This is a genomic window from Neisseria uirgultaei (assembly GCF_962719845.1).
GTDB lineage: Bacteria > Pseudomonadota > Gammaproteobacteria > Burkholderiales > Neisseriaceae > Neisseria > Neisseria bergeri.
On record NZ_CAUIYF010000013.1, the window covers coordinates 1 to 48,079 of the forward strand.

The window sequence follows — 48,079 nt, forward strand, 5'->3', positions numbered from 1 at the left end:
AACTTATCGAGAAAAACGGTTTCTTTAGATTTTACGTTCCGGATTCCCGCCTGCGCGGAATGAAGATTCAAGCGTTGCCCGAAATTCAAAAAAAAACCAAAACCGAACGGATCGGATTACCGTTTTTATAGGATAACGGAATGTTCAGCCGGACACCGCCCCGGTGCCTCCTGCCAGCTTATTTGCCGATACAAAACCTCGAAAAAATCACGCCGAGCAAATCATCTGCGGTAAATTCCCCCGTGATTTCGCCGCACGCGACCTGTGCCAAGCGCAAATGTTCCGCAAACAGCTCGATTTGATGGTTGCCGCACAATGCCGCCAGCGACAATTCTTCCTGCGCCGCTTTGAGTGCGTTGACGTGCCGCGTCCGCGCCAAAAACAGCCCTTCGCTTTCGCCCTGCCAACCGGCCTCGCGCAACAGCGTCCGTTTCAGCGCGTCCAAGCCGTCGCCGGTTTTCGCCGACAGCGCGATGACGGTTTCCGCGCCCGTACCGAACCCGCCTGCCGCGTGTGCGTGCAAATCCGACTTGCTGTGGATTTCGATGCGTTTCAACTCCGGCGGCAACGTATCCAAAATCATCCGCGTCTTTTCATTTAAACCCTCGCGCGGATCGACCAACACCAGCGCGACATCGGCTTCGGATACGGCTTTGCGGCTGCGTTCGATGCCGATGCGTTCGACCACGTCGTCCGTCTCGCGCAAACCTGCCGTATCGACAATATGCACCGGAACGCCGTCAATTAGGATACGTTCCCTGACCGCGTCGCGCGTCGTACCCGCAATATCGGTAACAATCGCCACTTCGTCGCCCGCCAACGCGTTCAGCAGGCTGGACTTGCCCACATTCGGCGCGCCGACCAATACGACATTCAGACCTTCGCGCAAAATCGCGCCCTGCTGCGCGTTGGCAAGCACATCATCCACGGCGCGGCGCAAGCCGTCCAGTTTGCCGCGTGCGTCCGCCGCTTCGAGAAAATCGATGTCTTCCTCGGGAAAATCCAGCGTCGCTTCGACCAGCATCCGCAAGGTAATCAAATCTTCGACCAGACCGTGTATCCGCCGCGAAAAATCGCCCTTGAGCGAGCGCAACGCCAGACGCGCCGCCGAACGGCTGGATGCGTCAATCAAATCCGCCACGCCTTCCGCCTGTGCCAAGTCCAGTTTGTCGTTCAAAAACGCACGCTTCGTAAACTCGCCCGGTTCGGCAAGGCGCGCGCCCAGTTCCAAACAGCGGTTCAGCAGCATATCCATCACCACCGGCCCGCCGTGTCCCTGAAGCTCGATGACATCTTCGCCCGTAAAACTTGCCGGTGCGGCAAAAAACAGCAGCAGCCCGCTATCGATTGCCTGTCCGTCCGCGTCCGTAAAATCAGCATAGGTTGCGGTACGCGGCTTGGGCGTTTTTCCGCACAAAGCCTCTGCCATCGGCAGCAGGTTTTTCCCCGATATGCGTATCACGCCCACGCCGCCGCGTCCGGGCGCGGTAGCGACTGCCACAATCGTTGGAACGTTATCCGACATAAAACCCCCGAAAAACAATCAAAAACAGCCGCGATTATAGCAAATGCCGTCTGAAGTCCGACGGTTCGGCTTTCAGACGGCATTTTTTACGGTCACTTGGAAGATGTCGGAACGGACGTAGTTTGGGCAGGTGTGAAACCCGCCGCTACGGTGCGTTTCTGTCGTATCGAATGCCCTTGCGGCATGGGCGTTCTTATCTGAACTTGCTTTAAGCTCAAAGCATTTTGGCTTCCTCCCCGAACACTTCCCGCCACAATTTCCTGACATTGCCGTAGTGTGTCAGAAATTCGTTGGTTACTTCGGTTTTTTCCGCGTCGCGCAGTTTGGTGTTGTGTTGCTGCTGGCGGTAGAAGCGGTAGGCGGTGCGGCTTTGTTCGGCGAGGGTTTTGTCGATGAGTCCGCAGTCGGCGGCGATGTTCAACAGGGCAATGTTGCCGTAGTTGTCGAGAAGTTGCGGATATTTTCGGGCATGGGCAAGGATGAGGTATTGGACGATAAATTCGACATCGACCACGCCGCCGCGCGCGTATTTGACGTTGCTGTCGGCAGGCTGATGGGTGGGGAACATTTTTTCGCGCATTTCGATGATTTCGTGTGCCAAGGCGGTTTGGGCGCGTTCGGCGGTGAGGATTTCGGTGCGGATGCGGTCGAATGCCGTCTGAATTTCGGGCGTGCCGCAGATGAAGCGGGCGCGGGTAAGGGATTGGTGTTCCCACGTCCACGCGTTTTCGCGCTGGTATTTTTCAAAGGCGGCGATGCTGTGGGCGAGGAAACCTGCATCGCCGTTGGGGCGCAGGCGCAGGTCGGTTTCGTAGAGGCTGCCCGCGCCGGTGGCGGCGGAAAGCCAGTTGGTCAGGCGGCGGGCGAGCCGTCCGTAAATGTCGCCTGCTTCGGGATGGGGGTCGTCGTAAAGATAGACCAAGTCGAGGTCGGAGGCGTAGCCGAGTTCTTTGCCACCGAGCTTGCCGTAGCCGACAACGGCGAATTGCGGCGTGTCGCGGTGTTTTTTGGGCATATCCGCCCACGCGCACGAAAGGGCGGCGGCAATGACGGTGTCGGCAAGGGCGGAGAGTTGGTCGGAGAGGGATTCCACCGTCCACAGCCCGGCGAGGTCTTGGACGGCGAGGCGGAAGACTTGGGCGTGTTGGAAGCGGCGCAGGGTGTCCATTTGCGCTTCGGTGTCGCCGCCGCAGGCTTCGATGCCGTCTGAAAGGGCGGCGGCGAGTGCCTGCCAATCAAACGCGGTATCCAAAAGCTGCGCGCTGATGAGTTCGTCCAACAAAATCGGATATTTGCTCAGATACGCCGCCACCCACGAGCTTTGGCTCATAATCTGCGCCAGTTGCGCCAAGGTTTGCGGATGTTCATTAAGGAAGGCGAGATAGGCGGATCGGCGGCTGATGTTTTCGAGAAAATCCAACAGCCGCATCAGCGTATCGGTCGGGTTGGCTTGCGCCGCCGCAGCCTGTACGAACAGCGGCACAACCGCATCGAAACGCGGCTGGGCGTGTGCGGAGAGATGGCGGTATTTATGTCCGTGGCGGATTTGGTCGAGCCTTGCGGCGACGGCTTCGGCATCGAACCCGTGCGCCTTCAGACGGCATTGCCGCCCTTCTTCGTCGGGCTTGTCCTGCCATGCCCATTGCCATTCGCCGTTGCTTTGCGTTTGTTCTTCGGGTTCGCTCAAAATTTCGTTGAACAACTGATTGACTTTGTTCCGATGAACGTTGAGGCCGTCTGAAAAAGCGGCGTAGCTGTCGAAACCCATGCTTTCGGCGAGCAGTTGTTGCTGTTCGGGCGAGGCAGGCAGGGTTTGGGTTTGCTGGTCGTCCCAGTATTGCAGGCGGTGTTCGACGTCGCGCAGGAAGCGGTAGGCGGCAAGCAGGGTTTCGACGTTTTCAGACGGCATGATGCCCAGCTCGGCAAGCTTCTTCAGCGTTTCCTGCGTGCCTTTCAGTTGCAGCGCGCGCATTTGCCCGCCGCGTATCATCTGGAAAATCTGGGCGATAAATTCGACTTCGCGGATGCCGCCCGCGCCGAGTTTGATGTTGTCCGCCATGCCTTTTTTGCTGACTTCGCTGCGGATTTGGCGGTGTAGGTTCCGCATCGCCTCATACGCGCCGTAATCCAGATATTTGCGGAACACGAAAGGGCGCACCAGCGATTTGATGTCGTTCGGATACGGCGTAAGCACGCGGCCTTTGCACCACGCATAGCGTTCCCATTCGCGCCCCTGCGTAATCAAATATTGCTCCAGCGCGGTTTCGCTCAATACCAGCGCGCCCGAATCGCCGTCCGGCCGCAGCCGCATATCGACGCGGAACACCTGCCCGTCGGCGGTGATGTCGTTCAGCAGCGCAATCAGTTTCTGCCCGACTTTGGTGAAAAACTCCTGATTGCCCCGTTCGCGCCTGCCGTCGGTGTCGCCCGACTCGGGATAGACGAAAATCAAATCGATGTCGGAAGACACGTTCAACTCATAGCCGCCCGCCTTGCCCATCGCCACCACGCTCAAATGCTGCGGCGATTTGGTATAACGCCCGATCGGCGTGCCGTACATGTCCCGATAATAGGCGTAGGCGAAATCCAGCGCGGTATTGACGGCAAAATCGGCAAACAGCGTAATCGTACGGGTTACTTCGTGCAAATCGCTGATGCGGTTTATATCGCGCACGATAATCTGCGACACGACATAACGGCGCAACTCGCGCAACTGCCGCGCCAATTCTTCCTCGTTTTCTTCCGCGCGGATTTTGTCCCAGTCGGCAAAGGCTTGGAAATCCGCTTCAGTCAAAACCTTGTCCAACATGGGCAGGAAAATTTCGGGCTTGAGTTTGCCGTTGTCGAGCTGGCGGGCGAGGAACAGGGAATGGTGGCGGGCAGTGTCGAGGCGGTTGTCGGACATTTCGGATTCCGTTTGGAAGGATGGCGGGAATGGGATAGTGGATTAACTTTAAATCAGGACAGGGCGAGACAATGCTGTCTTGGTTTAAAGTCAAGGCACTATATCATAGCAACCTTCGATGCCGTCTGAAACCTTGCCCCGATATTCGGACGGACTCCTACCGATAAAAAAACAGCGGCAAATGCCGTCGTTTCCTGCTCAAACCTCACCACGCTCTTTTAAAACAGCATAAGCCGCACCTTTCTCCCGAGTGGAATTTTTAAAAAAACCATCACTCTTTACGATTTCATGCAGCTCCTCGCTTGATTTCTCCGCATATTCCATTTTCAATGCCTTATACTCATTGCCTGCCTCAATCATTCCCTCGCCCACTGCTTTTGCTGCTTTTGCCGCACTATCCCAAAAACCCATAATCATGTTCTCCAATCGTTTCAAATAAATAAGGTCGTTGTTTCTGTCAAGGAACAACGACAGTTTATAAACTGTCGGAAAACAAAATGCCGTCTGAAAACAGATTCTGACTTTCAGACGGCATTTCAAAACAGATTAAGCGTTCAACAAACTTTCATCCAGCGTCAGCTCTTCGTTTTTGTTCACCGCCACTTTGCGCGTCAGAACGTTTTGCGCGATTTCCTGCGCTTCGGCAAGCGAGTGCATCAGATAAGTGCCGCATTGGTATTCGTTCAACTCGGGGATTTTGCTTTGGTCTTTGACATTCAAAACATCCTGCATCGAAGCCAGCCACGCATCGGCGACCTGCTGTTCGGAAGGCGTGCCGATAAGGCTCATATAAAAACCGGTGCGGCAGCCCATCGGAGAAATGTCGATGATTTCCACGCCGTTTCCGTTCAAGTGGTCGCGCATAAAGCCTGCAAACAAATGCTCCAGCGTGTGAATGCCTTTTTCGGGCAGGATTTCTTTGTTGGGCACGCAGAAACGCAGGTCGAACACGGTAATGGTGTCGCCTTTGGGCGTGGTCATGGTTTTCGCCACGCGTACGGCAGGGGCGTGCATACGGGTGTGATCGACTTTGAAACTGTCTAGTAGGGGCATTGGGTTATCCTTTTGTGCGGGTTATGTAGATTTTCGGGATAGGATTTTGTCCAGCAATTCATCGTCCAAGATGCGGTTTTCGACTTTCACCCATTCGCCGCCTGCTTCAGGGAAGCCGTTGCGGCAATATCCTGCCTGTTCGACAAAATCATAGACGGCATGAATGTAGTCGTTGATACACAATGCGGCTATGGTGCAGGCATCATCCCATAAAATCAAGACATGATTGGGGATATGTTTGTCGGATACATCTTCGACATTGTAGATGTGCAAGGCATCTAGAATCCCGTCTTGCGAGGCGGCATAGAAGTAGCCCGTGTCGCCGTCGTCTTCAAAGACGACACCATAAGGGATATGTTCGAAAAATGATTCTAAAACTTCGGGCGTGCCGACAGTAAAATTTTCGATTTCGGCAGTCCGATACAGGGGTAATTGTGCCATTGGGGAACGTTCTCTTTGTGGGAATACTCAAATTACAATTCGGCAATCTCAATCGCTTCGCCCGAAGCCGCGCTCAGTGCTTCGTTCAAAACATCGTAGAAATCCCGTCCGTCGCGCGTTGCCAGCCATTTGCCGTTTTGTTCGGCGAAATGGTAGCCGCCGCTTTTGGCGGCAATCCACAATTCTTGGTTGGGCGTGTGGCGGTTGACGATGATTTGCGTGCCGTCCGCCGCTTCGATGGTCAGGACGTTTCCGGCAAACTGGCAGTCGAAATCCCAGCCGTTTTCGTCGATTTGGTCTTCGATGTGTTCAAATAATGCTTCGCTCGCGCGGATAAACTCGCTTTCGGTCATCATGGCTTTTTGCGTGTTTTTTGTTTAAGATACCGAATCTTGCCACATTCGTAATGATGAAGAAAGTTTTACTGATGAAATACGGCGTATTTTTTGCAGCGGCAACAGCTCTGCTGCTCTCTGCCTGCGGTTACAAAGGCGACCTCTACCTGCCCAAAGAAGGCGATACGGCGCGTTTCGGCGCAATCCAAACCGGTTTGCAGCTTCAAAGCAAGCCGCAATCTGCCCCACCAACCCGAAAATGAAAACGAAGATATGACCCTATTTTGCGAACAAGTCCCCTACCCTCGCCTTGCCGAAGCATTCGGCACGCCGCTTTATGTGTACAGCCAATCCGCGCTGACCGAAGCATTTGAACACTACCAAACTGCGTTTGCCGCGCTTTCCCCGCTCGTCTGCTATGCCGTCAAGGCAAACGGTAATCTGAGCATCATCAAACACTTCGCCTCGTTGGGCAGCGGTTTTGATATTGTATCCGGCGGCGAGTTGGCGCGTGTTTTAGCGGCAGGCGGCGATGCGGCGAAAACGATTTTTTCCGGTGTGGGCAAGAGTGAAGCAGAAATCGAGTTCGCGCTGAATGCCGGCGTGAAATGCTTCAATATGGAAAGCATTCCCGAAATCGACCGCATTCAGAAAGTTGCCGCGCGTTTGGGCAAAACCGCGCCCGTCTCCCTGCGCGTCAACCCCGATGTCGATGCGAAAACCCATCCTTACATCTCCACCGGCCTGAAAGCCAACAAATTCGGCATCGCCTACGCCGACGCACTCGAAGCCTACCGCCACGCCGCACAACAGCCCAATTTGAAAATCGTCGGCATCGACTGCCATATCGGTTCGCAAATGACCGACTTAAGCCCGCTGGTCGAAGCCTGCGAACGCATTTTGATTTTGGTTGACGCGCTTGCCGCCGAAGGCATTGTGTTGGAACACTTGGACTTAGGCGGCGGTGTCGGCATTGTTTACCAAGACGAAAAAGTGCCTGATTTGGGCGCGTATGCCCAAGCGGTTCAAAAACTGATCGGCACACGCCGTCTGAAACTCATTCTTGAGCCAGGCCGCAGCTTGGTCGGCAACGCAGGTTCGCTGCTGACACGCGTCGAGTTCGTCAAACACGGCGAAGAGAAAAACTTTGTGATGGTCGATGCGGCGATGAACGATTTGATGCGCCCCGCCCTATACGATGCCTACCACCACATCGAGGCGGTCGAAACCAAAGACATTGAGCCGCTGACCGCCAACATCGTCGGCCCGATTTGCGAAACCGGCGACTTCCTCGGCAAAGACCGCACCATCGCCTGCGAAGAAGGCGATTTGCTGCTTATCCGCAGCGCGGGCGCATACGGAGCCAGTATGGCGAGCAATTACAACGCGCGCAACCGTGCGGCGGAGGTGTTGGTTGACGGCGGCGGATACAAACTCATCCGCCGGCGCGAAACCTTGGAACAACAAATGGCAAACGAACTCGCCTGCCTGTAACCTAAAAATCAAAATGCCGTCTGAAGCCTTCAGACGGCATTGCCCGTTTAAAGTTATATCTTAGAACCGCATCGGCGGAATATTCAAACACAGCCTGCTTTCAAATGACGATGCAACAAATCCCCGTCTCGCCCGGCTGACGAAGGGAATTGTTGAAAAAAATTACGCGCCCCTTTTATGGGGTGCAATATCTAAGGAATTGAAATGAAACACGCCCCGATTATCCTCCTGCTTGCCGCTTTGTCCGCCGCCCTCCTTTCGGCGGGCTGCACCGCCCTTCCCTCCGACCGGCCGCCGCTTCACACCCTGCCGAAAAGCGCGCCCATCCAACCCGCCAACCCATACAGCCGACCGCCTTCAGGCACGCCGGACGGCGCATTCAGCACCCGCGCCTCAAACGGGCGCGTCTTGAAAAGCATCGTCAAAAACGGCGTGTTCGATCGCTTTGTCGATATTTACCACCCAAACGGCAAACTGCATTCTCACACTCCGGTTGAAAACGGCGTGGCGCAAGGCTGGTCTCAAGGCTATACCGAACAGGGCATATTGCGGACGCGCATCCTGTACCGGGACGGGCATATCGTCCGAGCGCAAACTTTGGATGCGTCGGGCAAGGTGGAACGCGAATGGCAGCCGTAAAACAAATGCCGTCTGAAGCGGTTCAGACGGCATTTTTAACGCTCTAAAGGCTTACTCTTCCGGCAGCCTTAACAGGGAAAGCAGCAGCCCGCCCCAAATCACCGCGATGGCGGCAACCATCATCACAATGGCGGAAGTACTCATTTTTCTCCTCCTTGTTCATGTTCGTGTTCGTCTTTGACGTTGAAATCCTGACCGTGTTTCCAAGGCAGCAGCGACAGCAGCAGCCCGAACACGATTAACGCCGCCGACATCCCCCAGCCGAAAATATTGAGGAAACCATCCGGATAGTCGCCGTAGTTTTTCTCCAACAATCCGGCGGTGTCCTGATACAGCATATAGCCGAGCATCACGACGGTAAACACGACGCAGACCGTCCACAAGCCGCCGACGCGGATGGAAGATAAGGCGTTCAAGTGCTTGCGTAATTCCGTCAGCCTGCCGCTGATGATGATGGCGGCAACATAAACAAAACCGGCGGCAACAATGCCGTAAGTATTGACGAATTTGTCCAACACGTCCAAAACGGGAACGCCCGTAGTCGTACCGAACAGCAGCGTGGAAACGATGCCCATCGGAATGCAGACAAGCAATGTGGCGTTGACGCGGCCGATGTTCAGCTTGTCCTGAATGGCGGCGATGATGACTTCGAGGATGGAAATCATCGAAGTGATGCCCGCAAACACCAGCGAACCGAAAAACAATATGCCGATCAGCCAACCCATCGGTGCTTGGTTGATAATGGTCGGAAAGGCGATAAATGCCAAACCGATACCGCTGGAGGCGACCTCATTAACCGCCTTACCGCCCGCCTGCGCCATAAAGCCCAGTGCGGCAAACACGCCGATACCGGAGAGCAGCTCAAAGCTGCTGTTGGCAAAGCCGACCACCAGCCCCGTTCCGCCCAAGTCGGTTTTTTTCTTCAAATAAGAAGAATAGGTAACCATAATGCCGAAACAGATGGAAAGCGAGAAGAAAATCTGCCCGTATGCCGCGACCCAGACCTTGGGGTCGGAGAGCTTCGACCAGTCGGGCGTAAACAGCGCGTCCAACCCCTTTGCCGCGCCCGGCAGCGTCAGCGAAATGCCGACCATAATCAAAAACATCACCAAAAGCAGCGGCATAAAGAACGACGATGCGCCCGCCACGCCCTTTTGCACACCCAAAGCCATAATGACGGAAGTGAAAATCCACACGCCGATCAGCGGACCGACAACTTTGCCGACAAAATCCAAGCCCAACGCGTCCGCGCCCGCCATTTGCAGGAAGTCTTTAAAGAAGAAATCCTGCGGATTCGCACCCCAGGCGGCATCGAACGAATAATAGGCATAGCTTGCCGACCAGCCGATAATCACCGCGTAATAGATGCAGATGACGATATTGGTCATCACGTTCCACCAGCCCACAGGCTCGAACCATCGTCCGAGGCGGCGGAAAGCCAAGGGCGCAGAACCCCGGTAACGGTGTCCGATGGCATAATCGAGCAGCAGCAGCGGGATGCCCGCCGTCAGAAGCGCGACCAGATAGGGCAGGATGAATGCGCCGCCGCCGTTGTCGAAAGCAATGTAGGGAAACCGCCAGATGTTGCCCAAGCCGACGGCGGACCCGATGGCGGCAACCATGAACGCGCGGCGGCTGTTGAATGTGGCGCGTTCTTTCGTTTTGGAATCAGACACGTTGATACCTCTTGAGTTATTTATTAAAAACAAGCCGTTATAGGCGAAATATATAGAAACAGCGTCTGACAGGGATAATGTCTTCTGAAAAAACAAACCGGCTTGTGACCGATTGTTTACAATCTATGTGCTTATCGTAAAAAAATTTAACGCCGATGGCAAGCGGTGAAGGCTTGAAAACGAAAAAATTTTTTATCCAAATATAGTGGATTAACAAAAATCAGGACAAGGCGACGAAGCCGCAGACAGTACAAATAGTACGGAACTGATTCACTTGGTGCTTCAGCACCTTAGAGAATCGTTCTCTTTGGGCTAAGGCGAGGCAACGCCGTACCGGTTTTTGTTAATCCACTATACAAAAACCACTCCATAAACTTCCCCGTCATTCCCGCAAAAACAGAAAAACAAAAACCTAAAGTCCCGTCATTCCCGCGCAGGCGGGAATCCAGACCCCCAACGCGACAGGAATCTATCGGAATAACCGAAACCGGACGAACCTAGATTCCCGCTTTTGCGGGAATAACGGCGGAAAGGTTGCTGTTTTTCCGATAAATTTCTATGGTGGAATATTAAATTTCCGATACATTCCTACAATATTTAAATTCGTCATTCCCGCAAAAACAGAAAAACAAAAACAGAAACCTAAAGTCCCGTCATTCCCGCGCAGGCGGGAATCCAGACCCCCAACGCGGCAGGAATCTATCAGAAATAACCGAAACCGGACGAACCTAGATTCCCGCTTTCGCGGGAATGACGGCAGAGAGGTGCTGTTTTCCCGATAAATTTCTATGGTGGAATATTAAATTTCCGATAAATTCCTACAATATTTAAATTCGTCATTCCCGCAACAACAGAAAAACAAAAACCTAAAGTCCCGTCATTCCCGCATAGGCGGGAATCCAGACCCCCAACGCGGCAGGAATCTATCGGAAATAACCGAAACCGGACGAACCTAGATTCCCGCTTTCGCGGGAATGACGGCGGAGAGGTGCTGTTTTTCCGATAAATTTCTATGGTGGAATATTAAATTTCCGATACATTCCTACAATATTTAAATTCGTCATTCCCGCAAAAACAGAAACCTAAAGTCCCGTCATTCCCGCGCAGGCGGGAATCCAGACCCCCAACGCGGCAGGAATCTATCGGAAATAACCGGAACCGGACGAACCTAGATTCCCGCTTTCGCGGGAATGACGGCGGAAAGGTTGCTGTTTTTCCAATAAATTTCTGTGGCTTTTTTGTTTTTTGGGATGGCGGGAAATAAAACAAAAGCGTGCGTATCAAAAAACAACAATGCAAAGAACGGCGTTGGCAATTTTAAGGTTTGCGCCTTAGCCGCACTTATTCGCAAAAAAAAACCGCACGGCGTTGACCGTGCGGTTTGTTGTCTGAAGTCTTCAGACGGCATTTCTTACATCATGCCGCCCATACCGCCCATGCCCCCCATATCGGGCATAGCCGGTTTTTCTTCAGGGATTTCGGCAATCATGCAATCGGTCGTCAGCATCAGGCCGGCGATGGATGCGGCGTGTTGCAGCGCGGAACGGGTTACTTTGGCAGGGTCGAGTACGCCCATTTCGATCATGTCGCCGTATTCGCCGCTGCCGGCGTTGTAACCGTAGTTGCCTTTGCCTTCCAATACTTTGTTCACGACCACGCTAGGTTCGCCGCCTGCATTGGCAACGATTTGGCGCAGCGGAGACTCGACGGCGCGCAAGACGATTTGTACGCCTGCGTCTTGGTCGGCATTGCCGGTGTGCAGGTTTTCCAAAGCAGCACGGGCGCGCAACAGGGCTACGCCGCCGCCGGCAACCACGCCTTCTTCAACGGCTGCGCGGGTAGCGTGCAGCGCGTCTTCCACGCGGTCTTTTTTCTCTTTCATTTCGACTTCGGTCGCCGCGCCGACTTTAATCACTGCCACGCCGCCTGCCAGTTTGGCAACGCGCTCTTGCAGTTTTTCTTTGTCGTAATCGCTGGTTGCGGTTTCGATTTGTTGGCGGATTTCGGCAACACGCGCTTCGATTTGGGCTGCGTCGCCGAAGCCGTCGATGATGGTGGTGTTTTCTTTACCGATTTCGATGCGTTTGGCTTGACCCAAGTCTTCCAAAGTGGCTTTTTCCAGAGACAGGCCGACTTCTTCGGAAATCACTGTGCCGCCGGTCAGGATAGCGATGTCTTGCAGCATCGCTTTGCGGCGGTCGCCGAAGCCCGGAGCTTTAACGGCAACGGTTTTCAGAATGCCGCGAATGTTGTTCACCACCAAAGTCGCCAAGGCTTCGCCTTCTACGTCTTCAGCGATAATCAACAGCGGACGGCTGGCTTTTGCCACTTGTTCCAGAACGGGCAGCAGGTCGCGGATGTTGCTGATTTTTTTGTCGAACAACAATACAAATGGGCTGTCCAGGCCGGCGATTTGTTTTTCCGCATCGTTGATGAAGTAAGGGGACAGGTAGCCGCGGTCGAACTGCATACCTTCAACCACGTCCAGCTCGTTTTCCAAAGATTTGCCGTCTTCAACGGTAATCACGCCTTCTTTGCCGACTTTTTCCATCGCTTCGGCGATAATCGCGCCGACTTGTTCGTCAGAGTTGGCGGAAATAGAGCCGACTTGGGCGATTTCTTTGGAAGTGTCGCAAGGTTTGGCGATGTTTTTCAGCTCGTCAACCAAAGCGGCAACGGCTTTGTCGATACCGCGTTTCAGGTCGGTCGGGTTCATACCTGCGGTAACGTATTTCATACCTTCGGCAACGATGGATTGCGCCAATACGGTGGCGGTAGTCGTACCGTCGCCCGCCACGTCGTTGGTTTTGGACGCGACTTCTTTCACCATTTGCGCGCCCATATTTTCAAACTTGTCTTTCAATTCGATTTCTTTTGCAACAGACACACCGTCTTTAGTGATGTGCGGGCCGCCGAAAGCGCGGTCAAGTACCACGTTGCGGCCTTTAGGGCCCAAAGTTACGCGCACGGCGTTTGCCAGAATGTTCACGCCGTTTACCATTTTTTGGCGGACTTCATTGCCGAACTGTACGTCTTTTGCTGCCATTTCAATTCTCCAAAAATCATTAAAACTGTCTGATAAAACCGTTTATGCCGTCTGAAGGCGGTTTGCCGCTTCAGACGGCATCGTGTCCGTATTTATTTTTCAACGATGCCGAAAATATCTTCTTCGCGCATTACCAACAGCTCTTCGCCGTCGGCTTTTACGGTTTGGCCGCTGTATTTGCCGAAAATGATTTTGTCGCCGACTTTGACATCCAGCGGACGGCGCGCGCCGTCTTTACCGATTTTGCCCGCACCCACGGCGATCACTTCGCCCATGTCGGGTTTTTCGGCGGCCGCACCCGGCAAAACGATGCCCGATGCGGTTTTTTCTTCAGCTTCCAAGCGTTTGACGACAACGCGGTCGTGTAAAGGACGGATGGTCATATCTATGCTCCGATAAAATGGTTTGAAAACAATCATCTGCCCGAACGGTTCGGACAGATTGAAGTGGAAACCGGACAGCCGTCAGGCGGCTGCCCGTATTAGTCGGCAAAATTAGGGTGTGTGCGGGCAAATTCAAGTGAGGCGGAAAAAATTTATTTCCGCCGTTTTTTATAGTGGACTAACAAAAACCAGTACAGCGTTGCCTCGCCTTAGCTCAAAGAGAACGATTCTCTAAGGTGCTGAAGCACCAAGTGAATCGGTTCCGTACTGTTTGTACTGTCTGCGGCTTCGTCGCCTTGTCCTGATTTCCGTTCGTTTTCGGTTATTCCCGATAAATTACCGCCGTTTCTCGTCATTTCTTTAACCCTTCGTCATTCCCGCACAGGCGGGAATCTAGGTTCGTTCAGTTTCAGTCATTTCCGATAGATTCCTGCCACGTTAGGGGTTCTAGATTCCCACTTTTGCGGGAATGACGCGAAAAGGTTACTTTTCGTCATTCCCGCATTTGTTAATCCACTATATTCCCGCCGTTTTTTACATTTCCGACAAAACCTGTCAACAAAAAACAACACTTCGCAAACAAAAACGATAATCAGCTTTGCAAAAATCCCCCCCCCTGTTAATATAAATAAAAATAATTATTAATTATTTTTCTTATCCTGCCAAATCTTAACGGTTTGGATTTACTTCCCTTCATACTCAAAAGGACGACTGAATGAACGCCCCGTTTTTCCGCCTCAGCCTGCTCTCGCTCACACTTGCAGCCGGCTTTGCCCACGCGGCAGAAAATAATGCCAAGGTCGCATTGGATACCGTTACCGTAAAAGGCGACCGCCAAGGCAGCAAAATCCGTACCAACATCGTTACGCTTCAACAAAAAGACGAAAGCACCGCAACCGATATGCGCGAACTCTTAAAAGAAGAGCCGTCCATCGATTTCGGCGGCGGTAACGGCACGTCCCAACATATGACCTTGCGCGGTATGGGTCAGAACTCTGTCGACATCAAGGTGGACAACGCCTATTCCGACAGCCAAATCCTTTACCACCAAGGCAGATTTATTGTCGATCCCGCTTTGGTTAAAGTCGTTTCCGTACAAAAAGGCGCGGGTTCCGCCTCTGCCGGTATCGGCGCAACCAACGGCGCGATCATCGCCAAAACCGTCGATGCCCAAGACCTGCTCAAAGGCTTGGATAAAAACTGGGGCGTGCGCCTCAACAGCGGCTTTGCCAGCAACGAAGGCGTAAGCTACGGCGCAAGCGTATTCGGAAAAGAGGGCAACTTCGACGGCTTGTTCTCTTACAGCCGCAACGATGAAAAAGATTACGAAGCCGGCAAAGGCTACAAAAGTCCCAACGGCGGCAAAACCGTACCGTACAGCGCGCTGGACAAACGCAGCTACCTTGCCAAAATCGGAACAACCTTCGGCGACGGCGACCACCGCATCGTGTTGAGCCATATGAAAGACCAGCACCGGGGCATCCGCACTGTGCGTGAAGAATTTACAATCTTCGATTCCGACCCTACAAAAGACAGGCAGAAACCCTCATACCGTGAAACTACCCAATCCAACACCAACTTGGAGTACACGGGTAAAAACCTGGGCTTTGTCGAAAAACTGAACGCCAACGCCTATGTGTTGGAAAACGAACGCTATTCCGCCGATGACAGCGGCAGCGGTTACGCAGGCAATGTGGTCGGCCCTAACCATACCCGAATCGCCACTCGTGGTGCGAACTTCAACTTCGACAGCCGCCTTGCCGAACAAACCCTGTTGAAATACGGTATCAACTACCGCCATCAGGAAATCAAACCGCAAGCGTTTTTGAACGGCGAATTTGCAATAAAAGATAAAGATAATGCAACCCAGCCAGAAAAGGACAAAAACCGTGAAGATGAAAAAATTGTCAAAGCCCACAAACTGTCCAACCCAGCCAAAACCGATACCGGCGCATATATCGAAGCCATTCACGACATCGGCGATTTCACGCTGACCGGCGGTTTACGTTACGACCGCTTCAAGGTGAAAACCCACGACGGCAAAACCGTTTCAAGCAGCAGCCTTAACCCGAGTTTCGGCGTGATTTGGCAGCCGCACGAACACTGGAGCTTCAGCGCGAGCCACAACTATGCCAGCCGCAGCCCTCGCCTGTATGACGCGCTGCAAACCCACGGCAAGCGCGGCATCATCTCGATTGCCGACGGCACGAAAGCCGAACGCGCGCGCAATACCGAAATCGGCTTCAACTACAACGACGGCACGTTTGCCGCCAACGGCAGCTACTTCTGGCAGACCATCAAAGACGCGCTTGCCAATCCGCAAAACCGCCACGACTCTGTTGCCGTCCGTGAAGCCGTCAATGCCGGTTACATCAAAAACCACGGTTACGAATTGGGCGCGTCCTACCGCACCGGCGGCTTGACTGCCAAAGTCGGCGTAAGCCACAGCAAACCGCGCTTTTACGATACGCATCCTAAAAAACTGTTGAGCGCGAACCCCGAGTTTGGCGCACAAACCGGCCGCACTTGGACGGCTTCCCTTGCCTACCGCTTCCAAAATCCGAATCTGGAAATCGGCTGGCGCGGACGCTATGTTCAAAAAGCCGTGGGTTCGATATTGGTGTCAGGTCAAAAAGACCGCCAAGGCAAACTGGAAAACGTTGTACGCCAAGGTTTCGGTGTGAACGATGTCTTCGCCAACTGGAAACCATTGGGCAAAGACACACTCAATGTCAATCTTTCGGTTAACAACGTGTTCAACAAGTTCTACTATCCGCACAGCCAACGCTGGACCAATACCCTGCCGGGCGTGGGCCGTGATGTACGCTTGGGCGTGAATTACAAGTTCTAAAACGCGCATCCCGAAAAAATGCCGTCTGAAAGCCTTTCAGACGGCATCTGTTCTGATAATTTGATATAGGTTATCATTTATCCTTTCTAAAGCCGTTCCGGTTTGTCCGGTCGGCGGCTTTGCCCCAATATCCCCATTTTGGAGACACCTATGTTGCGTTTGACCGCATTGACCCTCTGCACCGCCCTCGCCTTGGGCGCGTGTTCGCCGCAAAATTCCGACCCTGCCCCACAAGCCAAAGAACAGGCGGTTTCCGCCGCACAATCCGAAAGCGCGTCCGTTACCGTCAAAACCGCGCGCGGCGACGTTCAAATACCGAAAAACCCCGAACGTATCGCCGTTTACGATTTGGGTATGCTCGATACCTTGAGCAAACTGGGCGTGAAAACCGGTTTGTCCGTCGATACAAACCGCCTGCCGTATTTAGAGGAATATTTCAAAACGACAAAACCTGCCGGCACTTTGTTCGAGCCGGATTACGAAACGCTCAATGCCTACAAGCCGCAGCTCATCATCATCGGCAGCCGCGCCGCCAAGGCGTTTGACAAATTGAACGAAATCGCGCCGACCATCGAAATGACCGCCGATACCGCCAATCTGAAAGAAAGTGCCAAAGAGCGCATCGACGCGCTGGCGCAAATCTTCGGCAAACAGGCGGAAGCCGACAAGCTGAAAGCGGAAATCGACGCGTCTTTTGAAGCGGCGAAAACTGCCGCACAAGGCAAAGGCAAAGGTTTGGTGATTTTGGTCAACGGCGGTAAGATGTCGGCTTTCGGCCCTTCCTCACGTTTGGGCGGTTGGCTGCACAAAGACATCGGCGTTCCCGCTGTCGATGAATCGATTAAAGAAGGCAGCCACGGCCAGCCTATCAGCTTTGAATACCTGAAAGAGAAAAATCCCGACTGGCTGTTTGTCCTTGACCGCAGCGCGGCCATCGGCGAAGAGGGTCAGGCGGCGAAAGACGTGTTGAATAATCCGCTGGTTGCCGAAACAACCGCTTGGAAAAAAGGACAAGTCGTTTACCTCGTTCCCGAAACTTATTTGGCAGCCGGCGGCGCGCAAGAGCTGCTGAATGCGAGCAAACAGGTTGCGGATGCTTTTAACGCCGCGAAATAATAAAACGGCGGCATTCGATGCCGTCTGAAACACGGATGCAAACCGTTTCCTGTGTTTCAGACGGCATTGCCCGATACGGGCGTTATCGCGGAAATGGCGGCAAGCGTTTTGATTGGAACTTGCCCCATCCTCTGCCCATACGGAGGCTTCAAACAAGGCTTTCCGCTCCGACGGTTCGGACTGCCTTGTTTGAATCTTCTACGCCGTAACACTTTTCCCTTCTGTTTATGACTGCCAAACCTTTTTCCCTCAACCTGACCAACCTCCTGCTGCTGGCGGTATTGTTTGCCGTCAGCCTGTCGGTCGGTGTTGCCGATTTCCGCTGGTCTGATGTGTTTTCGCTGTCGGACAGCACCGAACTGATGCTGGTCAGCCGCCTGCCGCGCACATTCGCCATCGTGCTGACGGGTGCATCGATGGCGGTGGCGGGGATGATTATGCAGATTCTGATGCGCAACCGTTTTGTCGAACCGTCGATGGCGGGCGCGGGTCAAAGCGCGGCTTTGGGCTTGCTGTTGATGACCTTGCTGCTGCCTGCCGCGCCGCTGCTGGCAAAAATGTCGGTTGCCGCCGTTGCCGCGCTGATCGGGATGTTGGTCTTTATGCTGCTGATCCGCCGCCTGCCGCCGACCGCGCAACTGATGGTGCCTTTGGTCGGGATTATTTTCGGCGGTGTGATTGAGGCGGTGGCCACCTTTATCGCGTATGAAAACGAAATGCTGCAAATGCTCGGCGTGTGGCAACAGGGCGATTTCTCCGGCGTGTTGCTCGGGCGGTATGAGCTGTTGTGGGCAACGGGGATTTTGGCTTTGTTTGCCTATTTGATTGCCGACCGGCTGACGATTTTGGGTTTGGGCGAAACGGTGAGCGTGAACTTGGGGCTGAACCGGACGGCGGTGTTGTGGTCGGGGCTGATTATTGTGGCTTTGATTACGTCGCTGGTCATTGTAACGGTCGGCAATATTCCGTTTGTCGGGCTGGTCGTGCCGAACATCATCAGCCGCCTGATAGGCGACAAACTGCGCCAAAGCCTGCCTGCGGTAGCCTTGCTAGGCGCGTCTTTGGTGTTGCTGTGCGACATTGTCGGACGCGTGATTGTGTTTCCGTTTGAAATCCCTGTATCGACTGTTTTCGGAGTCATGGGTACGGTGTTATTTTTGTGGCTTTTATTAAGGAAACCTGCTCATGCCGTCTGAAAAAAATATCGATTTTATGGCAGGAAGCAGCCGTCCGTTGTGGGTGGCTTTTGCGCTGTTGCTGGTTTCCTGCGCCCTGTTTATGACGCTCAATGTCAAAGGCGATTGGGACTTTGTTTTAAACCTGCGCCTGACCAAACTTGCCGCGCTGCTGATGGTCGCCTATGCGGTCGGCGTGTCCACGCAACTCTTCCAAACGCTGACCAACAACCCGATTCTCACGCCTTCGATTTTGGGTTTCGATTCGCTATATGTGTTTTTGCAGACGCTTTTGGTTTTCGCGCTGGGCGGCACAGGCTATGCTTCCCTGCCGTTGACGGGCAAATTCGGCTTTGAACTGGTCGTTATGATGGGCGGCTCGCTGCTGCTGTTCTACACACTCATCAAACAGGGCGGACGCGATTTGTCGCGCATGATTTTAATCGGCGTGATTTTCGGGATTTTGTTCCGCAGCCTGTCGTCGCTGCTTTCGCGCATGATTGATCCCGAAGAATTTACCGCGGCGCAGGCGAATATGTTTGCCACCTTCAATACCGTCCACTCGGAATTGTTGGGCATCGGCGCAGTCGTGTTGCTCATCAGTGCCGCCGTGATCTGGCGCGAACGCCACCGCCTCGACGTTTACTTGCTCGGCCGCAATCAGGCCATCAATTTGGGCATCAACTACACGCGCAATACCTTATGGCTGCTGTTGTGGATCGCCGCGCTGGTTGCGACCGCGACCGCCGTTGTCGGCCCGGTAAGCTTTTTCGGCCTGCTGGTTGCCGCGCTGGCCAACCATTTTTCCCCGTCGGTCAAACATTCCGTCCGCCTGCCCATGACTTTTTGTGTCGGCGGCATCCTGTTGGTCGGTGGGCAAACCGTGTTCGAACACTTCCTCGGCATGCAGGCCGTATTGAGCGTGGTCGTTGAATTTGCAGGCGGATTGGTATTTTTATATTTGGTGTTGAAAAAGAAATAAATTAAACGTGTCCAAACACTCGCAAAAATTAAATTCAGGCCGTCTGAAACCTTCAGACGGCCTAAGCAAACCCATAAAGGACAACCCTCATGACACAAGAACGCCTCCCTTCATTCTTCGATGACGCCCCGACCATTACCGTCCAAGACGCATTGGCCGACTTCCTCGGCGCGGCCGAAAACGGCATCCTCACTTACCGCTACGCCGATGCCGTGCGCCTGTGCGGCCACTCCTGTCCGACCGTCGCCGGAGCCTACCTGATGGTGGTCAAAGGCCTGAAAGCCCTTTACGGCGCAGAGCTGCCGCAACGTGGCGACATCGAAGCCTTTATGCAGGGCGAGCGTGATGAAGGCACGACCGGCGTTACCGCTTCCGTCGTCCAACTCCTTACCGGCGCGGCACCCGAAACCGGCTTTGGCGGCGTAGGCCCGGCCGGACGCTTTGCCCGCCGCAACCTCTTGTCCTTTGGTGCGGGCGAAATCAACGGCACACTCGCGCTCCGCCGCCGCGATACCGGCAAAACCGTTGCCGTCAGCCTCAACGCCGCGCTCCAACCCTTTGCGCCGCAAATGCGCGACATCATGCCCAAAGCCGTCAGCGGCAGCGCAAGTGCCGACGAACTCAAACAATTCGGCGAACTTTGGCAAGAACGCGTCCGCGCCTTCCTGATTGACCAAGCCGACAATCCCGAATTTGTCACCGTCAAAGAAATCTAAAACGTCATAATCAATAAGTTTCAGACGGCCTTAAAACTCAAGGCCGTCTGAAACCCCAATTTCCTATTTTCGGACCCGCCTATGATTACCATCCGCAACGTCAGCCACACCATCGGCAGCAACCCCATCCTCAACGACGTCAGCCTCGACATTCCCGAAGGCGGCATTACCGCGCTGATCGGTCCGAACGGCGCAGGCAAGTCCACCCTCCTCTCCTTTATGGCGCGGCTTCAGCCTCTGGTACACGGCGACATCAGCTACGCAGGCAAAGACATCAAAACCACCCCTACCGCCGAACTTGCTCGCACGCTCTCCATCCTCACCCAAGAAAACAGCATCATGAGCCGCATTACCGTGCGCGACCTGCTCATGTTCGGCCGCTATCCCTACCACCAAGGCAGGCCGTCTGAAACGGATAAAACCATCGTCGAAGAAGCACTCGCCGAGTTCCACCTGCAAGACTTCGCCGACCGCTACCTGACCGAGCTTTCCGGCGGCCAACGCCAACGCGCCATGATTGCCATGGTATTCTGTCAGCGCACCGACTACGTTTTGCTGGACGAACCGCTGAACAACCTCGACATGTATCATGCCCGCTCCCTCATGCAAATCCTGCGCCGGCTGACCGACGAACACAAACGCACCACCGTCGTCGTCCTGCACGACATCAACCAGGCCGCCGCCTACGCCGACCACGTCGTCGCCATGAAAAACGGCAAAGTCGCCCTGACCGGCACGCCCGAAGAAGTGTTCACCGTACACAACATCAAAGAACTGTTCGACATGGATGTGGACGTACTCGACTACGAAGGCAAAAAACTCATCGTCCACCACATCTGAAGCTCAAAAAGAAAATGCCGTCTGAAAAGGGGCTAACTTTCCCAGTCGATGCCGCATATGCCGCCGTCGGCGAACAGTTTGACGGCCAGTATTTCGTCGCTTTTTTCTCGGTCTATCATGTAGTCCATCACAATCGAGTCGCAGTCTGGCAGTTCCTCCGTCCATAAAGAGATGCTCTCCAAACGCATGGCGCGGGCAAATTCTTCGGGGTTGTCGGGGTAGTCCGCATCTTCTATTTCAGTGATGTGGAAATTCAAATATTCGCCGTCTTCGGTTAAATATTCGGCAATGGCGGCGCGGGCCATTTTGTCCGCTTCTTCCAAACGCGCTAAAAACGCGGCGAATGCGTCTAATTTTTCGGCAGTCAGTTCATCGTCGCCGCCAGTCCATAAACAGACTTCGACGGTATCGCCGTTGACAGGCAGCTCGCGTTCCCAGCAAACGTCCGGTCCGTTTTCCGGGCTTCCTGCCGATAAGGTTTCAAAATAAGGATGTGAAACAGGCATAATTGGTTTTCCTTGAATTATTGGCAGGGTGGTGTTTTCCTGCCGTCTGAAAAGGGGTATTCCGCGTTTCAGACGGCATTTCCATTCCAAACGCTCAAACCGCCGCGTCCGAACGTTCGCCCGTACGGATACGGATTGCCTCCTCAACCGGCAGCACAAAAATCTTGCCGTCGCCGATTTTGCCCGAACGCGCCACCTCGACAATCACGTCAATCGCGCGTTCCACGGCGTCATCCGCCAACACCAGCTCGATTTTGACTTTTGGCAGGAAATCGACGGCGTATTCCGCGCCCCGGTAAATCTCCGTATGCCCCTTCTGCCTGCCGAACCCTTTGACCTCGCTGACGGTCATGCCCGTGATGCCGATTTCCGTCAACGCCTCGCGCACGTCGTCCAGCTTGAACGGTTTGACAATCGCCTCGATTTTTTTCATGATTGTTCCTTTAGGATTCCATATTTGCATCTACGGAAATTCTTGAGTCGACATCCTGCGGGGATTACTGTCCGATAAAACAATGTGTTTGACATGCAAAACATACATATCAATGCTTCGTTGCTAAAATTGTTCGATTATGAACATTACAAAAGAAACAGCAGCCAAAAAGACGAAAATCCATGTCCAATACCGGTTGCGCAGAAAAAACAGGCTTGAGTTGTCTCTCACGCCGATTATTTCTCCTGTTTCATTGTCAGTATAGGTTTTTACTTTATCGGAAATAAACCACTTACTAAAGAAGTAGTTGCAAAGTGCAGCAATACAAAGGCTTAACATAAAAACGAAATTTGAGGAAATTGCATCTTTCAACCAATCTCCCAAGGCAAAACCACAGATAACTCCGATAATCAGAGACAAAACAACCAAAAGCCCCTTCCCACTCCAAACAATAAACATTGCATAACTCCTTCTTAGCTCGTCCAAACAATTTCAAAAGCGGACGTGATTTTACTATATTTCAGAATATAAATCACATTTCTCAGAACGCGACTGACATGACAAAGGTTTTTACATTGATTGTATTTGTAAAATTGTAAACATTTTTTCGCTTACACGCGCTAACGAAACCGTCCTTTTCGCGTATAATGACATTTTCCCAACCGCATTTGAGAGCCGAATTATGTCTGTTGTGTTGCCCTTGCGCGGCGTTACCGCCCTTTCCGATTTCCGTGTTGAAAAACTCTTGCAAAAAGCCACCGCACTCGGTCTGCCCGAAGTCAAATTAAGCAGCGAATTTTGGTATTTCGTCGGCAGCGAGAAAGCATTGGATGCCGCGACTGTCGAAAAACTGCAAGCCTTGTTGGCGGCGCAAAGCGTTGAACAAACGCCCGAAGCGCGCGAGGGCTTGCATTTATTTTTGGTAACGCCCCGTTTGGGTACGATTTCGCCTTGGGCTTCCAAGGCGACCAATATCGCGGAAAACTGCGGTTTGGCAGGCATCGAACGCATCGAGCGCGGCATGGCGGTGTGGCTGGAAGGTCGTCTGAACGACGATGAGAAACAGCAATGGGCGGCTTTGCTGCACGACCGCATGACCGAATCCGTATTGCCCGATTTTCAGACGGCATCCAAATTATTCCACCATCTCGAATCCGAAACCTTCTCTACCGTCGATGTTTTGGGCGGCGGTAAAGAGGCTTTGGTCAAAGCCAATACCGAAATGGGTTTGGCACTCTCCGCCGACGAAATCGATTATCTGCTTGAAAACTATCAGGCTTTGCAGCGCAATCCGTCCGATGTTGAATTGATGATGTTCGCGCAGGCAAACAGCGAACACTGCCGCCACAAAATCTTCAACGCCGATTTCATCCTCAACGGCGAAAAACAGCCGAAATCGCTCTTCGGCATGATACGCGACACGCACAACGCGCATCCCGAAGGTACGGTCGTTGCTTATAAAGACAACTCGTCCGTGATCGAAGGCGCGAAAATTGAGCGTTTTTATCCGAATGCGGCGGAAAACCAAGGCTACCGTTTCCACGAAGAGGACACGCATATCATCATGAAAGTGGAAACGCACAACCACCCGACCGCCATCGCGCCGTTTGCGGGTGCGGCAACGGGTGCGGGCGGCGAAATCCGCGATGAAGGTGCAACAGGCAGAGGTTCGCGTCCGAAAGCGGGCCTGACCGGCTTTACCGTGTCCAACCTCAACATCCCCGACTTCAAACAGCCGTGGGAACAAGACTACGGCAAGCCGGAACACATTTCCTCGCCGCTGGACATCATGATTGAAGGTCCCATCGGCGGCGCGGCGTTCAACAACGAATTCGGCCGCCCCAACCTCTTGGGCTACTTCCGTACCTTTGAAGAAAAATTTGACGGCCAAGTCCGCGGCTATCACAAACCGATTATGATTGCTGGTGGCTTGGGCAGCATTCAGGCGCAGCAGACGCATAAAGACGAAATCCCCGAAGGCGCGTTGCTGATTCAACTGGGCGGCCCGGGTATGCTTATCGGCTTGGGCGGCGGTGCAGCTTCTTCAATGAACACCGGCACGAACGACGCGTCTTTGGACTTCAATTCCGTACAACGCGGCAACCCCGAAATCGAACGCCGCGCGCAAGAAGTCATCGACCGCTGCTGGCAGCTCGGCGACAAAAACCCGATTATTTCGATCCACGACGTGGGCGCGGGCGGCTTGTCCAACGCCTTCCCCGAACTCGTCAACGATGCCGGACGCGGCGCGGTATTCAAGTTGCGCGAAGTGCCGTTGGAAGAACACGGTTTAACGCCTTTGCAAATCTGGTGCAACGAATCGCAAGAGCGTTATGTGTTGTCGATTTTGGAAAAAGATTTGGACACCTTCCGCGCCATCTGCGAACGCGAACGCTGCCCGTTTGCCGTGGTCGGCACAGCGACCGACGACGGCCATTTGAAAGTACGCGACGATTTGTTCGCCAACAACCCTGTCGATTTGCCGCTGAACGTTTTGCTCGGCAAACCGCCCAAAACCACGCGCAGCGACAAAACGGTTACGCCGTCCAAAAAACCGTTTCACGCGGGCAATATCGACATCACCGAAGCTGCCTACCGCGTTTTGCGCCTGCCTGCCGTAGCCGCCAAAAACTTCCTGATTACCATCGGCGATCGCAGCGTCGGCGGCATGACCCACCGCGACCAAATGGTCGGCAAATACCAAACCCCCGTAGCCGACTGCGCCGTGACCATGATGGGCTTCAACACCTATCGCGGCGAAGCAATGTCTATGGGCGAAAAACCGGCCGTCGCCCTGTTTGACGCGCCTGCTTCGGGCAGAATGTGCGTCGGCGAAGCCATCACCAACATCGCGGCGGTCAACATCGGCGACATCGGCAATATCAAACTCTCCGCCAACTGGATGGCGGCGTGCGGCAACGAGGGCGAAGACGAAAAACTCTACCGCACCGTCGAAGCGGTTTCCAAAGCCTGTCAGGCATTGGATTTGAGCATCCCCGTAGGCAAAGACAGCCTGTCGATGAAAACCGTTTGGCAGGACGGCGAAGAGAAAAAATCCGTGGTTTCGCCATTGAGCCTGATTATCTCTGCGTTCGCGCCTGTTAAAGACGTGCGAAAAACCGTTACGCCCGAATTGAAAAACGTCGAAGACAGCGTATTGCTGTTTGTCGATTTGGGCTTCGGCAAAGCGCGTATGGGCGGCTCTGCGTTCGGTCAGGTGTACAACAATATGAGCGGCGATGCGCCCGATTTGGACGACACAGGCCGTCTGAAAGCGTTTTACAACGTGATTCAACAGCTTGTCGCCGAAGACAAACTTTTGGCATACCACGACCGCAGCGACGGCGGTTTGTTTGCGACGCTGGTGGAAATGGCGTTTGCGGGGCGTTGCGGTATCAGTGCCGATATAGATTGCCTGATGGATAAATTCCTGCCGATTCATCACCCGGATTTCCAAGGTGATCCAGCCGAAGGCTTATCTGACGAACTTTATAATCATGCCGCCATTAAAATCTTATTCAATGAAGAATTAGGTGCGGTTATTCAAATCCGCCAACAAGATAGGGATTATGTTGATGCGGCATTTAAAGCAGCTAACTTAATCGATGCAGTAAGCTGGATTGGCTCTCCTGATTTTGACAATGAATTTATTTCTTTCTTTGGTTACGGCTATTTCTTGGAACAAAACCGCGCCGACCTGCAACGCGCATGGCAGGAAACTTCTCACGCCATCCAACGCCTGCGCGACAACCCCGCCTGCGCCGACAGCGAGTTTGCCCTGATTGGCGACAACGAACGCAGTGCATTATTTGCCGACGTGAAATTTGACGTGAGCGAAGACATCGCCGCGCCGTTTGTCAACAACGGCGCGAAACCCAAAATCGCCATACTGCGCGAACAGGGCGTGAACGGACAAATCGAAATGGCCGCCGCCTTTACCCGCGCCGGATTCGATGCCTACGATGTGCATATGTCCGACCTGATGGCAGGCCGCTTCCGCCTTGCCGACTTCAAAATGCTGGCGGCGTGCGGCGGCTTCAGCTACGGCGACGTACTCGGCGCGGGCGAAGGTTGGGCGAAATCCATCCTGTTCCACCCCGCCTTGCGCGACCAGTTCGCCGCCTTCTTCGCCGACCCAGACACGCTGACACTGGGCGTGTGCAACGGCTGTCAAATGGTCAGCAACCTTGCCGAGATTATCCCGGGTACAGAAGCATGGCCTAAATTCAAACGCAACTTGAGCGAACAGTTTGAAGCGCGCCTGAGCATGGTTCATGTTCCAAAATCCGCATCGCTGATTCTGAATGAAATGCAAGGCTCCAGCCTGCCTGTTGTGGTCAGCCACGGCGAAGGCCGCGCCGACTTCGCGCTTCACGGCGGCAATATTTCTGCCGATTTGGGCATTGCGCTGCAATATGTGGACGGTCAAAACCAAGTGACCCAAACTTATCCGCTCAACCCTAACGGCTCGCCGCAAGGCATCGCCGGCATTACCAACGCCGACGGCCACGTTACCATCATGATGCCCCACCCCGAACGCGTGTACCGCGCCGCGCAAATGAGCTGGAAACCGGAAGACTGGACGGAACTGTCCGGCTGGTACCGCCTCTTTGCCGGTGCAAGAAAGGCTTTGGGTTAACCGCCCCGCGAACCGATGCCGTCTGAAGGGCCTTTCAGACGGCATTCCGGCACACCGTCCTTAAAACGGCATCCCTCCACCGAGGAACACTCATGAAAATCACCCCCGTCAAAGCTCTGACCGACAACTACATCTGGATGATACAGCACGGCAACCACGCCGCCTGCGTCGATCCTTCCGACCCCTCGCCCGTATTGGAATTCCTCGTCCGCAACCGACTCATGCTCGCCCAAACCTGGGTAACGCACCCCCACCCCGACCACGAGGGCGGTGCTGCCGCACTATGGCGCGGCTACATGGAATCGCCCGTTTACGGTGAAACCGACATCGAAGCCGCCACCCACACCGTAACCGCAGGCACCCAATTTACCTTCGGCGAAGGGTTAATCACCGTTTGGGCAACCCCGGGTCATACCGACCGCCATATCAGCTACCTCATGGAAACTTCAGACGGCATACACGTCTTTTGCGGCGACACCCTGTTTTCCGCCGGCTGCGGACGCGTGTTCACCGGCACAATCGAACAGCTTTACGACAGCTTCCAACGGTTCAACCAATTACCCGAAGGCACCCTGTTCTACCCGGCACACGAATACACCGCCGCCAACCTGCGTTTCGCCGCCCATATCGAGCCGGACAACGCCGACATTCAGACGGCACTGAAAGCGGCGGAACACACGCCCACCCTGCCCGTTACCCTCGCGCACGAACGCCGCGTCAACCCGTTTTTACGGACAGAAATCCCCGCCGTCCGCCAACGCGCCGAAGCCCTGACGGGTCAAACCTTAAACAACGGTTTGGCGGTCTTCGCCGCCCTGCGCGAACTGAAAAACGCCTACCGCTGACCCCCTCTGAAAAATGCCATCTGAAACCCGCGTTTCAGACGGCATTTGCGTTAAAAATAGTAAACCGTTCCAAAAAGGAGTAGAATAGTGCCGTTTCTAACCCTGCGCCTGTACCGTCAGGCTTTTATTATGGACCTTCCCAGTTCGTTTTTACTGAACGCCCCTTCCGATTCCAAACGACAATAACCACCCCGCCGGAATGCCTCCCCGCACACGGCGGGCGGAGCATTTATGAGCATCGAACACACTCCTCCGACACACGATGGCGAAACCGGTCAAAACCATGCCGAACGCCCTTCCGCCGATTTCGACCGTGTCCACTCCCTCTGCGAAATCCTCGAACCTGCTTTTGAACAAATCGAAAACGGCACACCGCTCGAAGACGCGCCGCTGCGCGACAAGCTGACCGAGCTGACCGTCCTCTTGAGCGAGCTGCACCCTGCCGACGTGGCAGCAGTATTGGAATCGCTGCCGCCGCGCGAACGCAATATCGTCTGGATTTTGGTCAAACCGGAAGACGACGGCGAAGTGCTGCTGGAAGTGTCCGATGCAGTCCGCGAAACGCTGATCGAGTCGATGGACAAGGACGAATTGTTGGCGGCGGTCGATGATTTGGACGCGGACGAATTGGCGGAACTGGCAGACGATTTGCCGCACCAAGTGGTTTATGAAGCCTTACAGACGCGCGATGAGGAAGAGCGCGCCCAAGTCAAGGCGGCGATGTCCTATGAAGACAACCAAGTCGGTGCGATTATGGACTTCGAGTTGGTCAGCATCCGCGCCGATGTCGCCTGCGAAGTGGTGCTGCGCTATCTGCGCCGCTTCGACAGCCTGCCCGACCATACCGACAAGATTTTTGTGGTCGATGAAAACGATGTGCTGCAAGGCGTGCTGCCCATCCGCAAACTTTTGGTCGCCGATCCCGAAGACTTGGTGGAAAACGTGATGGCGAAAGATGTCGTGCGTTTCCGCGCCGAAGACGATGTGGAAGAAGCGGCGCAGGCGTTTGAACGCTACGACTTGGTTACCGCGCCCGTCGTCGATGAAAACAAAAAGCTCATCGGCAGGATTACCATCGACGAGATGGTGGACGTGATCCGCGAAGAATCGGAAGCGGATATGCTGAATATGGCAGGTTTGCAGGAAGAAGAAGACCTGTTCGCCCCCGTCTTGGATTCCGTCAAAAACCGCTGGATGTGGCTCGCCGTCAACCTCTGCACCGCCTTCCTTGCCAGCCGCGTCATCGGCGCGTTTGAAGGCAGTATCGAAAAAATCGTCGCTCTCGCCGCACTGATGCCCATCGTCGCCGGCATCGGCGGCAACTCGGGCAACCAGACGATTACCATGATTGTCCGCGCCATGGCGATGGGGCAACTGACAGGCATGCAGGCAGGCAGGCTGTTGAAAAAAGAAGTCGGCGTCGCCTTGGTCAACGGCATTATTTGGGGGACGGTGATGGGCGCAGTTTCGTGGCTGCTCTACGGCAGCCTCGGCATCGGGCTGGTTATGATTGCCGCGATGACGCTCAACCTGCTGCTGGCGGCAACCGTCGGCGTGCTGATTCCCGTGGTAATGGAAAAGTTCGGACGCGATCCCGCACTGGGCAGTTCGGTACTGATTACGGCGGTAACGGATTCCGGCGGCTTCCTGATTTTCTTGGGTCTCGCCACCCTGTTCCTGCTTTAAATGCCGTCTGAACGCACAATCGAAATGCCGTCTGAAACACCCTGTGGGGATTTTCAGACGGCATTTCACTATACTACCCGCTGATGTTCCGCCAAAGGCGGAGAAAAGAAAACAGAAACAACTCGCCTCGATTGGGGAGGATTATTAGTAAAACTCAATCTTACAATCTGATAGAGCATATATTCTACCATCCGAAAGTTCTATATTATTTTCAGAGATTTTACCTGTCAATAAACCTAACTGCTCTGCCCCTTGTTCTATTTGTTTCCGCCACCCCTCAATATCTCCTTTATAAGATAATCCATGAAATAATTCATTGGTCGGTAGCCTTAGTTTGCAATTTTCCGATATTACTCCTCCACTTTGAGCTATTTCAAACAAAGAAGTTACTTTATCAAATAATGATTGCTTCTCAACAGCTCGGCTACTTTTTGTGAAAAAATCCTCTCCGTCATCAGAAATATATAGGTGTTCTCTTCCCTCTACTTTTATTGTTCCTGGAATATGTCTATTAATTGTACTCATTATTATGGTGTTATATTAATCTCTACTTATCTTTGTTGTTACACAAAATTATTGGACGGTATGTCGGGACTGCTCTCGGGCAACGCCGACCACGTCCGCACCGAACAGCGCGTTGACATCGGTTTCGTCAAACACGTATTTACTGTGGCAGAAGTCGCAATCGACTTCGATGCTGCCTTGTTCCGCCACCACGCCGCCGACTTCTTCCCCACCCAGCATCAGCAGCATATCGCTGACCTTGCCCCGAGAACAGGTACATGAAAATTCAAACGTTTCCGGTTCGAATACGCGCGGCGGCGTTTCGTGGAACAGGCGGTATAAAACGTGTTGCGCGTCCAGTCCTGCCAGCTCCTCCGCCGTCAGCGTGCGCGCCAGCGTACTGACGTGTTCCCACGCTTCGTCCGCCTCCGCTTCGGGCAGACGCTGCACCAGCAGACCGCCCGCCGCTTCGCCGCTTGCAGATAGGACGATGTGCGTATCGATTTGTTCGGAACGCTTCATATAATTCGCCAACATTTGCGCGATGCTGCCGCCTTCCAAAGGCACTACGCCCTGCCAGGGTTCGCCGTCTTTGGGTTGCAGCGTCAGCACGAATACGCCGCCCTCGCCCAAAAGATCGCCGAGGCTTTCGTCATCGGCTATTTCTGCGGTTTCGTCCCACCGCGCGGTCGCACGGACGGTACGGTCGGAAGTCGCTTCCGCAACCAGCATTTTCAGCCGCCCCTGCCCCTGAATCTGCACAATCAGCGTGCCTTCGTTTTTGAGGTTGCCCGACAGCAACACACCCGCCGCCAACAACTCGCCCAAAGCACGACGGATGGCGGAAGGATAGTTTTTCTGCTTCACGATGTGCTGCCACACGTTTTCCAGACGGACGTGCAGCCCGCGCACGGGCATATCGTCGAAGATAAAGCGGGTACGCACATCGGCGCGGTTGATGGAGGTTTGATTCATGATTTTCTCTGATTGATTGTTCGGATGGCGGATATATGGTTGCGGTCGGCGCGAAAACAAGGCGGACGGCGGGTGCGTTTCCCAAGTTCTCAATAAATTATATAAAAATCAAAATATTAACTCAATCTAACAAGCCGTTTTTTGCCAAACAGCCGTTTTTTTATATACAATCAACAAGATATTTTCGACTGATACAGCATAACATCGCACGGCGGCACGATGCCTCCTGCGCGGAAACACCGATATGGATTCTTTTTTCAAACCGGCAGTTTGGGCGGTTTTGTGGCTGATGTTTGCCGTCCGCCCCGCCCTTGCCGACGAGTTGATCAACCTGCTCAGCAGCCGCGAGCAGATTCTCAGACAGTTTGCCGAAAACGGGCAATACGCCCAAACCGCCCGCACTAATAATGACCGTACTTCAGGTTCCGCCGACGAACTTATCGGCAATGCGATGGGGCTTTTGGGTGTTGCCTACCGCTACGGCGGCACATCGGTTTCTACCGGTTTTGATTGCAGCGGCTTCATGCAGCACATCTTCAAACGCGCCATGGGCATCAACCTGCCGCGCACGTCGGCGGAACAGGCTCAGATGGGTACGCCGGTTGCCCGAAGCGAATTGCAGCCCGGGGATATGGTGTTTTTCCGCACGCTCGGCGGCAGCCGCATTTCCCATGTCGGGCTTTATATCGGCAACGACCGCTTTATCCACGCGCCGCGCACGGGGAAAAATATCGAAATCACCAGCCTGAGCCACAAATATTGGAGCGGCAAATACGCGTTCGCCCGCCGCGTCAAGAAAAACGACCCGTCCCGCTTTCTGAACTGATTTCCCAAGGAATACGCAATGAGTATGCCCGAAATGCCCAAATGGTACGGCGATGACGGACAGATCGTGTCCTGTACCGAAAAGGTCAAAGTAATGACTGAAAACATGACCGAACTGTACCAGACGGCGCAAGACGCTTTTGAAGACGCGCTGCTGATGGGTTGCGGCGAACGTCAGTTGCGCGATTACCTGCTCGCGCTGATTGAAAGTTTGGAAAATCCCTACCGCAAAGTCTGAACACGCCCCGGTTGCTGCGGCACGGTTTGTCCGTGCCGCTTTTGCGTTTGTACGCGGCTTCGGCTTTTCAGACGGCATATTTGACGTTATGATTAAACAGTTAACAAAATTTATCACAACGCCGCCAAAAGACAGACACACAACATGAACATCATCCGCGCGCTCCTCATCATCCTCGGCTGCCTCGCCGTCGGCGAAACCGCCGTCTATCTGACCGGCATCAAACTGCCCGGCAGCATCGTCGGCATGGGCGTGCTGTTTGCGCTTTTGCAGGCGGGTTGGGTCAAAACGTCTTGGCTGCAACAGCTTACCGACGCGCTGATGTCAAACCTGACGCTGTTCCTCGTGCCGCCCTGCGTGGCGGTCATCAGCTATTTGGATTTGATTGCCGACGATTGGTTTTCGATACTGGTTTCCGCCTCCGCCAGCACTTTGTGCGTACTGCTGGTTACGGGCAAGGTTCACCGCTGGATACGGAGCATTATCTGATGAACGAAATCCTCAGGCAGCCCAGCATCCTGCTTTTCCTCACGCTTGCCGTGTACGCGCTTGCGATTATCGTGCGCACGCGCACGGGCAATATCTTCTGCAACCCCGTACTCGTCAGCACCGTGGTGCTGATTGCCTACCTGAAAATCCTCGGTATCAATTATGCGGTGTACCACAACGCCGCACAATTCATTGATTTCTGGCTTAAACCTGCCGTTGTCGTACTTGCCGTGCCGCTCTACCAAAACTGCCGTAAAATCTTCAACCAGTGGCTGCCCGTCATCGTTTCGCAGCTTGCGGGCAGCGTTACGGGCATTGTTACGGGGATGTATTTTGCCAAGTGGCTGGGCGCGGAACGCGAAGTCGTCCTCTCGCTCGCGTCCAAATCTGTTACCAATCCCATCGCCATCGAAATCACCCGCTCCATCGGCGGCATTCCCGCCATTACCGCCGCCACCGTCATCATTGCCGGTCTGGTCGGACAGATTGCAGGTTACAAAATGTTGAAGAACACGGTCGTCATGCCCTCATCTGTCGGAATGTCGCTCGGCACGGCTTCGCACGCGATGGGCATTGCCGCCTCGCTCGAACGCAGCCGGCGCATGGCGGCATACGCGGGGCTGGGGCTGACGCTCAACGGCGTGCTGACCGCGCTGATTGCGCCGCTGATTATCCCCGTTTTGGGGTTCTGAACCCGTTTCAGACGGCATTTCAGCCCATGCCGTCTGAACGCCGACACACTCACAAGGAGAACCGTTATGGCTGTCAACCTGACCGAAAAAACCGCCGAACAACTGCCCGACATCGACGGCATTGCCCTCTACACCGCCCAAGCAGGCGTGAAGAAGCCCGGGCATACCGACCTGACACTGATTGCCGTAGCCGCCGGCAGCACCGTCGGTGCAGTCTTCACGACCAACCGTTTCTGTGCCGCGCCCGTCCACATCGCCAAATCGCACCTTTTCGACGAAGACGGCGTGCGCGCCCTCGTCATCAACACGGGCAACGCCAACGCGGGTACGGGCGCACAGGGCAGAATCGATGCTTTGGCAGTGTGTGCCGCCGCCGCCCGGCAAATCGGCTGCAAACCGAACCAGGTGCTGCCCTTCTCCACCGGCGTGATTCTCGAACCGCTGCCCGCAGACAAAATCATCGCCGCCCTGCCCAAAATGCAGCCTGCCTTCTGGAACGAAGCGGCACGCGCCATCATGACCACCGACACCGTGCCCAAAGCCGCCTCGCGCGAAGGCAAGGTCGGCGACAAACACACCGTCCGCGCCACCGGCATCGCCAAAGGCTCGGGCATGATTCATCCCAATATGGCGACCATGCTCGGTTTCATCGCCACCGATGCCAAAGTTTCCCAACCCGTCCTCCAACTGATGACGCAGGAAATCGCCGACGAAACCTTCAACACCATCACCGTTGACGGCGACACCAGCACCAACGACAGCTTCGTCATCATCGCCACCGGCAAAAACAGCCAAAGCGAAATCGACAACATCGCCGACCCGCGTTACGCCCAACTCAAAGGATTGTTGTGCAGCCTCGCGCTCGAACTCGCCCAAGCCATCGTCCGCGACGGCGAAGGTGCGACCAAGTTCATCACCGTCCGCGTCGAAAACGCCAAAACCCGCGACGAAGCCCGCCAAGTTGCCTACGCCGTGGCACGTTCGCCGCTGGTCAAAACCGCCTTTTTCGCGTCCGACCCCAACCTCGGCAGGCTGCTCGCCGCCATCGGTTATGCAGGCGTTGCCGACCTAGACACCGACCTTGTGGAAATATATCTCGACGATATTTTGGTTGCCGAACACGGCGGACGCGCCGCAAGCTACACCGAAGCACAAGGGCAGGCGGTGATGTCGAAGGACGAAATCACCGTCCGCATCAAGCTGCATCGCGGACAAAGTGCCGCCACCGTCTATACCTGCGACCTTTCGCACGGATACGTCTCCATCAACGCCGACTACCGTTCCTGACCCGACACGGCTTCAGACGGCATACATAAAATGCCGTCTGAACTGCCGGACAACATACCATGACCTCCACACTCCCCCGCCGCCTCGCCCACAAAATCCGCCAAACCCGCCGCCTGTCGCGCAAAAGCATCGCCTTTGTGTTCCTTCTGGCAGGTTCGGCACTCGTCGCCCTGACCGCGCTGTTTTTTGCCCATCTTGCCGACTACGCCCTCGAACTGAACGCCAAACTGGTTCAACAATACCCGTGGTTCGCGTGGATTGCCCTGCCGCTGGGATTACCCGCCATCACCTGGTTTACACGCAAATATGCGCCATACACATCGGGCAGCGGCATCCCCCAAGTCATCGCCTCGCTGTCGCTGCCCTACGGCGCGCAAAAAACACGGCTGATCCGCCTCAAACCGACACTGCTGAAAATCCCGCTCACCTTTTTGGGTATGCTGTTCGGCGCGTCCATAGGACGCGAAGGCCCGTCCGTTCAGGTCGGCTCGGCAGTGATGGGGGCGTGGGGCGCGTGGTGCAAAAAACACGGTTTGGCATTCAAAGGGATGCAGGAAAACGATTTGATGGCGGCGGGCGCGGCAGGCGGTTTGGCAGCCGCGTTCAACGCGCCGCTGGCGGGCGTGATTTTCGCCATTGAGGAACTCGGGCGCGGCATTATGCTGCGCTGGGAGCGGCAGATTCTTTTGGGCGTGCTCGCCTCCGGTTTCATACAGGTTGCCATTCAGGGCAACAACCCGTATTTTTCGGGTTTCAACGGCGGCGTGTTGGAAAATATTTTGATGTGGGTCGTGGCGGCGGGGCTGGTTTGCGGCGCGGCGGGCGGCCTGTTCGGACGGCTGCTCTATCAGGGTGCGGCGGCATTTGCACCACGCAAGATACGCGGCTTCATCCGCAACCATCCGCTGCTGCTGGCGGCACTGATGGGGCTGCTGCTCGCCCTGCTCGGCACGTTCTACCAAGGCAAAACCTACGGCACCGGCTACCACGAAGCCGCCCAAGCCCTGCACGGCATCTACGAAGCCCCCTTCGGACTCGCCGCCGCCAAATGGCTCGCCACCGTATTCAGCTATTGGGCAGGCATTCCGGGCGGCATTTTCACTCCCTCGCTGACCATAGGCGCGGTTTTGGGCGAGCATATCGCCGCCATCGCCGACATATCGCAGGGTGCAAACATCATCGTCCTCATCTGCATGGCGGCATTTTTAGCGGGCGCGACACAATCGCCGATTACTTCCGCCGTCGTCGTCATGGAAATGACGGGCGGACAAAGCCTGCTGTTTTGGATGCTGATTGCCTGCATTTTCGCCTCGCAGGTTTCGCGCCAGTTTTCGCCGCGTCCGTTCTACCACGCATCGGGAATGCGCTTCCGCCAGCGCGTGCTTCAGGAAACCGCCGTCCAAACCGGCAATGCGTCCGCAAAGCCGCAAGCCGCAAACAGCAAAACAGGAATGCCGTCTGAAAATTAAAACGCCCCCAATCAAACGCCGGCAGCCGCCCCTTCACACAGCCGGGACGGGACGCAGGGCAAACCGCCTTGATTCGGATACCGTTCCGCCGCCGCTTGAAACTTCAGCAACAATGCCGTCTGAACGACAGAATGCGGTTTTCAGACGGCATTTCCCCATCCCGATATTGCCCGAACCCAACCAAAGCGTTTGCTATAATTTCATTTTTACCCTAACCGCACACAAATATGTCCCCCGACTTCGCCCAAACCCTCTCCAAAGACCGCCACTTCCTGCAATCCGCCTTCAAAAATCCCAACAAATATGGCGGCTTGTCCAAAGTCGAAGAAAAATACCGAAAATCGCATGAAATCTTTTTGAAGCGTTTGGCCGCATTGCCCAAACCCGAGTTCGACAATACCCTGCCCGTTCACGAGAAGCTCGAAGAAATCAAAAAAGCCATTGCCGAGAATCAGGTAACGATTATTTGCGGCGAAACCGGTTCGGGCAAAACCACGCAGTTGCCCAAGATTTGTTTGGAACTCGGGCGCGGGGCGGCAGGCTTGATCGGGCATACCCAGCCGCGCCGTTTGGCCGCGCGCTCAGTGGCGGAGCGGATTGCCGAAGAATTGAAATCGGAAATCGGCAGCGCGGTCGGCTATAAAGTGCGTTTTACCGACCACACCTCGCGCGATGCCTGCGTCAAGCTGATGACCGACGGCATCTTGTTGGCGGAAACCCAGACCGACCGTTATCTCGCCGCCTACGACACGATTATCATTGACGAAGCGCACGAACGCAGTCTGAACATCGACTTCTTGCTGGGCTACCTGAAACAGCTTCTGCCGCGCCGCCCCGATTTGAAAGTTATCATCACCTCGGCAACCATAGACGCAGAACGCTTCTCCCAACACTTCAACGGCGCGCCTGTACTGGAAGTGAGCGGGCGTACCTATCCTGTTGAAATCCTCTACCGACCGCTGACCGGCAAAGGCGAAGACGACGCGGAAGTCGAGCTGACCGACGCGATTGTCGATGCGGCCGACGAATTGGCGCGCTACGGCGAAGGCGATATTTTGGTGTTCCTGCCGGGCGAACGCGAAATCCGCGAAGCCGCCGAAGCCCTGCGCAAATCCACGCTGCGCCGCAACGACGAAATCCTGCCCCTGTTCGCACGCCTGTCGCACGCCGAACAGCACAAAATCTTCCACCCCTCAGGCGCAAAACGCCGCATCGTGCTGGCAACCAACGTCGCCGAAACCTCGCTTACAGTGCCGGGCATCAAATACGTCATCGATACCGGCCTCGCGCGTGTCAAACGCTATTCCGCACGGGCGAAAGTGGAGCAGCTTCATGTCGAAAAAATCTCCCAAGCCGCCGCCCGCCAACGCTCCGGCCGCTGCGGCCGCGTCTCCGCAGGCGTGTGTATCAGACTGTTTTCAGAAGAAGATTTCAACAGCCGCCCCGAATTTACCGACCCCGAAATCGTCCGCAGCAACCTCGCCGCCGTCATCCTGCGCATGGCAGCGTTGAAACTCGGCGATGTGGCGGCATTCCCGTTTTTAGAAATGCCCGACTCGCGGTATATCAATGATGGGTTTCAGGTGTTGCTGGAATTGGGGGCGGTGGAGGTCGTCTGAAAACAGGCTGCCTGAAAATAAAAAGCAGCCTGCACCTTTTGAAAACCAAGTGCAGGCTGCTTTTTAGGGCACACGATTAATCCAACCAACCGTATTTCCCTTCGTTGAATTCGCGCACGCTTTCAACCAACTCTTCCTGTGTGTTCATCACAAACGGGCCGTAGGCGGCAATCGGTTCGTCAATCGGTACGCCCGAGAGCAACAGGATTTCGGCGGGTTTACCACCGGTGTTGCGGATGCGGATTTCGCCCGCCTCGCGCTCGAATACGGCCAGCTGGGTTTCGGCGGCGCGTTGGCTGCCGTTGAGTTCCACTTCGCCGTGGCGGATGACCAAGGCGAGATTGTGGTTTTCGGGCAGACTGAAAACCTGTTCCGCGCCGGGGTTTACGGTTACGTCCCACACGTTCATTTCGGTAAACGTATCTGCCGCGCCGCGCCTGCCTTGGTATTCGCCCGCAATGATGCGCACGCTGCCGTCTGCAACCACGGGGATGGTGTCCGCGCTGATGTGCTGGTAGCGGGCGGGGGTGCGTTTGTGTTCGCGCGGCAGGTTGACCCAAAGCTGCGCCATTTCAAACGTGCCGCCGCGAGCGGAAAATTCGGGGCTGTGGAATTCGTTGTGGACAATGCCGCCACCTGCGGTCATCCACTGCACATCTCCCTGTTTGATAACGCCGCCCCCGCCGCTGCTGTCGCGGTGGGCGACTCCGCCCGCATAGGCAATGGTTACGGTTTCAAAGCCCCTGTGGGGGTGTGCGCCGACACCGCGCGGGGAGGCTTGGTTGGGGGCGAATTCCATCGGGGCGGCGTAGTCCAGCATCAGGAAGGGGCTGGTTTGTTTGTCTTCGCCCATGTGGGAAAACAGCGGAGCGACTTTGAAGCCGTTACCGACCCAGTGGGTTTGCGGGGCATTATAGATTTGTTTGATGTTACGCATGGTGTTTTCCTTTCTTGGTGCGTAGTGGTAGGGGTGCAGGCTGCTTTTCGGGTGTTTCAGGCAGCCTGAAACGGACGTTTTCAGAACGACGAGCCTTCCTGTTGCAGAAATTCCAACTCTTCCGCCGTACTGTCGCGGCCGAGTACGGCGTTGCGGTGCGGGTAGCGGCCGAAGCGGTCGATGATGGCTTTGTGCTGTTCTTCATGCACCAAAGCGTGAGCAGCGTGTTCGGTGAAGAGTGCCAGCGCGAGAACGTGGATTTTGCGGCTTTCGCTGTGCATCAGCGGCATCAGCATCATGTGCCGCCATGTGTCGGGCAGGCCGGAAAATCCCGGTTGCGTGGCGGCTTCCTGTGCCAGCACTTGCGCCATAGCGTCGCAGGCGAAGGCTTGCGGGTTGTTGCGGAACAGGTTACGCGAGAATTGGTCCAGCACGATGATTTCCGCCAGGCGGCCGTCAAACGTGGCGCGCCATTCGTACAGTTCGGCGCGGGCTGCCTGTTGCCAAAGGTCGGCAAAGCGGCTATGGATGGCTTGGTCGAATTCAGCGCTTTTGGCAAACCAGAAGGGGCGGTTTTCTTCGGCGAACCAAAAATCGAGTACGGTTTGCGGGGTCATGGAATGTCCTTTCTTTACGGATAATGGGATGCAGGCTGCTTTTCGGGTTTTCAGACAGCCTGAAAAATCTTACGGCATGCCCGCTGCCTGTGCGTCGCGCAGTTTGGAAGGGGTAACGTCGCGGCCGTCGGGGTCGATGACGGTAACGCTAGCCAGATGCGCTTTCAATTGGCCGGTTACGGCTTGGATGTAGCTCTGGCGTAGGATGTCGCGCTCGGCAAGTTCCTCTGCGGTCAATGCGCGGGTTTTGGCGGTGCGTGCCAGTTCGTTGATGCGGTCAAGTTCTAAAATACGCATGATTTTATCCTTTCTTCTCGATATATTTTGTTGCGTTGGAGCGTATTGTATAGGTAGAATTATTTTAAACAAGTACGCACATTTTTTATACTGTGAAGAAAAGCACAATGGCCATTGAAAATATTGAAGATTATCCCGAACGCTGCCCTGTTCACACCGTGCTCGACCTCATCGGCGGCAAATGGAAGGTACTGATTTTGTACCACCTGATGGACGGCACGCGCCGCTTCAACGAACTGCAACGCTGTATGCCCACCGTTACCCAGCGGATGCTGACCCTGCAACTGCGCGAACTGGAAGCGGACGGCATCGTCCACCGTGAGGTGTATCCGCAGGTGCCGCCCAAGGTGGAATATTCGTTGACCGCTTTTGGCCGCACGCTCAAACCTGTCGTCCGCTCCATGCACGACTGGGGAGAGGCACACGCGGCGGAGTGTGCAGAACACAAAAAGGCCGTCTGAAACGGCATCCCAGCAAAACCAAACGCATATCCAGCATTCCCCAATAGCACTAAAAGCAGCCTGCACTTTTTTCAGACGGCCTGCTTTTTCGTAATTACCAGTTAAAACAATATGATGCAAAACAGCTTCTCCCAGCAAGTCGCCCCTCCCCGATACCGCCTGACCAAACTCGGCGAACAAATGGCGCGCCTGCCCATCGACCCGAAAATCGCGCGCATTTTGTTGGCGGCGAAGAAGCACGACTGCATGGCGGAAATATTGGTGATTGCGTCCGCGTTGTCGATTCAAGACCCACGCGAACGGCCGCTGGAGGTACGCGATGCCGCCGCCAAGGCGCACGAGCGTTTTACCGACAAGCAGTCCGATTTCCTTGCCTACCTGAACATTTGGGACAGCTTCCAGCGCGAGCGCGACAAAGGTTTATCCAACAAGCAGCTGGTGCAATGGTGCCGCCAATATTTCCTGTCGCACCTGCGGATGCGCGAATGGCGCGAATTGCACCACCAGCTTGCCCAAACCGCGATTGAAATGGGTTTGACCACCAAAGAAGCCGCGTTTAGACAACCTCCTTCCCAAGAACAATTAAGGCCGTCTGAAAGCCAAGGCGACCAAGATTTAGCGGCCAAACTCAAACAAAAACAACTGGATAAGAAACAACACCGCGCCCAAATCCGCGCCGCAAAAGAAGCCGGCTACGAACAAATCCACCGTGCCCTGCTGACCGGCCTTATCGCCAACGTCGGCATGAAATCGCCCGACGGCAACGACTACACCGGCGCGCGCGGCAGCCGTTTCCACCTTTTCCCCGCCTCCGCCCTGTTCAAAGCCAAACCCAAATGGGTGATGGCGGCAGAACTCGTTGAAACAACAAAGCTTTATGCTCGCGACGTAGCCGCCATCCAGCCCGAATGGATCGAGCAGGAAGCCCCGCACCTCGTCCGCTACCACTATTTCGAGCCGCACTGGGAACAAAAACGCGGCGAAGTCATCGCCAGCGAACGGGTTACGCTCTACGGCCTGACCGTCTTGCCGCGCCGCCCCGTGTCCTATGGCAGAATCGCCCCCGAAGAAGCCCGCGAAATCTTTATCCGCAGCGCGTTGGTGGCGCAGGAATGCGATTTGAAAGCGGAATTTTTTGTCCACAACAAAAAGCTGATTAAGGAAATTACCGAACTCGAACACAAATCGCGCAAGCAAGACGTATTGGTCGATGACGAAGCCTTGTTTGCGTTTTATAACGAACGGCTGCCCGATTTTTATACGGCGGACGCGGTTTCAGACGGCATCAAAACACAAATGCCGTCTGAAAAACGCAAACCCCTCCCCCTTGCCGATATCCGCACCTTTGAAGCCTGGCTCAAAACCGCCGAGCGCAACAATCCGCGCCTGCTGTTCCTCAGCCGCGACGATTTGATGCAACACGCCGCCGCGCACATTACCGAAGAGCAATTCCCAAAATTCTGGCAAACCGCAGACGGCAAATTCAAACTCAGCTACCGCTTCGAGCCGCACCACCCGCTCGACGGCGTGACCATGACCGTGCCTCTGACCGTCCTCAACCGCCTACACGCGCCGTCGCTCGAATGGCTGGTGCCCGGTATGTTGCGCGAAAAAATCCAGCTGCTGATTAAAGCCCTGCCGAAGCAAATCCGCCGCATTTGCGTGCCCGTCCCTGATTTCATCACCAAATTCCTCGAAAGCAATCCCGACCGCCAAGCGGCCATCATTCCCCAGTTGGCGCACTTTATCGCCAGAAGCACCGGCGATATGCGGATTCTCGAGCAAATCGACCAAGACGCATGGGCGGCGCAAGAGTTGCCCGAACACTGCTATCTGAATCTGCGCATTATCGACGACGGCGGACAAGAGCTTGCCGACGGTCGCAAACTGTACGAATTGCAACAACAACTCGGCCAAGCCGCCGCCGTCACCTTCCGCGACAACACCCAAGAATTCGAGCGCGACAACGTTACCACATGGGACATCGGCACCCTGCCCGAATCCATCAAATTCGCCCGCGGCAAACAACAGCTCACCGGCTACCTCGGCCTGCAAAAAGAAAAAGACGGCCGCATCGCCCTGCGCCTGTTCGACACCATAGAAGCTGCCGAACAGGCACACCGTCAAGGCGTAATCGAATTGATGAAGCTGCAATTAAAAGAGCAGGTAAAAGATTTGAACAAAGGCATCCAAGGCTTCACCCAAGCCGCCATGCTGCTCAAACACATCAACGCCGACACCCTGCGCGACGACTTCACCCAAGCCGTCTGCGACCGCGCCTTTATCGGCGAAGACGAGCTGCCGCGCAACGAAAAAGCCTTCAAAGAACAAATCAAACGCGCCCGCAGCCGCCTGCCCGCCGTCAAAGAAGCCCTCAGCCGCTACCTGCAGGAAACCGCAGCCGCCTACGCCGAACTCAACGGCAAACTCGGCAAACACCCGCTCACCCACCTCCTAAGACTACGCCTGCAAACCCTGCTTGCCCCCGGCTTCGCCACCCGCACCCCGTGGGCACAATGGCCGCGTCTGCCCATCTACCTCAAAGCCATGACCCTGCGCCTCGAAAAATACAGCAGCAACCCCGCCCGTGACGCAGCCCGCGAAGCCGATATTCAAGAACTGGAACAAATGTGGCAGGAAAAAACCGACAGTTTGGTAAAACAAGGACAACCCGTTTCAGACGACCTCGCCGCGTTTAAATGGATGATTGAAGAATTGAGAGTATCGCTGTTTGCACAGGAATTGAAGACACCGTATCCGGTGTCGGTGAAGAGGTTGTTGAAGGCGTGGGAAAATATCAACTTGACTAAAATTGTGCCATAATAAAAGTCATACTTTCTAAACAAATAAGGAATTTAAGATGTGTAAATCTTATAAAGAAAAAATTCAAACTAAAATTGATATCCTGAGTAAAATGTTACCAATCGACACAGAAATTCAAGTTTCTGGGAAAATTCCTACTTCTGTGTCTTCTGAATTTATCACAAACAGGGAACAAGGCGATTGGGCAGAACGAGTAGTATCGAATGCAATAAACCAAAATGAAAACTATATTGCTGTCAAATATGGTCGTTCTGAAGAGTTGTCTGCAGGAGATGATGGTTTTAAAGAGTTCTATTCAGATTACCAAAACGAACTTAATAATATTGGGAAATTACCTGACTTGTTAGTATTTAAGAAAGCTGATTATTTCCCAGGAATTGAAAAAGACGATGACAGTATTAAGAAAGCTATTTGTGCCATAGAAGTTAGATCAAGTAGTTTTCTTATTGATAAATATAATAATTTCATGATTGATAGGAATCACATCGCTAGCAATAAAATAGAAACCTTACGAGAAAAAATTTTTAACAGCGAAACCCTTAATTCACTGTTATTATCTAAAAATAAAGTTATCTATGATATATTGAAAAATTCAACCATTGATGAATTTAAAAATGGAGCAACATTTAAATTTAGAAAACTGTCTTCCACTCCAGATTTAGTTAAGCTATCAGAAATCCTAAAAGAAATTAAAGACAATATAAAAATTATTCAAAAAAGAGACTATTTGAGCATTACTCCAAAACTTGAGGATATTGCACTAGTAAATAGATGGATTCAACATTTTGATGTCCCCCATTATTATTTACAAGTATTTTTTGATAAGGCTTATATTATTTCTTTTGATGATATTTTGAACCTGAGTTCTGATCACAATAATGAAGGAAGAAAATTCTCAATCGAAAAAGATACAAAAAATCAAGGAAAAACCACAATAAAAATTGATGTGAACACTCAAGAATCTAAACTAATTATAGATGAGATTTCTATGCCTAGACACTATTCCAACATGAAAGAACTTGATAGAGGAAGGCTTCTCTTCTATATAAAATTTGATGATAGTAATTCTAAATTAAGTAATCATATTTTAGAGGAAGTATTTAATGAATATTCAAGATAATTATATTCAGAGCATTCCTTTATCTCATAGAAAATCATTCTGCCAGTTTTATACGCCTCATAAAGCTGCAGATTTAATGATGTCTTGGCTAATGGAGATTTCTCCTGATAGTATTTATGACCCTGCTTTTGGGATGGGGGCATTTTATAAATCTGCGAGAAAGAATAATTATAAAGGGTTATTTATTGCTGATGAATTAGATAATATTTCATTTAATTTCTATAAATCAAATACAATTATGGATAAAAATTTAGATTTAAGAAATACTGATTATTTCCTAGAATGGTCTAATAAGTATGATGCAATTATATGCAATCCCCCCTACTCTAGATTTCAAAAATTTAAAAATCGTTCTAATGTATTTAATAAATTAAAAAATATATTTGGAAAACATATTTCTGGTCACACCAATATTTCTTCCGCATTTTTATTAAAATCCATATCCGAATTAAAACAAGGCGGCAGACTTGCCTATATTATGCCTGTAGAATTTTTAAGCACTAGATATGGAGAAACTGTGAAAGAAATAATGCTTGAACAAGGACATATTTATGAAATAATTTATATTCAAGATGAGGATAATACTTTTAAATCCGTTACAACTACTGCATGTATAGTATTATTTGAAAAAACTATTCCCAAATCGAAAATTACTAAATTTTCTGTAATCACTGATGCTACTCATTTTAACATTGACTCTTTAAAAGAAATATATCTTGACGACCTAAATCCAAAAGATAAATGGCTACCATTGTTTTATGCGAAAAACGACGAAATAAATGATTTTCGTGATTATGAATTAGAATTCAAAGACTTTGTTAGATTATCAGAATACGGAAAATTTAAACGTGGTATTGCAACAGGAGCTAATGAGTTTTTTTCATTGAATAAATCACAAATAAATGACTATAATTTAAAAGAAAATGAAATATCAATATGCATATCGAAGAGTACACAGATAAAGACCCCTATTTTTACTTCATCAAGTTTGGAAGAGCTAATTAATAATGATTCTTCTATTTTTATTTTCAATCCTAATAGTGACGGTAATTTATCAAAAAGTGCATTGAATTATATATCCTATGGAGAAAGTAAAAATTATCATAACCGATACTTGACAAAAAATAGAAAAAAGTGGTTTTCTCTTGAACAAAGAAAGATAGCTCCTATTTTATTTGGAGTTTTCTCAAGAGATGGCTATAAGATAGTAAGAAATAAAACATCTGCTTTGAATTTAACTTGTTTTCATGGCTTTGAACCAACAGAATTAGGCAGATCATATATAGATAAGATATTTATCTTTCTAAAATCTGAATTAGGGTTTAAACTACTCTCAAAAAATAAAAGGAAATATGGTAAAAATTTAGATAAATTTGAACCATCTGATTTGAATTCGATACTTCTCCCATCTCCTGATAAATTTGATTTACTTCCAATGGACATTGTATTGGATGAAATGGATTATGTTCAGACTAATGGAAAAATTTCTATGAAAACGAATAATTTGATTTACAAATTATTTTGTAATATCTAACTATAGTTTCATAGAAGTACATTATCGTAGCCTAATCTAGCCACGTGTACCTTTCGACACACACTCCATACAAATCACATAAACTAAAAATTCTTGTGTGTAGAGCGTGTGCGGATAAATACACTCTTTCTAAACTACACCCTTTCCACTCAAACCAAAGGTCGTCTGAAACCCATTTTCAGACGACCTTTTACCACTTTGCCAAACAAGAATTTCCGCTGCCCTCTCCCCAAACGAGACCTTTGCAAAATTCCTTTTCCCCCAACAGCCGAAACTCCAACACAGGTTTTTGGCTGTTTTTGTTTCAAATATCCACTGATTCTACCCCAATACCCCCTTAATCCTCCCCGGATACCCGATAATCAGGCACCGGGCCGCCTTTTAGGCGCAAACAGGCACACTTAGCCTGTTAGCGGCTTTCAACAGGTTCAAACACATCGCCTTCAGGTGGCTTTGCGCACTCACTTTAATCAGCCCGAAATAGGCTGCCCGCGCATAGCGGAATTTACGGTGCAACGTACCGAAGCTTTGTTCGATCACATAACGGGTTTTCGATAAATAGCGGTTGCGTTTGGTTTGCGCCTCCGTCAGCGGACGGTTGCGGTGGGCTTTGCGCATAATGCCGTCCAACAACTGATGTTCTTCCAGATGTTGCCGGTTTTCCTCACTGTCATAGCCTTTGTCGGCATAGACGGTCATACCTTTAGGTAACCCTTCCAACAAAGGCGACAGGTGTTTGCACTCATGGGCATTGGCGGGAGTGATGTGCAGTTTCTCGATATAGCCTTCCGCATCGGTACGGGTATGTTGTTTGTAACCGAGTTTGTAGAGGCCGTTTTTCTTTATCCAACGGGCATCGCTGTCTTTACTCGGTGTGGTTTGGCCGCTGACTTGTCCTTTGTTATCGACTTCTATAGCCTGACGCTGTTTGCTGCCGGCAGTTTGAATAATGGTGGCGTCAATGACGGCGGCGGATGCTTTCTCTATTTTTAGGTTTTTTTCAGTCAGTTGGCAGTTAATCAGTTTGAGCAATTCGGACAGGGTATCGTCTTGCGCCAGCCAGTTGCGGTAGCGGCATAAGGTGCTGTAATCGAGGATGCTCAGTTCGTCGAAACGGCAAAACAGGTTGAAGTCGATGCGGGTAATGAGGCTGTGTTCGAGTTCGGGATCGGAGAGACTGTGCCATTGTCCGAGCAGGACGGCTTTGAACATGGACAACAGGGGATAGGCGGGACGGCCGCGGTGGTCTCGAAGGTAACGGGTTTTTTGACGGTTCAGGTATTGTTCGATCGGTTGCCAATCAATCACTTGATCCAACTTCAATAGTGGGAAGCGGTCGATGTGTTTGGCAATCATGGCTTGTGCGGTTTGCTGAAAGAAGGTGCTCATGGAAAATCCCCTAAATGTCTTGGTGGGAATTTAGGGGATTTTGGGGAATTTTGCAAAGGTCTCCAAACGTCTCCCGAACCAGTAAACTCCCCATATTTCAACAACTTCTTGGAAGCCAACCATGCCCCGTATCCACCCGCTCCACCTGTTCCCGCCCCACATCGCCGAACGCGGCCTGTTGTATTTCCAGCAGGGCAAGGTTCGCGATGTCCAAAAAACTTCTGCCGGGCGTTATCGGGCGGAGGTGTGCGGTTCGGAAAACTATTCGGTATAGCTGAAGCTGGATAGTGATTTGTACATTAAGGACGGGGGCTGCGATTATCCTTATGTCTAAGAGTGCAAATATACCTTAACTTACTATATTGCATAGGAAAAATACAAGCCTATAACGAGTTGGAAACAAAATGCCGTCTGAAAACATCTTCAGACGGCATTATAAAATCTGTTTAATAATGTACACCCCTATACAATTTCTGCTACCATGCCCCATAAATCCACGGCTAAAGATATCCTTATTATGTCCTATGATTTATCGAAACGACTTGTAATCGGCTTAGCATCAAGCGCCCTATTCGACTTATCCGAATCGGATAATATATTTAGAACGGAAGGGGCAGAAACCTATAGGCAATATCAGAGGGAAAAACAAAACCATCCCCTAAAAAAGCGTTGTCTTTCCATTTATCAAAAACTCTGTCAATCAATGAAATAAACCCAAACGACCCACCGATTGGGTTTATTCTTTTATCCGGAAACAATCCAGATACGGATTACGGGTCATAACTATAGGCTTAATATTACACGATTCTTATTCCCTCAAGGCGGAAACCCGTACAAATACTGAAACACTATCGATTGATTTGTAAACAAGCCTACTTAAGTAACTTGCAGTCCTTATCATTTCCTTTAAAATAATCCAACCCGTCATTACACGAACTGGCAGACTTCTTGCAAATAAAGGTTACTAGATTTTCATTCATCTTAATAATAAAAGGATTTTTATCTTTATCTATGGCTACCGCCTTCAACATAAATTTACTGTCTAAAGCCCCGCGCGCGATTCCATTCAAACGGATACAAAAGCCTTCTGCCTCTTTAATCGGCAAACTTGGCCATTTGGTAGATGTTTGTTTAAACCTCCCATTCTGCAGATAAAACTTTTCCATAAAATGTGCATTTTCTAACAAGGCTGCCCGCACTGCATTTATCTTTGCTTTCTCAACATAATTGCGATAGCTCGGATAAACGATTAAAGCAAGTACAGACAATATCAAGACCACTGATATTAATTCAACCAGCGTAAATCCCCGATTATCAGTCATTACTTTACTTCCAATAAGAACAGATTATTCAACATACTTCTTTGAACAGACTTACTATCCCATTCAGCAGTATGCATATTTCCCACTCTATTTTTTAGCCGCAGGCGTTGCCGGTTTGGCGGGGGCTTTGGGTGCGGGCGCGCCGACCGAAGCCTGGTCCTTCAGCTTCGCCAGCACCGCCGGGCCGATGCCCTT

The 48,079-nt window shown here is 52.8% G+C and carries 46 protein-coding genes and 1 pseudogene; 26 read left to right on the forward strand and 21 right to left on the reverse strand.

What is annotated here, in order from left to right; translation table 11 throughout:
* Positions 1 to 178 precede the first annotated feature (178 nt).
* The 6 genes from mnmE to cyaY all read right to left on the reverse strand — a co-directional run bounded on the left by mnmE (position 179) and on the right by cyaY (position 6,280).
* A complete protein-coding gene (mnmE, locus tag Q9J32_RS08060; protein WP_304675397.1) occupies positions 179 to 1,525 on the reverse strand; it encodes a tRNA uridine-5-carboxymethylaminomethyl(34) synthesis GTPase MnmE in 1,347 nt (448 codons plus the stop codon).
* A 214-nt stretch (positions 1,526 to 1,739) separates the two neighbouring features.
* On the reverse strand, positions 1,740 to 4,430 hold the full coding sequence (glnE, locus tag Q9J32_RS08065; RefSeq protein WP_304667154.1) for a bifunctional [glutamate--ammonia ligase]-adenylyl-L-tyrosine phosphorylase/[glutamate--ammonia-ligase] adenylyltransferase: 2,691 nt from the start codon (positions 4,428 to 4,430) through the stop codon (positions 1,740 to 1,742).
* Between the two features lie 198 nt (positions 4,431 to 4,628).
* Positions 4,629 to 4,847, reverse strand: a complete 219-nt coding sequence (locus Q9J32_RS08070; protein WP_301883730.1) for a hypothetical protein — start codon at positions 4,845 to 4,847, stop codon at positions 4,629 to 4,631.
* Between the two features lie 129 nt (positions 4,848 to 4,976).
* Positions 4,977 to 5,483 carry an S-ribosylhomocysteine lyase gene (gene luxS / locus Q9J32_RS08075; protein ID WP_304667156.1) on the reverse strand — a complete coding sequence of 169 codons (507 nt, stop codon included), beginning with the start codon at positions 5,481 to 5,483 and terminating at the stop codon, positions 4,977 to 4,979.
* 21 nt (positions 5,484 to 5,504) lie between these two features.
* Complete coding sequence (locus Q9J32_RS08080) at positions 5,505 to 5,924, reverse strand: DUF2251 domain-containing protein (RefSeq protein WP_304667157.1); 420 nt, start codon at positions 5,922 to 5,924, stop codon at positions 5,505 to 5,507.
* A gap of 32 nt (positions 5,925 to 5,956) precedes the next feature.
* Positions 5,957 to 6,280 (reverse strand): iron donor protein CyaY, encoded by a 324-nt coding sequence (gene cyaY, locus Q9J32_RS08085; protein WP_304667158.1) that lies wholly within the window; start codon positions 6,278 to 6,280, stop codon positions 5,957 to 5,959.
* Between the two features lie 50 nt (positions 6,281 to 6,330).
* Here cyaY and lptM point away from each other — a divergent pair, with 50 nt between their 5' ends.
* The 3 genes from lptM to Q9J32_RS08100 all read left to right on the forward strand — a co-directional run bounded on the left by lptM (position 6,331) and on the right by Q9J32_RS08100 (position 8,392).
* On the forward strand, positions 6,331 to 6,522 hold the full coding sequence (lptM, locus tag Q9J32_RS08090) for an LPS translocon maturation chaperone LptM (protein ID WP_003681403.1): 192 nt from the start codon (positions 6,331 to 6,333) through the stop codon (positions 6,520 to 6,522).
* Positions 6,523 to 6,532: 10 nt separating this feature from the next.
* A complete protein-coding gene (gene lysA, locus Q9J32_RS08095) occupies positions 6,533 to 7,753 on the forward strand; it encodes a diaminopimelate decarboxylase (protein WP_301883741.1) in 1,221 nt (406 codons plus the stop codon).
* Positions 7,754 to 7,957: 204 nt separating this feature from the next.
* On the forward strand, positions 7,958 to 8,392 hold the full coding sequence (locus Q9J32_RS08100) for a toxin-antitoxin system YwqK family antitoxin (RefSeq protein ID WP_301883742.1): 435 nt from the start codon (positions 7,958 to 7,960) through the stop codon (positions 8,390 to 8,392).
* 51 nt (positions 8,393 to 8,443) lie between these two features.
* Here Q9J32_RS08100 and Q9J32_RS08105 read toward each other — a convergent pair whose 3' ends face one another.
* The 4 genes from Q9J32_RS08105 to Q9J32_RS08120 all read right to left on the reverse strand — a co-directional run bounded on the left by Q9J32_RS08105 (position 8,444) and on the right by Q9J32_RS08120 (position 13,497).
* Positions 8,444 to 8,536 (reverse strand): methionine/alanine import family NSS transporter small subunit, encoded by a 93-nt coding sequence (locus tag Q9J32_RS08105; protein WP_010356218.1) that lies wholly within the window; start codon positions 8,534 to 8,536, stop codon positions 8,444 to 8,446.
* Complete coding sequence (locus tag Q9J32_RS08110; RefSeq protein WP_301883744.1) at positions 8,533 to 10,068, reverse strand: sodium-dependent transporter; 1,536 nt, start codon at positions 10,066 to 10,068, stop codon at positions 8,533 to 8,535. The genes Q9J32_RS08105 and Q9J32_RS08110 overlap by 4 nt, the downstream gene beginning before the upstream one ends.
* Before the next feature lie 1,411 nt (positions 10,069 to 11,479).
* A complete protein-coding gene (groL, locus tag Q9J32_RS08115; RefSeq protein WP_304675398.1) occupies positions 11,480 to 13,114 on the reverse strand; it encodes a chaperonin GroEL in 1,635 nt (544 codons plus the stop codon).
* 92 nt (positions 13,115 to 13,206) lie between these two features.
* A complete protein-coding gene (locus Q9J32_RS08120; RefSeq protein ID WP_002214868.1) occupies positions 13,207 to 13,497 on the reverse strand; it encodes a co-chaperone GroES in 291 nt (96 codons plus the stop codon).
* Between the two features lie 715 nt (positions 13,498 to 14,212).
* Here Q9J32_RS08120 and fetA point away from each other — a divergent pair.
* From fetA to Q9J32_RS08155, 7 genes are all read left to right on the forward strand, one after another.
* On the forward strand, positions 14,213 to 16,348 hold the full coding sequence (gene fetA, locus Q9J32_RS08125; RefSeq protein ID WP_304675399.1) for a TonB-dependent siderophore receptor FetA/FrpB: 2,136 nt from the start codon (positions 14,213 to 14,215) through the stop codon (positions 16,346 to 16,348).
* Between the two features lie 150 nt (positions 16,349 to 16,498).
* The gene (locus tag Q9J32_RS08130) at positions 16,499 to 17,464 is read left to right on the forward strand and encodes a siderophore ABC transporter substrate-binding protein (RefSeq protein ID WP_304675400.1); all 966 of its coding nucleotides are present in this window, start codon (positions 16,499 to 16,501) and stop codon (positions 17,462 to 17,464) included.
* Between the two features lie 17 nt (positions 17,465 to 17,481).
* Positions 17,482 to 17,673 (forward strand): hypothetical protein, encoded by a 192-nt coding sequence (locus Q9J32_RS08135; protein ID WP_153559804.1) that lies wholly within the window; start codon positions 17,482 to 17,484, stop codon positions 17,671 to 17,673.
* Between the two features lie 18 nt (positions 17,674 to 17,691).
* Entirely contained in the window at positions 17,692 to 18,660 is a 969-nt protein-coding gene (locus Q9J32_RS08140) for an ABC transporter permease (RefSeq protein WP_304675401.1), read from the forward strand.
* Complete coding sequence (locus Q9J32_RS08145) at positions 18,650 to 19,621, forward strand: iron chelate uptake ABC transporter family permease subunit (protein ID WP_304675402.1); 972 nt, start codon at positions 18,650 to 18,652, stop codon at positions 19,619 to 19,621. The genes Q9J32_RS08140 and Q9J32_RS08145 overlap by 11 nt, the downstream gene beginning before the upstream one ends.
* A gap of 89 nt (positions 19,622 to 19,710) precedes the next feature.
* The gene (locus Q9J32_RS08150) at positions 19,711 to 20,337 is read left to right on the forward strand and encodes an FmdE family protein (RefSeq protein ID WP_304675403.1); all 627 of its coding nucleotides are present in this window, start codon (positions 19,711 to 19,713) and stop codon (positions 20,335 to 20,337) included.
* 81 nt (positions 20,338 to 20,418) lie between these two features.
* Positions 20,419 to 21,177, forward strand: coding sequence for an iron ABC transporter ATP-binding protein (locus tag Q9J32_RS08155; RefSeq protein ID WP_304671672.1), 759 nt, complete (start codon positions 20,419 to 20,421; stop codon positions 21,175 to 21,177).
* Positions 21,178 to 21,209: 32 nt separating this feature from the next.
* On the opposite strand, the gene Q9J32_RS08160 is transcribed toward Q9J32_RS08155, so the two are convergent.
* The 3 genes from Q9J32_RS08160 to Q9J32_RS08170 form a co-directional block, all read right to left on the reverse strand.
* Entirely contained in the window at positions 21,210 to 21,683 is a 474-nt protein-coding gene (locus Q9J32_RS08160) for a DUF2004 domain-containing protein (protein ID WP_003713577.1), read from the reverse strand.
* A 94-nt stretch (positions 21,684 to 21,777) separates the two neighbouring features.
* Positions 21,778 to 22,116: a P-II family nitrogen regulator gene (locus tag Q9J32_RS08165; protein ID WP_002218119.1), complete on the reverse strand. Its 339-nt coding sequence runs from the start codon at positions 22,114 to 22,116 to the stop codon at positions 21,778 to 21,780.
* Between the two features lie 123 nt (positions 22,117 to 22,239).
* Positions 22,240 to 22,575 carry a hypothetical protein gene (locus Q9J32_RS08170; RefSeq protein ID WP_107819180.1) on the reverse strand — a complete coding sequence of 112 codons (336 nt, stop codon included), beginning with the start codon at positions 22,573 to 22,575 and terminating at the stop codon, positions 22,240 to 22,242.
* Positions 22,576 to 22,798: 223 nt separating this feature from the next.
* Here Q9J32_RS08170 and purL point away from each other — a divergent pair, with 223 nt between their 5' ends.
* The 3 genes from purL to mgtE all read left to right on the forward strand — a co-directional run bounded on the left by purL (position 22,799) and on the right by mgtE (position 29,286).
* The gene (gene purL, locus Q9J32_RS08175) at positions 22,799 to 26,755 is read left to right on the forward strand and encodes a phosphoribosylformylglycinamidine synthase (protein ID WP_301883765.1); all 3,957 of its coding nucleotides are present in this window, start codon (positions 22,799 to 22,801) and stop codon (positions 26,753 to 26,755) included.
* 92 nt (positions 26,756 to 26,847) lie between these two features.
* The gene (gloB, locus tag Q9J32_RS08180; protein ID WP_301883767.1) at positions 26,848 to 27,600 is read left to right on the forward strand and encodes a hydroxyacylglutathione hydrolase; all 753 of its coding nucleotides are present in this window, start codon (positions 26,848 to 26,850) and stop codon (positions 27,598 to 27,600) included.
* A 231-nt stretch (positions 27,601 to 27,831) separates the two neighbouring features.
* Positions 27,832 to 29,286 carry a magnesium transporter gene (gene mgtE / locus Q9J32_RS08185; RefSeq protein WP_301883769.1) on the forward strand — a complete coding sequence of 485 codons (1,455 nt, stop codon included), beginning with the start codon at positions 27,832 to 27,834 and terminating at the stop codon, positions 29,284 to 29,286.
* Positions 29,287 to 29,430: 144 nt separating this feature from the next.
* Here the strand turns inward: mgtE and Q9J32_RS08190 are convergent, their stop codons facing one another.
* Positions 29,431 to 29,811 (reverse strand): hypothetical protein, encoded by a 381-nt coding sequence (locus Q9J32_RS08190; protein ID WP_118820172.1) that lies wholly within the window; start codon positions 29,809 to 29,811, stop codon positions 29,431 to 29,433.
* Between the two features lie 48 nt (positions 29,812 to 29,859).
* Positions 29,860 to 30,765, reverse strand: coding sequence for an Hsp33 family molecular chaperone HslO (gene hslO, locus Q9J32_RS08195; protein ID WP_301883772.1), 906 nt, complete (start codon positions 30,763 to 30,765; stop codon positions 29,860 to 29,862).
* 244 nt (positions 30,766 to 31,009) lie between these two features.
* On the opposite strand from hslO, the gene Q9J32_RS08200 reads away from it, so the two are divergent.
* The 7 genes from Q9J32_RS08200 (at position 31,010) to hrpA (ending at position 37,384) form a co-directional block, all read left to right on the forward strand.
* Positions 31,010 to 31,591, forward strand: a complete 582-nt coding sequence (locus Q9J32_RS08200) for a C40 family peptidase (protein WP_301883774.1) — start codon at positions 31,010 to 31,012, stop codon at positions 31,589 to 31,591.
* An 18-nt stretch (positions 31,592 to 31,609) separates the two neighbouring features.
* The gene (locus Q9J32_RS08205; protein ID WP_301883777.1) at positions 31,610 to 31,828 is read left to right on the forward strand and encodes a hypothetical protein; all 219 of its coding nucleotides are present in this window, start codon (positions 31,610 to 31,612) and stop codon (positions 31,826 to 31,828) included.
* Positions 31,829 to 31,972: 144 nt separating this feature from the next.
* Entirely contained in the window at positions 31,973 to 32,317 is a 345-nt protein-coding gene (locus Q9J32_RS08210) for a CidA/LrgA family protein (RefSeq protein WP_301883778.1), read from the forward strand.
* Positions 32,317 to 33,009 carry an LrgB family protein gene (locus Q9J32_RS08215; protein ID WP_301883780.1) on the forward strand — a complete coding sequence of 231 codons (693 nt, stop codon included), beginning with the start codon at positions 32,317 to 32,319 and terminating at the stop codon, positions 33,007 to 33,009. The genes Q9J32_RS08210 and Q9J32_RS08215 overlap by 1 nt, the downstream gene beginning before the upstream one ends.
* 66 nt (positions 33,010 to 33,075) lie before the next feature.
* Entirely contained in the window at positions 33,076 to 34,296 is a 1,221-nt protein-coding gene (gene argJ, locus Q9J32_RS08220; RefSeq protein WP_301883782.1) for a bifunctional glutamate N-acetyltransferase/amino-acid acetyltransferase ArgJ, read from the forward strand.
* Between the two features lie 59 nt (positions 34,297 to 34,355).
* Positions 34,356 to 35,765, forward strand: a complete 1,410-nt coding sequence (locus Q9J32_RS08225) for a chloride channel protein (protein ID WP_301883783.1) — start codon at positions 34,356 to 34,358, stop codon at positions 35,763 to 35,765.
* Positions 35,766 to 35,992: 227 nt separating this feature from the next.
* Entirely contained in the window at positions 35,993 to 37,384 is a 1,392-nt protein-coding gene (hrpA, locus tag Q9J32_RS08230; RefSeq protein ID WP_301883786.1) for an ATP-dependent RNA helicase HrpA, read from the forward strand.
* Positions 37,385 to 37,460: 76 nt separating this feature from the next.
* Here the strand turns inward: hrpA and Q9J32_RS08235 are convergent, their stop codons facing one another.
* The 3 genes from Q9J32_RS08235 to Q9J32_RS08245 all read right to left on the reverse strand — a co-directional run bounded on the left by Q9J32_RS08235 (position 37,461) and on the right by Q9J32_RS08245 (position 39,235).
* A complete protein-coding gene (locus tag Q9J32_RS08235) occupies positions 37,461 to 38,321 on the reverse strand; it encodes a pirin family protein (RefSeq protein WP_301883788.1) in 861 nt (286 codons plus the stop codon).
* An 80-nt stretch (positions 38,322 to 38,401) separates the two neighbouring features.
* Positions 38,402 to 38,938: a DUF924 family protein gene (locus Q9J32_RS08240; RefSeq protein ID WP_301883791.1), complete on the reverse strand. Its 537-nt coding sequence runs from the start codon at positions 38,936 to 38,938 to the stop codon at positions 38,402 to 38,404.
* A gap of 69 nt (positions 38,939 to 39,007) precedes the next feature.
* Positions 39,008 to 39,235, reverse strand: coding sequence for a DUF896 domain-containing protein (locus Q9J32_RS08245; RefSeq protein WP_301883792.1), 228 nt, complete (start codon positions 39,233 to 39,235; stop codon positions 39,008 to 39,010).
* A 107-nt stretch (positions 39,236 to 39,342) separates the two neighbouring features.
* Between Q9J32_RS08245 and Q9J32_RS08250 the strand changes: the two genes are divergently transcribed.
* From Q9J32_RS08250 to Q9J32_RS08265, 4 genes are all read left to right on the forward strand, one after another.
* The gene (locus Q9J32_RS08250; RefSeq protein WP_301883793.1) at positions 39,343 to 39,696 is read left to right on the forward strand and encodes a winged helix-turn-helix transcriptional regulator; all 354 of its coding nucleotides are present in this window, start codon (positions 39,343 to 39,345) and stop codon (positions 39,694 to 39,696) included.
* A gap of 111 nt (positions 39,697 to 39,807) precedes the next feature.
* Entirely contained in the window at positions 39,808 to 42,519 is a 2,712-nt protein-coding gene (locus Q9J32_RS08255; protein WP_301883796.1) for a DUF3418 domain-containing protein, read from the forward strand.
* Positions 42,520 to 42,556: 37 nt separating this feature from the next.
* On the forward strand, positions 42,557 to 43,639 hold the full coding sequence (locus Q9J32_RS08260; RefSeq protein ID WP_301883799.1) for an AccI family restriction endonuclease: 1,083 nt from the start codon (positions 42,557 to 42,559) through the stop codon (positions 43,637 to 43,639).
* Complete coding sequence (locus Q9J32_RS08265; RefSeq protein ID WP_301883801.1) at positions 43,623 to 45,173, forward strand: HsdM family class I SAM-dependent methyltransferase; 1,551 nt, start codon at positions 43,623 to 43,625, stop codon at positions 45,171 to 45,173. The genes Q9J32_RS08260 and Q9J32_RS08265 overlap by 17 nt, the downstream gene beginning before the upstream one ends.
* Before the next feature lie 381 nt (positions 45,174 to 45,554).
* On the opposite strand, the gene Q9J32_RS08270 is transcribed toward Q9J32_RS08265, so the two are convergent.
* Positions 45,555 to 46,562: an IS5 family transposase gene (locus Q9J32_RS08270; protein WP_301883805.1), complete on the reverse strand. Its 1,008-nt coding sequence runs from the start codon at positions 46,560 to 46,562 to the stop codon at positions 45,555 to 45,557.
* A gap of 121 nt (positions 46,563 to 46,683) precedes the next feature.
* On the opposite strand from Q9J32_RS08270, the gene Q9J32_RS08275 reads away from it, so the two are divergent.
* Positions 46,684 to 46,836: a hypothetical protein gene (locus Q9J32_RS08275; protein ID WP_301883808.1), complete on the forward strand. Its 153-nt coding sequence runs from the start codon at positions 46,684 to 46,686 to the stop codon at positions 46,834 to 46,836.
* A gap of 243 nt (positions 46,837 to 47,079) precedes the next feature.
* On the forward strand, positions 47,080 to 47,274 hold the full coding sequence (locus Q9J32_RS10120; protein WP_369415176.1) for a 5'-nucleotidase: 195 nt from the start codon (positions 47,080 to 47,082) through the stop codon (positions 47,272 to 47,274).
* A 160-nt stretch (positions 47,275 to 47,434) separates the two neighbouring features.
* Here Q9J32_RS10120 and Q9J32_RS08280 read toward each other — a convergent pair whose 3' ends face one another.
* Positions 47,435 to 47,884: a type IV pilin protein gene (locus Q9J32_RS08280; RefSeq protein ID WP_096123570.1), complete on the reverse strand. Its 450-nt coding sequence runs from the start codon at positions 47,882 to 47,884 to the stop codon at positions 47,435 to 47,437.
* Positions 47,885 to 47,971: 87 nt separating this feature from the next.
* Positions 47,972 to 48,079: pseudogene (locus Q9J32_RS08285) on the reverse strand (helix-hairpin-helix domain-containing protein); the annotation flags it as partial.

What these genes read in the sequence shown, in the direction of transcription:
- glnE (WP_304667154.1), bottom strand. Translation starts at nt 4,430, where the DNA reads ATGTCCGACAACCGCCTCGACACTGCCCGCCACCATTCCCTGTTCCTC.
- Q9J32_RS08210 (WP_301883778.1), top strand. Translation starts at nt 31,973, where the DNA reads ATGAACATCATCCGCGCGCTCCTCATCATCCTCGGCTGCCTCGCCGTC.
- Q9J32_RS08275 (WP_301883808.1), top strand. Translation starts at nt 46,684, where the DNA reads ATGCCCCGTATCCACCCGCTCCACCTGTTCCCGCCCCACATCGCCGAA.
- lptM (WP_003681403.1), top strand. Translation starts at nt 6,331, where the DNA reads ATGATGAAGAAAGTTTTACTGATGAAATACGGCGTATTTTTTGCAGCG.
- Q9J32_RS08150 (WP_304675403.1), top strand. Translation starts at nt 19,711, where the DNA reads ATGACACAAGAACGCCTCCCTTCATTCTTCGATGACGCCCCGACCATT.
- Q9J32_RS08235 (WP_301883788.1), bottom strand. Translation starts at nt 38,321, where the DNA reads ATGCGTAACATCAAACAAATCTATAATGCCCCGCAAACCCACTGGGTC.
- Q9J32_RS08245 (WP_301883792.1), bottom strand. Translation starts at nt 39,235, where the DNA reads ATGCGTATTTTAGAACTTGACCGCATCAACGAACTGGCACGCACCGCC.
- cyaY (WP_304667158.1), bottom strand. Translation starts at nt 6,280, where the DNA reads ATGATGACCGAAAGCGAGTTTATCCGCGCGAGCGAAGCATTATTTGAA.
- Q9J32_RS08240 (WP_301883791.1), bottom strand. Translation starts at nt 38,938, where the DNA reads ATGACCCCGCAAACCGTACTCGATTTTTGGTTCGCCGAAGAAAACCGC.
- Q9J32_RS08225 (WP_301883783.1), top strand. Translation starts at nt 34,356, where the DNA reads ATGACCTCCACACTCCCCCGCCGCCTCGCCCACAAAATCCGCCAAACC.
- Q9J32_RS10120 (WP_369415176.1), top strand. Translation starts at nt 47,080, where the DNA reads ATGTCCTATGATTTATCGAAACGACTTGTAATCGGCTTAGCATCAAGC.
- Q9J32_RS08200 (WP_301883774.1), top strand. Translation starts at nt 31,010, where the DNA reads ATGGATTCTTTTTTCAAACCGGCAGTTTGGGCGGTTTTGTGGCTGATG.
- Q9J32_RS08100 (WP_301883742.1), top strand. Translation starts at nt 7,958, where the DNA reads ATGAAACACGCCCCGATTATCCTCCTGCTTGCCGCTTTGTCCGCCGCC.
- Q9J32_RS08165 (WP_002218119.1), bottom strand. Translation starts at nt 22,116, where the DNA reads ATGAAAAAAATCGAGGCGATTGTCAAACCGTTCAAGCTGGACGACGTG.
- Q9J32_RS08145 (WP_304675402.1), top strand. Translation starts at nt 18,650, where the DNA reads ATGCCGTCTGAAAAAAATATCGATTTTATGGCAGGAAGCAGCCGTCCG.
- Q9J32_RS08265 (WP_301883801.1), top strand. Translation starts at nt 43,623, where the DNA reads ATGAATATTCAAGATAATTATATTCAGAGCATTCCTTTATCTCATAGA.
- Q9J32_RS08255 (WP_301883796.1), top strand. Translation starts at nt 39,808, where the DNA reads ATGATGCAAAACAGCTTCTCCCAGCAAGTCGCCCCTCCCCGATACCGC.
- Q9J32_RS08205 (WP_301883777.1), top strand. Translation starts at nt 31,610, where the DNA reads ATGAGTATGCCCGAAATGCCCAAATGGTACGGCGATGACGGACAGATC.
- luxS (WP_304667156.1), bottom strand. Translation starts at nt 5,483, where the DNA reads ATGCCCCTACTAGACAGTTTCAAAGTCGATCACACCCGTATGCACGCC.
- Q9J32_RS08190 (WP_118820172.1), bottom strand. Translation starts at nt 29,811, where the DNA reads ATGAGTACAATTAATAGACATATTCCAGGAACAATAAAAGTAGAGGGA.
- Q9J32_RS08130 (WP_304675400.1), top strand. Translation starts at nt 16,499, where the DNA reads ATGTTGCGTTTGACCGCATTGACCCTCTGCACCGCCCTCGCCTTGGGC.
- Q9J32_RS08270 (WP_301883805.1), bottom strand. Translation starts at nt 46,562, where the DNA reads ATGAGCACCTTCTTTCAGCAAACCGCACAAGCCATGATTGCCAAACAC.
- Q9J32_RS08120 (WP_002214868.1), bottom strand. Translation starts at nt 13,497, where the DNA reads ATGACCATCCGTCCTTTACACGACCGCGTTGTCGTCAAACGCTTGGAA.
- Q9J32_RS08160 (WP_003713577.1), bottom strand. Translation starts at nt 21,683, where the DNA reads ATGCCTGTTTCACATCCTTATTTTGAAACCTTATCGGCAGGAAGCCCG.
- hrpA (WP_301883786.1), top strand. Translation starts at nt 35,993, where the DNA reads ATGTCCCCCGACTTCGCCCAAACCCTCTCCAAAGACCGCCACTTCCTG.
- mnmE (WP_304675397.1), bottom strand. Translation starts at nt 1,525, where the DNA reads ATGTCGGATAACGTTCCAACGATTGTGGCAGTCGCTACCGCGCCCGGA.
- Q9J32_RS08070 (WP_301883730.1), bottom strand. Translation starts at nt 4,847, where the DNA reads ATGATTATGGGTTTTTGGGATAGTGCGGCAAAAGCAGCAAAAGCAGTG.
- purL (WP_301883765.1), top strand. Translation starts at nt 22,799, where the DNA reads ATGTCTGTTGTGTTGCCCTTGCGCGGCGTTACCGCCCTTTCCGATTTC.
- Q9J32_RS08105 (WP_010356218.1), bottom strand. Translation starts at nt 8,536, where the DNA reads ATGAGTACTTCCGCCATTGTGATGATGGTTGCCGCCATCGCGGTGATT.
- Q9J32_RS08080 (WP_304667157.1), bottom strand. Translation starts at nt 5,924, where the DNA reads ATGGCACAATTACCCCTGTATCGGACTGCCGAAATCGAAAATTTTACT.
- Q9J32_RS08215 (WP_301883780.1), top strand. Translation starts at nt 32,317, where the DNA reads ATGAACGAAATCCTCAGGCAGCCCAGCATCCTGCTTTTCCTCACGCTT.
- fetA (WP_304675399.1), top strand. Translation starts at nt 14,213, where the DNA reads ATGAACGCCCCGTTTTTCCGCCTCAGCCTGCTCTCGCTCACACTTGCA.
- argJ (WP_301883782.1), top strand. Translation starts at nt 33,076, where the DNA reads ATGGCTGTCAACCTGACCGAAAAAACCGCCGAACAACTGCCCGACATC.
- gloB (WP_301883767.1), top strand. Translation starts at nt 26,848, where the DNA reads ATGAAAATCACCCCCGTCAAAGCTCTGACCGACAACTACATCTGGATG.
- Q9J32_RS08250 (WP_301883793.1), top strand. Translation starts at nt 39,343, where the DNA reads ATGGCCATTGAAAATATTGAAGATTATCCCGAACGCTGCCCTGTTCAC.
- Q9J32_RS08170 (WP_107819180.1), bottom strand. Translation starts at nt 22,575, where the DNA reads ATGTTTATTGTTTGGAGTGGGAAGGGGCTTTTGGTTGTTTTGTCTCTG.
- hslO (WP_301883772.1), bottom strand. Translation starts at nt 30,765, where the DNA reads ATGAATCAAACCTCCATCAACCGCGCCGATGTGCGTACCCGCTTTATC.
- Q9J32_RS08135 (WP_153559804.1), top strand. Translation starts at nt 17,482, where the DNA reads ATGCCGTCTGAAACACGGATGCAAACCGTTTCCTGTGTTTCAGACGGC.
- mgtE (WP_301883769.1), top strand. Translation starts at nt 27,832, where the DNA reads ATGAGCATCGAACACACTCCTCCGACACACGATGGCGAAACCGGTCAA.
- Q9J32_RS08140 (WP_304675401.1), top strand. Translation starts at nt 17,692, where the DNA reads ATGACTGCCAAACCTTTTTCCCTCAACCTGACCAACCTCCTGCTGCTG.
- Q9J32_RS08155 (WP_304671672.1), top strand. Translation starts at nt 20,419, where the DNA reads ATGATTACCATCCGCAACGTCAGCCACACCATCGGCAGCAACCCCATC.
- lysA (WP_301883741.1), top strand. Translation starts at nt 6,533, where the DNA reads ATGACCCTATTTTGCGAACAAGTCCCCTACCCTCGCCTTGCCGAAGCA.
- groL (WP_304675398.1), bottom strand. Translation starts at nt 13,114, where the DNA reads ATGGCAGCAAAAGACGTACAGTTCGGCAATGAAGTCCGCCAAAAAATG.
- Q9J32_RS08280 (WP_096123570.1), bottom strand. Translation starts at nt 47,884, where the DNA reads ATGACTGATAATCGGGGATTTACGCTGGTTGAATTAATATCAGTGGTC.
- Q9J32_RS08260 (WP_301883799.1), top strand. Translation starts at nt 42,557, where the DNA reads ATGTGTAAATCTTATAAAGAAAAAATTCAAACTAAAATTGATATCCTG.